Here is a 57,671-nt window from a genome sequence, read left to right as displayed (position 1 = left end):
GAATGATAGACCTGTTTGTAAAACGCTTTGAATACTATAAATCCCTTGGAGATAAATCATTTAGTCAATTATCAGAGGACCAGCTTTTCTGGCAGTATAATGAAGAAAGTAATTCCATTGCAGTTATTGTGCATCATCTTGCAGGAAATATGTTGTCTAGGTGGACCAATTTTCTTACTGAAGATGGTGAAAAATCCTGGCGTCACCGAGATGAAGAATTTGTGAATACTTTTAAAACCAAAGATGAGGTTCTTGCATTTTGGGAGAAAGGTTGGACATGTTTTTTTGATGCTTTACATCAAATTAATGATGAGAATCTTTATTCTACGATCTACATCAGGGGAGAAGGACATCCTGTTATTGATGCCGTTTTTAGACAATTAGCTCATTATCCATATCATATTGGGCAGATTGTTTATATCGCTAAAATGATTAAAAATGAAGATTGGAGTACACTTTCTATTGCCAGAAACAAATCGCAGGAGTTTAATAATGAAATGAAAAACAAATTTCTAAAAGCAGAACCGAATGCCAATTCATCATCTGTATGTTTCCAAAACAGCCCCGAAGTAAGGGATGAATATAAACAATAGACTGAATCAATCTTGAATTATTATTAAAATTACTATCTTTGCACCCATAAAATTCAGAAGTAACACATGTCTGCTTTTCAAAGAACTGCCGCGTATCACACACTTGGCTGCAAATTAAATTTTGCAGAAACATCTACTATTGCCCGTCAATTAACAGATGCAGGTTATGATAAGGTGAACTTTGATGAGAAGGCAAACATTTATGTAATCAACACGTGTTCAGTTACTGAAAATGCTGACCGTGAATGTAAGCTTCACGTAAAAAGAGCAATGAAAGCTAATCCTGATGGATTGGTGGTTATTGTTGGATGCTATGCACAGCTGAAACCTGAAGAGATTTCACAGATTGAAGGAGTAGACCTTGTTTTAGGAGCTAAGGAGAAATTTAATATTCTGAGTTACCTTGATGATTTGGAGAAATCAGATAATGAGGGAATCGTTCATTCATGCGAAATTGAAGAAACCGATTTCTTTATCGGAAGTTATTCAATTGGAGACAGAACAAGAGCATTCCTGAAAGTTCAGGACGGGTGTGATTACAAATGTACGTACTGTACCATTCCATTGGCAAGAGGAATCTCTCGTTCAGATACCATCGAAAATGTTCTTAAAAATGCTTCAGAAATTGCAGCAAAAGACATTAAAGAAATTGTTCTTACCGGAGTAAATATCGGTGATTATGGTAAAGGTGAGTTTGGAAACAAACGACATGAGCATACTTTCCTGGATCTTATTTCAGAACTGGATAAAGTAGACGGGATCGAAAGAATCCGTATTTCTTCCATTGAACCTAATCTTTTAAAAGATGAAAGTATAGAACTGGTTTCTAAAAGCAGAAGCTTTGTTCCGCATTTTCATATCCCGTTACAATCAGGAAGCGATGATTTATTGAAAAAAATGAAACGTCGTTATCTGACCAAATTGTACAACGACAGAGTCAATAAAATCCGTGAGGTAATGCCTGACGCTGCTATTGGTGTAGATGTTATTGTAGGATTCCCGGGGAAACAGAAGAACTGTTTATGGAAACCTATAATTTCCTTAATGAACTTCCTATTACCTATCTTCACGTATTTACTTATTCTGAAAGAGAGAATACAGAAGCCGCTGCAATGGAAGGAGTTGTGCCGGTAGCTGAAAGAAAAAAACGTAATAAAATGCTGAGAATTCTTTCTGAAAAGAAAAAAATGGCATTTTATCAGGCTCAACTTGGAAAAACGCTTCCTGTACTTTGGGAGCATGAAAATAAAGATGGGAAAATGTTTGGCTTCACAGAAAACTATGTGAGAGTCCAGAAAGACTTTGATCCTGCATCCATCAATCAAATCGAATTTCTAAATTTAGAAAAAATCCTGTCAGATGGCACAGTTTCTGTGCAATCTTCCTACCAAAATTTTTTAGCAAAAGCATAGGCTCTTTGCAAAATTTCCACTAAATTTATTTTTAAACTTTAAATACTACATTCATGAGAGATAAGTTTTTATCTTGGGGAATTGTATTAGTAGTTGCTACCTGGATTATAGCACTACTGATAAAAGCGCATTACTGGATACCGACGCTGCTATCCGCTATTTATGCATTGGGTGTTTACAATGCTTATCAATCGAAACATGCTATTCTGAGGAATTTCCCGGTACTGGGGTACTTCAGGTATTTTTTCGAAAGTATTTCACCTGAAATGCAGCAATATTTCATTGAAAGGGAGACAGATGGGAAACCATTCCCTAGAAATCAGCGTTCTGCAGTATACAGACGTGCTAAAAATCTTAGTGATACAGTAGCTTTTGGAACACAGTTGGAAGTTAATCACAGAAAATATGAAGGGATTAAGCATTCCATTTATGCTAAATCTCCATCAGAAGAGCTTCCAAGAGTCTGGGTAGGGGGAGAACAGTGTACGCAACCTTATCACGCTTCTTTATTTAATATCTCAGCAATGAGTTTTGGAGCACTAAGTGACAGAGCTCAGATTTCACTGAACAGAGGAGCTAAAAAGGAAATTTCTTTCACAATACAGGTGAAGGAGGTATTTCTCCTCACCACTTGGAAGGAGGAGATTTATGCTGGCAGATTGGTACAGGATATTTTGGATGCCGTGATGAAGAAGGAAAATTTAATCCTGAATTATTTACTAAATATGCAACGCTTCCTAATGTGAAAATGATTGAGATCAAGTTATCACAGGGAGCAAAACCAGGACACGGAGGAGTGCTTCCAGGTGTGAAAAATACACCGGAAATTGCAGCGATTCGTCATGTAAAACCTGGAATGACTATTATTTCACCACCATCGCACACCGCATTTTCAAATGCTGCCGGGTTGTTGAGGTTTGTACAGGAACTGAGAGAACTTTCAGGAGGAAAACCTGTTGGATTTAAACTTTGTATTGGAGATACAAAAGAATTTGAGGACATCTGTGTACAAATGAATGTATTGAAGATCTATCCTGATTTTATCACGATTGACGGAGCTGAAGGAGGAACGGGTGCTGCACCACCGGAATTCTCAGATGGAGTAGGGATGCCTTTGGAACCAGCTCTGATCTTTGTCAACAGAACTCTTAATAACTATAATCTTAGAAACAAACTGAGAGTAATTGCCAGTGGTAAAGTACTTACAAGTTTAGATATTTTAAGGGCGGTAGCTATGGGAGCTGATATGTGTAACAATGCAAGAGGATTTATGTTCTCTTTAGGATGTATTCAGGCGCTTAGATGCAATTCAAATAACTGTCCGACAGGAGTGGCTACACAAGATAAGATGCTTATTAAAGGATTAGATGTGACGGATAAGGCAGAAAGAGTATATCATTTTCATAAAAATACCCTTCACACCTGCAATGAGCTGATTGCAGCAGCAGGAAGAGGTTCTTATGAAGAAGTAGATGCCACAATGTTCATGAGAGGAGATGAATTTGATCACTTAGCAGACCTTTACTTCCCTGATATTTTAGGAAATGTAAAGCAGAAAGCAAGGCCTTAATAATAGAGGAAAATAAGCACTTTTAAAAGCTGCTTAATAAATAAAAAAGTCAGATTAGTATATTCTAGTCTGACTTTTTATGTCTAAGATTGGATAGATAATATCATTTACTTCCAAAAGTTTTTTGCATGGAAGCAGATATTTTCAATTTGATAATATTGTTTGATATGATTAGTTTAAAAACTAAATAGCCAAATAAAAAAACCGCCTGTTTTGGGCGGTTTATATTTATTTATCAGTAGTTCTTGTTTCAGTTCCATAAATCTGGAAATTGAAAACAAATGATTTATTTCTATAAGAGGTTCCTAAGTAAGGATAATGAGGATTTCTTGCAAAGGCAGCTCTTGATGGAACAATAATTACACCCTGTAGGTTGTAAGGCGTTGAATTGGGTATATCTTTAAAAGCTGTAAACTTTTGTAATGCCTCTCTGAATCCTGATATCTCAAAGTAAGGTCTTTCTTGTTTGTTAGCTTCTCTTACACTTTTCTTTGCATAGTAATAGGCAGGATCAACGAAAGGAATTGTGGTATCATCTATCGTATTTAAAAACTGAGTTTTGGCAGAAAATACAGTAGTTCCGTTATTATCAATAGCCAGATAAGTATAAACTCTACCCATTATTTTAATAATATCATCCGTAGCAATTACTTTCCCATTGTCTGCAGCAGGTTGTGCTCCATCTCTCATGATATAAATTGTTCCTGAAGGAAGCTTTTCAACTTTCAATTGTGATAATTTCTTTTCATTATCATCAGAAGTATCAGTGGCACTGAAGGCTTTTATATTCCCTTGCGCATCCAGATAATTATCATCTAGGAATTTTGTAATCGCCTGATCATCATAAGTGTTCTGTACATTGATATCTTCTGGCTCCTTATAAGTTTCTACTTCATCATCTTTTTTACAAGCAGTAAGACACAAAGATCCGGCAAGGATATATAAAAATATTTTTTTCATTTCAAAAAACTTTAATTACTTTACAAATAATATAACGGCAAAAGTATAAAAAAATATGAGAATAGATAAATTTTTGTGGAGCATTCGTTTTTATAAGACAAGAAGTATTGCAGCTGAGGAGATTAAAAAGAATAGAGTTTCTATCGGAACATCTGCCGTAAAGTCATCTAAGGAGGTAAAAGAAGGGGATGTTATCAAGGTACGTAAGAATCAGATTGATTATAAAATAAAGGTGCTTCAGATTCCTAAAAGCAGAATTGGAGCCAAATTGGTTCCTTTACACATACAGGATGTTACGGATAAAGAACAATACGAATTACTAAAACTTCGTAAAATGTCTCAGGATTATTACAGAAACAAAGGAGAGGGAAGGCCTACGAAGAAAGACCGAAGAGATATGGATGACTATGTAGGCAACGATATTGATGCTGATTTTACAGATTGGGATGATTTCTTCGGAGAAACAGATGATGAAACCGAAAATGAAGATTAAAATAGAAAGCTCTAGTGATAGAGCTTTTCTATTATTTCGTTAACAATATCTTCAGGTTCTCTGGCATCAGTACCTACAGTGAATTGTGCTTTGCTGTAAAACTGATTTCTTTCAAATAAATGCTTGGCAATAAATTCCGGAAGGTCTTCATTGGAAATATTAGCAATTAATGGCCTTTTTTCCTTTTGTTTAGACAATCTTTCAACCAATGTTCCTATAGAAGTTCTTAAAAAAACACTTTTAGAATTATGATTAATGATCTCCATATTATTATAGTAAACAGGAGTTCCACCTCCAAGGCTTAATACTACATTTTCTTCAGAGGCTAATATTTCTTCAAGAGCCTCTCTTTCCAGCTTTCTAAAGTGAATTTCTCCCTTTTTCTCGAAAATCTCAGGAATGGTTAATTTATTCCTTCTTGAAATCTCTTTATCAAGATCAATCAGTTTGAACTCTATTTTATCGCTTAATATTTTGGAAATGTGGGATTTGCCACTTCCCATATAACCAATGAGTGAAATTATCATGAATTTTTTTTAAACAAATTTGCGAAAAAGTTTTGAGATAAAGAAAAAAGTCATATCTTTGCACCACTTAAAACAAGGGACATTACTTAAATGAAAACTTGTTGATAAAGTGGCCGACTCGGTAGCTCAGCTGGTAGAGCAATACACTTTTAATGTATGGGTCCTGGGTTCGAATCCCAGCCGGGTCACTAGCAATAATAATTACGAATCTTGTAATTTTATTGCCTGCGTGGTGAAATTGGTAGACACGCCATCTTGAGGGGGTGGTTTCCTAAGGATGTGCTGGTTCGAGTCCAGTCGCAGGCACTGCAAAGAAAATTTTATAATTGAGAATATTTATTTATATTTATTCCTAATTGTGGCCGACTCGGTAGCTCAGCTGGTAGAGCAATACACTTTTAATGTATGGGTCCTGGGTTCGAATCCCAGCCGGGTCACAAGTTTACTGAAAAGTAAATTTTTTTCATATTAATATTTTGTGATTTGGTGTTTCAAAGGCTTCCTTCCGGAGGCCTTTGATTTTTTATATTAAACTGACATATAAAATGGATTAAAGATGTTTTTACGGATCAGGTACAAAAGTTGGGGGCTAAGCAAAAAGTTTGGTTAATCTGAAAAGAAAGAAAGTTTTGTCTTTTACACCCCTAAGCTGTAATCTAAAGTTTTTGATCTTCGCATTAAAAGATTCAGCAGAAGCATTAGTGCTTCTTTTATCAAAGAAGTTTAAAATATCTCTGTAATGATTCATTACTGTTTTTCTTAAGATAGAAAACGATTTAAATCCGGCTTCTTCAACGTTTTTGAACCAATGCGCCAGCTTAGTCATCGCAATAGATTTTGAAATATTCTGATTATAAATTTTTCTAAGTTTATCCGTTAACTGATAAGCTTGTTCCAGATCAGGATATTCAGCAAAAAGGATACAGGCTCTCTGCCTTTGGGATAAAGTCCATTTTTCCCGGCTTTTATAAAGCAGGTATCTGCTTCTTGCCAGAAGTTGTTTCCGGGTATCTCCGTTTTCAAAGACTTGCCTTTCAGGATATTGCTCTTCAAAAGAATTTTCCATTTCAATAGCTTCCCAACGATATTTGATCCTGATTTCCTGCAGAGCTTCTATCGCTAGCTTTTGAACATGAAAACGGTCTACCACCAGGCAGGCATTGGGAAAGCATCTTTTCGCAATACGCTTCATTGAACCGGCCATATCCAAAGTAATCTCTTTTACCATCATCCGAAGCCTTCTGTTGATTTTCAAAAGATGCTCTATGATAAAATCACTCTGAGTACCTTTTATAATAGCCACAATACTACCTTTTTGTCCTTTTGCTTTCTTAGAGGTAAGGACTGTATAAAGTTCTCCATCAGATAAAGCCACTTCATCTAAAGATAAAGAATCTGAAAGATTGTCAGGATAAACAACCCACTGATCTGCATGATCTCTGTATTTCCAGTCTTTGTATTGGCTGAGTGTATTTTTATATTGTCTTTGAAAAGTCTTTGCCTTAACTCCAAAGAACTCTGCGATGACCTTCAGGGGAAGAGCTTTAGTATCTGCTAATTTTTTTTTAAGAAACCCGCAAAGTCTTTAGTCATGCGGGTGCCTTTCGATACAAGCTGCCAATCTCTTTGAAGGATTTCTCCTGATGACTTATCGGTCCATCTTCTTCTTTTCACATGGAGTTTTACGATTTTACCCCGTAATGGATAATCATCAACAATAATCTCAGCGAGAAAACCCTTTGATTCCAACTGCCGTTCTTTAAATTCTTGTGGAATACTGTTTTTTTCTTCAAAATAGATATGAAGTTCACCATTATGTTCTTCTGCTTTGAGGATATCAAAGTTTTCAACTAAAAATTCTGGAAGTAGTAATTTAAGAAGTTCGTGATCGCTTAACATAATTCAAAGATACACCAACTTAACATTCCCCCCAACTTTTGAGACTGATCCGTTTTTACTTTCTTTTCAATCTATTTCTAAGAAATGGTCTCATCCTTCCATTGCAAATTCAGTTTGTATGCGTAGGCTCGGAAAAAGAGAATATGGATAAGAGTAATTCGAATGAAAAACTCTGACCATGAATGATCAGAGCTTTATTTTATTAAGAATCATCTCTTGAGGATGAATGCTAATCTAGGTGCATATTGTCAATTAATCTCACGCCATCTACAACAACTACAATAAAGGCTCTGAATTTTCTGTCTTTGTAGAAGAAATCCGTTTCCTGTAATGTGTTCTCATCTGCAATCAGAAAATACTCCAATTGCATTCCCTTCTGATTATCGAAAATATCATTTACTCTCTCCTTGATTTCGGGGATGCTGACGGTTCTGAACCAGTCATTTACTTTATTTAGAGTTTCATAAATGATTTTTGAAGCTTCTTTACGGTCTTCGTGAAGTCTTTGGTTTCTTGAGCTTAGTGCCAGTCCGTTATCTGCTCTGTAGATAGGAACTCCTGTTATTTTAACCGGAAGATGTTTTTTGTTAACCATTTTTCTAATAATAGCCAGCTGTTGGAAATCTTTTTCTCCAAAATAAGCATTATCAGGCTGAACTTGTCTGAATAGCTCTTCTACAACAGTTCCAACACCATCAAAGTGTCCAGGTCTCGATTTTCCTTCCATTTCATTTTCCAATCCATCAAAATCATAGTGCTGGCTTTCTGTTTTCTCAGGATAGATATCAGAGACTTCCGGGATATAAACAGCATCTACCAATCCGGACTGTTCCAGAATAAGGAGATCTCTGTTGATATCTCTTGGATATTTTTCAAGATCTTCAGGGTTGTTGAATTGAGTTGGATTTACAAAAATTGAAGAAATAACAAGGTCATTCTCCTTTTTTGCTTCTTCGTACAGGGAAAGATGCCCCTTGTGCAGAGCTCCCATCGTAGGGGCAAAGCCAATTCTTTTTCCCATTTCCTTCTGTCTTTCAATGAAATCCTGAAGGATTTTCCTGTTCTTTATAACTTCCATAGTTTATTTTAATGCTTATTCAAAAATACTAAAAATATCATATAATAAAATGTGTTTTTACCAATTTGGCAAAGGGAATTTTCGTAAAAAAATGTTAATTAAAATAATGTTGGATGTTTTTTTGTAATTTTGCACATTAAAGCATTTTTACAAAAATTAGATAGAAAGTTTATGCCGAATCAAAAAATACTGTACATTACTACAGAGATGTATCCATACCAGGAAGATACAAATATGGCCGCTGTGGTAAACAAAATGGCGCTTAAGATGCACAATGAAGGCAATGATGTAAGAGTTTTTATGCCAAGATTTGGACAAATCAGTGAAAGGAAATTCCAGCTTCATGAGGTGATTCGTCTTTCAGGGATGAATATTATCATCAATGATCTGGATCAGCCGCTTATTATTAAAGTAGCGTCTCTTCCGGGGGAAAGACTTCAGGTTTACTTTATAGACAATGAAGAATATTTCAAAAGAAAACAATATTATTTCGATGATGAAGGAAATCCTTTCGACGATAATGACGAAAGAGCTATTTTCTTTGCAAGAGGGGTAATTGAAACCATCAAGAAACTGAACTGGGTTCCGGATGTTATTCATTTGAATGGATGGATGTCTTCATTTGTTCCAATTTATCTTAAGACCTACTACGAATCAGATACTTATTTCAAGGATGCTAAAATTGTTCTTTCCTTATATAATGAGAAAGAAGCTGAACTTGATAAAAAGATCGATGAAAAGCTGAAGTTTGATAATATTTCAGGACTAAAAGCGTTAGATAACCCAACGATCAAAAGTTTCGTTATCGAAAGTATGAACTATGTAGATACTGTTGTAAAAGGAGATGAATTCCTGGATGAAGATCTGGATAAGGCTTTCAATGAAACAGCGACTCAAAAGTCGGAGTATCTTGACGTAGATTCTATAAATCAACTTTATTAAAAAACACATTTTTAATGACTCATACTCTTAAAAGAACTTTCGCCATGCTTCTATTGGCGGTTTTCGGAAGTGCAATTCTTTATAACTGTGAACCAGACCCGGATTCTCTTGGTCAACAGCTTTTTGACAAAGATGCTGCAATAGGAGGTGAAACTTCCTATCCTGTTGTTGCTTATAATATTGGTAATAAAGACTCTATCAAAAGTGACGGAGCAAGACTTTTTTCTACAGGAGGAACTGCTGTGGCTGTCTTAGGAGCTTTCAAAGATGATCAGTTTGGATTGCAGAAAGCATCTTATGTTACCCAATTGAGGATGCCAGCCAGCTTTGATTTTGGAGATAAGCCGGAAGTGGATTCTGTTGTATTAGTGCTAAGAACACCTGTAAATACAGCCGATGATACATATTATATAGCTGATAAGGTGGTAGCACCTGCTGCTTATGATAAAGATAATTATCCTGTTGGTAACGAGAAGGTTACTGTTTCAATAGAAAAGAAAACATATCCAACTCGTAAATATGGTAAAACGGATGGAAGTTTTAAATCTATGAAAATTAATGTTCATGATGTAGCTGAGTTCATAGATGCAAGCCAAAAACAGTTCACATACTCTGGTGGGCCGGTTAAAACAGATCAATTACTTGGATCCGCTATTTTTGACGGAAATGTAAGTACTGTATCAATTACCAAAAAATCAGATAATACTAATGTATTTGATGGAAAGCTAGGCTTTAGAATGAACCTGGATAAAGATTACTTTCAGAAAAAAATTCTTGATCAAAAAGGTAAGCCTGTACTTCAGGATGCTGCTAATTTTACAAGATATTTCAATGGAATTAAGATTTCAGTAGAAAATGAAGATGGTTATCTTATACAGTTTGCTCCTAATGATACAGAGCTTATTATGTACTATAAATCTGATAAAACAGATAATGGTACAGTAACCAGATCACAGTCAAAGCTTGCTTTTGATTTAGGAGGTCAAAATGCTCATTTAGGACTGTATGAATATACGAGAACAGCTCCTGTTGCTGATGCAGTGGCAAACGCCAATACAACAAATGGTGATGCATCTCTTTTCATTCAGGGAATGGGAGGTCCTTCTGTAGGATTAAAAATTGAGAAATCTACCATTGAAAGCTTGAAAAAAGTATTTAATGAAAAGAAAGCAGGTATTGTAGGGGCTAAAATCAGAGTATTTGTTGATAAGGATAAAACATTCGCTAATGCTCAGTCTGTGGCTGGCGATCGTAAATTTGTTCTTCTACCAAATTCTTCTACTGATAAAGATTCGGACCTTAAGCTTACAGCAGATATGCTAAAAGGGTTTCCAATGTATTATTATGGGAAGACAACAATGGAAAGTGTTGAATATGAATACTATGATTTTGTAGTTACACAAACTCTTAAAGATATGGTTGAAAAGCCTGAAGTAGCGGCAGCAGATAATGTGCTATATCTTAATTTAGGAGCATTTGTGAAAAATCCTCAGGGAGGTATTTACGGACCAAAATATACAACCAGAGCTACTGATATGAATAGAGTAGTTCTTGTCGGAACAGATAAGACCGAAAAGAATCCAAGAAGAATCCAGCTTAAGGTTACTTATTCAACAGCCAATAATAAATAAAACACAATAAACACAAGACAAAATACATATGTGCGGAATAGTAGGATATACAGGTTTTCAGGATGCTTATGAGATCGTAATTAACGGTCTTAGAAGACTGGAATACAGAGGGTACGATAGTGCCGGAATTGTTTTAGAAGGTTCAAACAATAAGCTTGAAGTAGAAAAAACAAAAGGTAAAGTGGAGGATTTGGTGAATATTTCGAAGCAATTAAAAGGAACAGCCAAAATTGGTATGGGACACACCCGTTGGGCTACCCATGGAGTTCCAAGTGACAGAAATTCCCACCCGCATTTGTCAAATAATGGAAAAATAGCATTAGTACATAATGGTATTATTGAGAATTATGATACCATTAAAACAATGCTTACTGAAAAAGGATTTACTTTCAAATCAGAAACAGATACTGAAGTATTGGTAAACCTTATTCAATATTTTATGGATCTTAATCCGGAGATTGATTTTCCAGCTGCGGTAAGATATGCTTTAAATGAAGTATATGGAGCGTACGCTATAACAGTACTTCATGAAGATTATCCTGGAGTATTGGTTGTAGGAAGATTAGGTTCTCCTTTAGCAATCGGACTTGGAGATAAAGAATACTTCATTGCTTCTGATGCTTCTCCTTTCGTAGAATTTACAAAAGAAGCTATTTATCTTGAAGAAGGACACATGGCTACCATTTCTTTAGAAAATGGGGTAGATATCAGAACAATCAATGAGAACTCTAAGATTGAACCAGAGATTCAGGAGCTTAAGTTGAGTTTAGAGCAGATTGAAAAAGGCGGTTATGAACATTTTATGCTTAAAGAAATTTTTGAACAGCCTAAGTCTATTCACGATACAATGAGAGGAAGACTTATTGTAGATGAAGGAGTTATCAAAATGGCGGGAATCTGGGATCATGTAGAAAAGTTCAAGAATGCTAACAGAATTATTATCATTGCTTGTGGAACTTCATGGCATGCAGGTCTTATCGGAGAATATCTTATTGAAGAATATGCAAGAATTCCGGTAGAGGTAGAATATGCTTCAGAATTCAGATATAGAAATCCTATTATTACAGATAAAGATGTGGTGATTGCGATTTCTCAATCAGGGGAGACAGCAGATACAATGGCTGCCTTGAAACTGGCAAAAGAGAAAGGAGCGTTTATATATGGTATCTGTAACGTAGTAGATTCATCTATAGCAAGAATTACAGATGCTGGTTCATATACTCATGCCGGTCCTGAAATTGGAGTAGCTTCTACAAAAGCTTTTACAGCACAGCTTACTATCCTTACTTTAATTGCATTTAAATTAGGTAAGCATAACGGAAACTTAGGAAATGCTGAATTCATGAGCTTAATTGCAGAGCTTGATGCTATTCCTAAGAAGATTGAAGAAGTATTAAACGCTACTCATGAGCTGACTCAAAATATTGCAAAAGATTTTGTGAAAGCTACCAACTTCCTTTACCTGGGAAGAGGATACAACTATCCTGCTGCCTTAGAAGGAGCATTAAAACTAAAAGAAATTTCTTATATCCACGCTGAAGGATATCCTGCTGCAGAAATGAAGCACGGACCAATTGCTCTGATTGATGAAAATATGCCAATTGTTATTATAGCACCTAAAAAAGGACACTATGATAAAATTGTGAGTAATGTTCAGGAAATCAAAGCAAGAAAAGGGAAAATTATAGCTGTTGTTAACAAAGGTGACCGTCAGGTTAGCGAAATGGCAGACTATGTTATTGAAATTCCTGAAACCTCAGAATGTTTCTCTCCAATTGTGGCTTCAGTGCCTTTACAGCTGCTTGCTTATTATATTGCTGTATATAGAGGAGCCAACGTAGATCAGCCAAGAAACTTGGCAAAATCTGTAACTGTGGAATAAAAATTAGTTGTAAATAAAATAAATTTAGATTTCTTTCGTTATTTCAAAATAAATCTTAAAAGTTTCTTAAAAAAATTATATATTTACGGCTTAATTATAAAAATTAACATGAAAAGGATATTTCTTTTATTATTGTCTGCGTCGGTAGCATCGGTATCTTGTTCAGGTGGTGGCAGCTCTTCTGTAGGGAAGCCAGGAACAAAAGGAGAATTGATACCAAGAGAAAAAACGAAATCATTTGTTGCGGAACGACCATATGGAATGGTTGCAATTCCTGCAGGTTCATTTGTTGCTGGTTTAGCAGATCAGGATCCAACAAATACACCTGAAAAAGCATCATTGAAGACCGTTACTGTTTCTTCTTTCTTCATGGATGAAGCAGAAACTACCAATGCAGAATACAGAGTATTTATCAACTATGTAAGAGATTCTATCGCAAGAACTCTACTCGCTGAAGCTGCCGGAGAAGGTGGTGACGAAGGCGGTCGTAGAGGAGCAAGCATAGGAGATTATGCATATCTTGCTAAAAAAGAAGAAAATTTAACACCTTATCAAGAATATATGGAAGGCCAAGGGGGCCGTGAAGATGGGACTTATGATGCAAGCAAAAGATTAGACTGGAAAATTCCTTTACACTGGAGTACTTCAAAATACCCGGATGTAGAATACGCAGAAGTTCTGGAATCTATGTATCTGCCTGCTTCTTCAAGAATTGGAAACGAAAGAATTTTAGATGTAAGTAAGTTGAAGTATACGTACCGTTGGGGAGATATGGATGCAGCCCTTGCAGATAACGAAAGAGGAGCCAATTACCTGAAAAGCCAAAGTATCGCGATTTATCCCGATACTACGGTTTGGGTAAAAGATTTCCACTTTGCTTACAATGAGCCATTATTTGAACAATATTTCTGGCACAAGGCTTACAAAAACTACCCTGTAGTAGGAGTTACCTGGGATCAGGCGAGAGCTTATTGTAACTTTAGATCTAAATTGAAAACTGACTATAACGAAAGTTTAAAAAGAAAAAAACAAAGACCATTGCAGTTCCGTCTTCCAACAGAAATCGAATGGGAATATGCTGCAAGAGGAGGTATGCAAAATGCCACTTACCCTTGGGGAGGTCCATATTTAATGGATGATAGAGGTTGTTATTTAGCCAACTTCAAACCTAAGAGAGGTAACTATATGGAAGACGAGAAAAAAGGTACTTATACATATACAGCTCCAGTTAAGAAATTTAAGAAAAATGGATTTGGGTTATTTGATATGGCTGGAAACGTTTCTGAGTGGACAGAATCTGCATATAACAACTCTTCTTATGGGTTCTCTTCAACATTAAATCCTTCTACTAAAGATAAAAAGGATACTAAGAAGTCTGTAAGAGGTGGATCTTGGAAAGATATAGGATATGCGCTAATGACCGGTGCAAGAGACTGGGAAAGAAAAGATTCAGCAAGAAGCTATATCGGATTTAGAACTGTACAGGACATTCCTGAAGCAGCTGTTAAGCCAAGAAGAGTTAACAGACAATAAACCAAAACAATTATTTTTCAATACAATTTTATTTAACATTAAAAAAACTAACTCAATATGTTTAAGACGAAAGATGCTTGGATGAATTTCTTCTATTCATTCGGTGCTGCCATTGTAATTCTTGGAGCTTGGCTTAAAATTACTCACATTACTCTGGGACCAATTAACGGTAATATAGCGCTTACTGTAGGGCTTATTACAGAAGCGATTATCTTTATTATCTTCGCTTTCGACCCTCCAAAAACTGAAGAGTCTTATGCTTGGGAAAATGTTTACCCTGAATTATTAGATAAACATGCAAACCCAAACCCGTTACACTCAAATGTAACTACTAGAAATACAGGTAACCAATTTGCTGAACTAGAAAACTCTCTTTCTACTAAATTGGATAAAATGCTTGAGGATGCAAGATTAGATGTTCAATTATTCGAAAGACTAAGAACAGGAATCGATAAATTTTCAAGTTCTGTAGATCAAATCAACCAAACTGTTGACGTTTCTGCTTCTACTCATAAATATAACGATCAGTTGAACAAGGCTGCTCAGCATATGGAAAGTATGAATGCATTATATGCTATGCAGTTGGAAAGCGGTAAGAAACAAGCAGAATTTGCTACTAAATATGTTTCTGACATGCAAAAATCAGTTGAACATTCTGAAAAATTCAACCAAGAGCTACAAGGTTTAACATCTAATCTTAATAACTTAAATAGAGTTTATGGTGGTATGCTAACTGCTATGAAGTCTTAATTCCTAACCATTTCTGAACTTAAACTATTTAATCAAAAAACAAAGAAAAGAGAATGGCACAAGGAAAACAGACCCCTCGTCAGAAGATGATCAACCTGATGTATCTGGTGTTCATCGCGATGATGGCCCTAAACATCGATGCAGAAATCATCAGATCATATTATGACTCTACCAGAGCATTAAATGAAACCAGAACTTTAACAGAAAGAAAGAACGAAAAGATTTTTGAAAAAACGCTGGAAGCTAAAGCTCAGCAGGTTCCGGATACTTACGCAAAACCTTGGGAAGATTATAAATTATTGAAAACCAAAATTGATGCGTTAGTAAAACATGCTCAGGATATCAAGGATTTACTGAAAAAACAATCAGAGTTTCATGATAAAGATCCTAAAACCGGAAAAGATATTGACGTAAGTGAAAACTTTGCAGCATTAAACAATAATGAAGCTACTACGGAATACTTTTTTAAAGAAGGAGATGAAAATTCACCATCAAAAAATGCTTTGGATCTTAAAGCAAAAATTGATGATGTAAGAGATTATATCAATAAAACTTTTGGTAATAATGAACAGCTTAGAGACTTAGTAGATAGAGCAAACAAGTCTCTTATAGCAGAGTACCCTAAAGGAAAATCTCCAAATGAGAAAACTTGGTTCCAAAATAAATTTTATCATCAGCCATTAATTGCTGCTATATCTAATTTGGAAATTATCCAAAATGATGCCAGAAACGTACAATCTGATGCATTAGCACTAATGCTTCAGGAAAAAGTGGATGCTAGTATCAAATTTACAAGCTATGAGCCAATCGTTTCCGGACCTACAGATATCCAAGCTGGTAAGCAGGCTGAAGTAAAAGTAATGCTAGGTACTTATTCTAATAGTAATAAGATCAGTATTTCCGGAGTAAGCAAGCAGGAAAATGGTAAAGGTATCATTCCTATTTCTGGAGCAGGTATCGGAGAACATAAACTCGCTGGAACGATTACATTAACAGATGCTTCAGGTAAGCCTCAATCTTTCCCTTGGACGCATACTTATAACGTTATCGCAGGACCTAGAGAAGTAAAACTTGAAAAAGGATTATTACTTTCTGCTGATAAAATGAATGTAATGTATAGAGGATTAGAGAACCCTGTGTCAGGATCTATCTTAGGTGCAGACAACTCTAAACTTTCATTATCAGCTCCGGGAGCTACAGTAAGAAATACAGGACCTGGTAAATGGATTGTAAAACCGTCAACCGGTACTACTGTAAAATTGACATTATCTGGAGTAGATCCTTACGGAAAAACAGTATCTCAGGTATTTGAATATAGAATCAAGAATGTTCCGCCACCTCAAGGTCAGATGAGAGGACAGAATGTATTGTCGATGCCGGCAACTTCTATTCCTAACCAATCTGTACAGGCTGCTATTCCTGACTTCGATTTCCCAGTTTCGTTCAATGTAACGCAATTCATGGTAAGAGTACCTGGTAGAGCAGCACTATTGATCCATGGAAATACATTAAGTGAAGCTGCTGGATTAATTAAAAATCTGAGAACGGGAGATGTTGTATCTATCTTCGATATTAAAGCTACAGCTCAAGGATTAGAAGGACAACAGATTAAAAACATTACTCCTATAATTATTAATGTTCAATAGGACTAAAATTGTAATTTATTATGAAAAAATATATTAGCACCCTTTTAGTATTAGTCTCGGGATTTGCATTTTCCCAGACTATTCTGAACGCTTCTTCTCCAGAAGAGTTTAGACAGATGAGAGCGGAGAACAAACAAAAAGTTGGTGATACTATTATAGATAAAACAGTAAAGCCTCTTGAATATGGATTTGTGGAAGATAAAGACATCCTTAAGAGTATGTTTGTTTGGGAAATCATCGATATGAATGATAAGATCAATCAGCCATTTTACTATGATAATCCGGATGGTCTTCTTTCTACTCCTACAAGATCTCTATACCAGTTATTGTTAGATGCAGCTTTAAGTGGTAAAATTGAGCAGGTGTATGATGATGAAAACTTTACAGTAAAGCTTTCTCCTGAAGGAATTCAGAAAAGATTAGAAAAAGTTACGATTAATGATGCCGCTATTGATATTCTAAACTCAGGAAGACAATTAACTGAACAGGAGAAAAAAGAATATACTGACGTATTTAAGACGACTACCGAGAAAGTAAAAGTGCTTAAAATTATGGGTATGTGGTTCGTAGATAAGAGAGACGGACAGATGAAATACAGACCTCTAGGTATTGCAGCAATGGGACCAGACCCAGCAGTACAAGGAGTTATAGGACCAGACGGTAAGCCAATTGCAAGCAATGATGACCTTATCGACCTATTCTGGATTTTCTATCCGAATGCAAGAGATATTTTAGCAAACAATTATGTTTACAATAGAAAAAATTCTTCTGCAGACCTATCTTTTGATGATATCATCAATGCAAGAAGATTCTCTTCTGTAATCTATAAATCTTCAAGCGGTTTAGGAGATGGTACAATTAAAGATTATATTCCTAAAGATGCTGATGATCAGTTAGAAGAAAGCGACAGAATCAAGTCGCAGATTCTAGAAATGGAAAATGATATGTGGAATTACTAAATTTCACTTGATATTTATACAAAACCTGAGTATTTTTACTCAGGTTTTTTTATTATGAAATCGCCCTTTGTTTATTGCTAATCAATAATCAATGATATAGGCGATTGCATATAACCTTTAAATAATGAAATTTCTCATATGAAAAATCTAGATTATATTATTGTAGGAGATGGATATGCAGGGCTTTTTTTAGCCCATCAGCTGATTAAAAATAATAAGTCCTTCGTGGTCTTTTCCGAGGGAAGAAAAAGTGCTTCACAGGTTTCTGCGGGTATAATTAATCCCGTGGTTCTTAAAAAGTTTACCACATTCTGGAAAGCTCAGGAGCAAATTGACTTTCTGAAGAGCAGTCTTAAAGAAATAGAATCATATACAGGAGAAAATTATTTAATCGATGCATCTATTCACAGAATCTTTCATGACGAAAATGAACAGAATCTTTGGCTCAAAAAATCTGGAAACGAAGAGTTGTCTGGCTTTTTGGATGAAAAATTCGAGTCTTTAAATGTAGTAAAAAACGATTTTCTTACTGGAAAGGTGAATCAGTCTGCCAGGTTGAATGTTAGTGGATTTTTCACAGGTTTATTTAATTATTTAGAAAAAAAAGGTTTTCTTATCAGTGAAAAGTTCGAATATGCCAAATTGAATCCATCAGAATCAACGTATAAAGATTTTAATTTTAAAAATATTATTTTTTGTGAAGGAATGGGAGTGAGAGATAATCCTTACTTTTCAGAAATTACGGTGAATCCGAATAAGGGACATCACATAAAAGTTGAGCTCTCTCAGCCTATTCCGGAAAATATAACCATTAAAAAGAAGCATTTCCTTTTCCCAACGGGAAATGGGCTTTATTTCTATGGTGGAACTTATGACCGGGAGCAGCTTCATCATCATATTGATGAATCAGCCGTTAATCAGTTAATCAATGGATTATCAGAATTCTACCCTTATGATTTTGAAGTGAAGGAGGTTAATTTTGGTTTCAGACCTACGGTAAAAGATAGGAGACCCATTATTGGAAGACATGAAGTCTATAGTAATTTGTATGTTTTCAATGGATTGGGTGCAAGGGGAATTCTGAATGGATGTTACTTCTCAAGAGATCTGTTCCTCTTTATGGAGGAAGGAGTTCCATTGCATGAAGAAGTATCATTAAATAGATTTAAATAACTTTTTTGGCAGATAAACTAAAGGCAGAAATATATGGATGAAAACTTATTAGGAATCATTGCAGGAGTACTCACCTCTATATCTATGATTCCTCAGCTTATCAAAGTGATTCGGGAAAAAAATGTAGAAGACATTTCCCTGCTTATGCTTTTGGTGCTTATTTCAGGGTTATCTCTATGGGTTTGGTATGGTTTTGTAAAAGATGAACTTCCAATCATTTTATCAAACTCATTTGCTGTTTTGGTGAATATAAGCCTTTTAATTTGCTATATAATATACGATAAAAAAAAAAAGACGTCCCCATACAAGGACGTCTTTTTATATTAAATCTAATTATTTTTTCTTATTCAAGAACGAATTTCGCTAATGGAGCCATTCTAGCCTTATTTAAAGTTAATGTATTCCCATTAACAGAATAGTTGTCAGCAGCAAGGATAGCTTTTGTAAACTGATTTTCGATATCAAGATCTTCACAAGCCATCATAGTAGACATTCCTTGGTTGAATTTGATTCTCATCACATCCTGCTTGATTTCAAAAGTACCACCTAATCCATTACATCCAGCATGACCTTCATATCTCATTCCTTTCATATCAAGTGTAAAATAAGGATTGTTTTTGGGGTTCTTTAATGCAATCGGCTGACCGTTAAGCTCAGTTAATTTCCATTTTTTCCCAGTAATATCTGTGGTAGGCTTCTGTGCCGTCTGTGTTTGGCAAGAAACAAGAAATACAGCTAGGAAAAGTGCGGATAAATAGTAATACAAGCTTTTCATAAATTTTAATTTTAAATTTTCTGTTTGTACATAAGCTAATACGATGCCATTTTTGCAGGACCTGTTTCTTTTTTTGCCTGTTTAAGATGAAATAACACCATATCTACATTCTTCTTTAAAAAAGTGATATTACCCTTAATTTCAGAGTATTGGTACTCTTCATTAGAGGCTGTATAGTCTGGTAAAGCTTCACTTTTTTTAAGGTCATAAGTTTTACCGTTTAAATGTACCGTAGCTATGTTTTTAGTTCGGTTTATGGTGACTTCTATTTTTTCTCCATAACTGTCCACATAGACATTTTTTGAAATATCATCTGTATTTTCAGGGGTTGCAGCGGTAACAGTTTCAGCTTCTTTTCCGGGATGTTTACACGCTGTTGAGGAAAGAACTGCCAGTCCCAAAAGGACTGTTGTTAATAAATTTTTCATAGTGATAAGTGATTTTAAAGTGTTTCATGAATTATGGTGTTAATACTATATAAAATTACAAATATTTTTAATAAATATGTGTTAATTTTTCATAAACTAACATTTTGTTTTTACTGATCGGGATTTGCCCGCTCTTTTTTAAAACATTCTTCAGTGAAACAGAAACTGATTATTTATAATAAGAAATTTGAAATTGAGGGAATTGGTGTTGTTTTATTAACCGATTTATTTTCAGTTGGATAGAAGGAGTATTTTTCGTTGTTCATTTGTTGTTTAAATTTCCGGCAAAAATAATTCAAAATTCAGAGAATAACAATACGCTTATATTAATAATTTGAAATCATGATAAAGTTTAGTTTTTATGGTTGATATTTTCCATGAATCATAAATTTTCTTAAAATAAAATGTCGAAAAACGAGACATAGCCCATTTGAAAAAGTAGAAACTTAGTAGTATTATTCTGCTTATAAAGGATATTAAAGATATATAAAGATCTGTTTTTCATGGTATTTGAGATTTGATGAAATTACAAATTCAGGTTATTTAAAGAAGCGTTAAATTTTGTTAATCTATTATGATGATATAATAATCTAAGTGTACATTTGCAACTTCAAAATGAGAAACTTTATAGTATATTTTTTAACAGGTCTTTTTCTGCTGTTTGTAGTAGAAAGCAAACTCAATGTTAAAACACTTCGTAACGACTATTCCGGTCAGGTTTCTCATCAGCACCTTCCTAAAAGAGCCAATAAACTGAATCAGACTTATGAAAAGCTTTCTATTCAGCAGATGACTTCGGATACAATAGATGATAATTCAACTTTAGAGCTTGCAGAAAATGATTTTCAGCTGTCTGATGTATTTCAGGCGATTATTGTTTTTGCTGCAGTTTTTAGTCTGGTCTATATTTTTGGATTAAAAAGCAAAAAGCAGTTTAAGTCGGATATTCATGGCTATATTCTTGGTCTTGCCACCAAAAAGTTTATTCTGATCCGTTCCATTAGAATTTAAAATTTCATTTTTTCCAGTGAATTTCTACCTGATTGTAAGGTGGGAATGCTTCGCGTTGTGTATGCAGGTAATCATCACTTCGTATAATTCTCTATTACCATTCTATTTCTATTCAAAACATTAACGATTTATAAAACTCTAGAATTATGATAAAAAGAGTTGCCTCAGGTATTGCGCTTAGCGTCCTTTTACTGGCTGTAAGCTGCAATAAGAAAAAAGAGGAGAAAGAAGAAGCAACCACTTATCCGGTAACATCTCCGGTAGTGATGGATACTGTAATTAACAAGGAATATGTAGCTCAGATTCAGTCGGTCAAAAACATTGAAGTTCGCGCACAGGAAAAAGGATTCCTTGAAAAGATTTTTGTGGACGAAGGGCAGTATGTACAAGCAGGACAAACCTTATTCCGTATTATGCCTAAGCTGTATCAGGCAGAATTATTAAAAGCAAAAGCAGAAGTAGAACAGGCTTCTATTGAACTGAAAAATGCCAGTACATTAGCTGGAAACAACATCGTTTCCAAAAATGAAAGAGCAATGGCTAAAGCGAAGCTTGATGCAGCCAATGCTGAAATGAAGCTGGCACAGATTCACTTGTCTTTTACAGACATTAAAGCCCCGTTTTCAGGAATTATCAACAGAATTCCTTTGAAGCTTGGAAGCCTTGTAGATGAAGGTGATTTGTTGACTTCATTGTCAGATAATACAAGTATTTACACGTATTTCAATGTTTCCGAACCGGAGTACCTGAGCTATCAGACTCATGCAGCCGACAGAGGAAGCAATCAGGTTTCTCTGATTACAGCCAATGGAGAAATGTATTCGCAAAAAGGGGAAATTCAGACGATTGAAGGGGAATTTGATAATGAGACAGGAAATATTGCCTTCCGTGCCAAGTTTCCAAATCCAGATAAGCTTCTGAGAAACGGAGAAACGGGAAAAGTACAGATGACTATGCCGGTTCACAATGCCCTTATTATTCCTCAGAAAGCAACGTATGAAATTCAGGATCAGAAATATGTATTCGTTATTGATAAAAACGGGACAGCAAAATCCAGAAATATTAAAATCGCTTATGAACTGCCGGATCTGTATGTGGTAAGCTCGGGGATTTCTAAAGGAGATCAGATTCTTTTGGAAGGTGTCCAGAAAGTGAAGGATGATCAAAAAGTAAAAACAAAATTCCAGGATCCTAAAAAGGTTCTTCAATCATTGAAATTAAAAGCAGAGTAGTGGTCTCTAAAATGAAGAAGTATGTTTAAGAAATTCATCCGCAGACCCGTTCTGTCTATTGTAATCTCATTGATTATTGTGTTTATGGGGGTTCTGTCATTGGTAAAACTTCCGGTGACCCAGTTTCCCTCCATTTCTCCGCCTAAAGTAAATATTACCGCAGAATATCCCGGAGCCAACAACGAACTATTGATTAAATCCGTTGTTATTCCACTGGAAAGAGGATTAAACGGAGTTCCTGGTATGAAATATATGACCTCGGATGCCGGAAACGACGGAGAAGCATCTATTCAGGTCGTATTTGATCTTGGGACAGATCCTAACGTTGCCGCAGTAAATGTTCAAAACCGTGTGTCCTCTGTAGTTAATAAATTACCTCCTCTGGTAGTTCGTGAAGGGGTGAAAATTACCCGTGAAGAACCCAATATGCTAATGTACATTAACCTGTACAGTGATGATCCGAAAGCCGATCAGAAATTCCTGTTCAATTATGCAGATATCAATGTAATGTCTGAATTGAGAAGGGTAAGCGGGGTAGGTTTTGCTGATATTCTGGGAACCCGTGAATATGCTATGCGTATCTGGCTTAAACCTGATAGGTTAACTGCTTATAACATTTCAGCTGATGAAGTGATGGAATCTTTAAATGAACAGAGCTTGGAAGCATCTCCTGGAAAAACAGGAGAAAGTTCAGGAAAACGATCTCAGTCATTTGAATATGTATTGAAGTATCCAGGTCGTTTTAATAACGAAAAGGATTATGGAAATATCATTTTAAGAGCAAAGCCGGATGGCGAATCAATCAGGTTAAAAGATGTGGCTGATATTGAATTCGGGAGCTCGATGTATGATATCTATTCCACATTGAATGGGAAACCTTCTGCAGCGATCACTGTAAAACAATCTTACGGTTCCAATGCCAGTGACGTTATCAAAAATGTAAAAGCCTTAATGGCTGATCTTGAAAAAAATACTTTCCCTAAAGGAATGCATTATGATATCAGTTATGACGTTTCCAGATTCCTGGATGCTTCCATGGAAAAAGTAATTCATACTTTATTTGAAGCTTTTATACTGGTAGCAATTGTGGTATTTCTTTTCCTTGGAGACTGGCGTTCAACCTTAATTCCGGCATTAGCCGTACCGGTTTCGTTAGTGGGAACCTTTGCGGTGATGTCTGCATTTGGTATTACTTTGAATATGATCTCACTCTTTGCTCTTGTAATGGCAATCGGTGTCGTTGTAGATGATGCTATCGTAGTTATTGAAGCGGTTCATGCGAAGATGGAGGAGAAGAATCTCTCTCCTTTAAAAGCAACAGAAGAGGCGATGCATGAGATCAGTGGGGCGATTATTGCCATCACTCTGGTAATGGCATCTGTATTCATTCCGATTGCGTTTATGTCCGGGCCGGTTGGGGTATTTTACCGTCAGTTCTCGATTACCATGGCATCGTCCATTATTCTATCGGGGGTAGTGGCTTTGACTTTGACGCCGGCTTTATGTGCTTTAATCTTAAAAAATAATCACGGAAAAGCGAAGAAGAAAACACCGATTACTATTTTCCTTGATAAATTCAATAACCTGTTTACAAAAGGAGCTGGGAAATATGAAGGATTGCTGAAGAAAACGGTTACTAAAAAAGGAATTACTTTACCGTTATTATTAGCATTTTGTGCCTGTACATTCTTCTTGAGTAACTCTCTTCCTTCAGGATTTATTCCTGCTGAAGATCAGGGGATGATTTATGCGATCATTCAGACCCCTCCGGGATCTACTTTGGAAAGAACCAACCAGATTGCCAGAGAACTCTTGAGGGAATCTGAAGATGTTGACGGTGTAAAATCTGTTTCTTCACTGGCTGGTTATGAGATCTTGACAGAGGGAACCGGATCCAACTCAGGAACCTGTCTTATTAACCTTAAAAGCTGGGATGAACGTAAGGAGTCTGCTGCTGAAATTATAGAAAAGCTGGAAGAAAAAGCCAAGAACATTCCGGGGGCTAATATTGAGTTTTTCCAGCCGCCATCCATTCCAGGATATGGAGCCGCCGGAGGTTTTGAGCTGCGTCTGTTGGATAAGGCAGGAAGCGGTGATTACCATAAAATGGAGCAGGTGAGTAATGATTTTGTGAAGGAACTGAAAAAACGTCCTGAACTGGGATCTGCATTTACCTTCTATTCCGCGAGTTTTCCTCAATATATGCTTCGTGTGGATAATGATCTTGCAGAACAAAAGGGAGTTACGATTGCAAAAGCAATGGATAACCTGTCTACGCTGATCGGTTCCAACTATGAAACCAGTTTTATCCGTTTTGACAGGCCTTATAAGGTGATTGTTCAGGCAGGACCTCAATATCGTGCATTACCGACAGATCTTTTAAAATTGTATGTGAAAAATGATAAGGATCAGATGGTTCCCTATTCGGATTTTATGCACCTTGAAAAAGTATACGGACTGTCTGAGATTACGAGACATAATATGTACAACTCTGCTGAAGTAAGTGGAACTCCGGCACCAGGATACAGTAGCGGACAGGCTATTAAAGCCATTCAGGAAGTTGCGGATAAGACTCTTCCAAGAGGTTTTGGAATTGACTGGGCGGGTATTTCCAAAGATGAAGTGAGCCGTGGAAACGAAGCGGTATTTATCTTCCTTGTATGTCTTGGATTTGTATACCTGATTCTTGCTGCACAATATGAAAGTTTTATTCTTCCATTACCGGTTATTCTGTCTCTTCCGACAGGTATTTTTGGGGCATTTTTATGTTTAAAATTATTAGGATTGGAAAACAATATCTATGCTCAGGTAGCTATGGTCATGTTGATTGGACTTTTAGGTAAGAATGCTGTATTGATTGTGGAATTTGCAGTGCAGAAAAAAGCGGAGGAAGGAATTCCGGTGGCAAAAGCTGCCATTGAAGGAGCTGCTATTCGTTTCCGCCCGATCTTAATGACCTCATTTGCTTTTATTGCCGGATTGATTCCGCTGGTAGTGGCAACAGGCCCGGGAGCTATTGGTAATCGTACTATTGGAACAGCTGCTGCGGGAGGGATGCTGATAGGAACTGTTTTCGGACTGATGATTATTCCAGGATTGTATTACATTTTCGGAACGATTGCTGAAAAATCAAGATTGGCAAGATATGAAGAAGAAAATCCTTTAACAGAACAAACTGAACCTTATGAACACGATGGAAAATTTGAAGACTAAAAATATAATCACAGCCATTGCTTTATCACTTGTTGTAGCAAGTTGTAAGGCGCCAATGGCGACTGTCATAAAAGACGAGGTAAAAACAAATATTCCTCAAAACTTCAATCAGGAAGAGTCACAGGATGCAAATAACAACAGTGGAACGACTCCCTGGAGACAGTTTTTTACTGATCCTAATCTGGTAAGCCTGATTGAAACGGCTTTAAAGAATAATCAGGAGCTTATGATTACCCTTCAGGAGATTGAAATTGCCAAAAGCGGGGTTGTAGCTAAAAAGGAAAGCTAACACCTACTGTTTCTGCCGGAATAGGAGCAGGATTGAAAAAAGCTGGCCGATATACGAGTGAAGGAGCCGGGGATGCAACTACAGAAATAGAACCTGGCAGAGAAATGCCGGACCCTCTTGGAAATTTTGAAGGGGGATTAATGGCGAATTGGGAAATTGATATCTGGAAGAAATTGAGAACAGAGAAAGAGTCTGCAGTGGCTCATTATCTTTCCACTGTGGAAGGGAAGAACTTTGTTTTGTCTAATCTTATTGAGGAAGTTGCAGATAATTATTATGAATTATTGGCTCTTGATAATCAGTTGGATATTATACAACAGTATATCAAGCTTCAACAAAGAGCCTTGGAGATCTCTAAGATTCAGAAGGAAGCTGCTGCTGCAACGGAATTGGCGGTGAAAAAATTTGAAGCAGAACTGGCAAAATCCAAAGCTTCAGAATATACCATCCGCCAGCAGATTACGGAAAAGGAAAATGAGATCAATGCTTTGTTAGGAAGATATCCACAACCGATTGTGAGAACGAAGGAAAATTTTATGTCAACGATTCCACCAACAGTGTATACCGGGATTCCGTCACAATTGCTGGCTAATCGTCCTGATATCAAGCAGGCAGAGCTGGAATTGAAGGCTTCAAAGCTAGATGTTGAAGCGGCAAGAAAAGAATTCTATCCTTCATTGGAAATTTCTGCAACTTTAGGATTAGAAGCATTCAAACCTTCTTATTTGGTAAAAATGCCAGAGTCTATTGCTTATAATCTTGTGGGTGAATTGGCTGGGCCGTTAATCAATAAAAGTGCGATCAAGGCGAACTTCCAGACTGCGGATGCTAAACAGATCCAGGCATTATATGAATATGATAAAACTATTTTAAATGCTTATCTGGATGTGGCCAATCTGATGTCGAAGATTAAAAATATAGACCAGTATTATCAATTGAAATCTCAGGAAACAAAAGCTCTGGATCAATCTATTGATATTGCGAACCAGTTGTTCCGAAACTCAAGAGCAGATTATCTTGAAGTTCTTCTGAATCAAAGAGATGCTTTGGATGCTAAAATGGAATTGATAGAAGCAAAACAAAAACAACTGAGTACAGTTGTAGACATCTATAAGAGTCTTGGTGGCGGCTGGAAATAAAGAAACATCATAATTCAATCAATAAACAGTTAATGTTTTGAGGGTTGGCTCTTCGGAGCTGGCCCTTTTTTGTTTTATTACGTCAAGTTCTGTCGCTATGCCGTAGTAGATTTGTATGATCAATGAAGGATGATGGAAATGCAATGAAGGGTCTTTATTCATGGAAATATTTCATGTTAAATCACATAAATATGACTTGTGTAATGTGAAAAATGTTAAATTTGCAAAAATTTGAAAAGACTAATACTCAACTCAAAACAACACGGGAATGAAAAAACTTTATTTTAGTGCATGTACGCTATGCACCATTCTGGGACTGTCTGCCCAGGAAGTTCTCTGGCAAAAAGATATCCAATCCTCTACCCAGGATTTTCTAAGTCAGGTGACCACAACAATCGATCAGCAATACCTTATCACAGGAAGTTCTATACAGTCAGGAAGTGGGAAGCTGGAGGCTGGAAGTAAGCAGAACAACGGTTATGATTTCCATTTGGTGAAACTTAACCAACAGGGAGAACAGGCCTGGGAAAAGTATTTCTCAGGAAATAATCATGATTATCTCTCTGCCACGGTATCTACCCAGGATGGCGGATTTCTTGTAGCCGGAACTTCATATTCAGGAAAAGGCCTGGATAAGAAAGAGGATTCCAAAGGCGGATCTGATATGTGGCTGATCCGAATCAATGAATTCGGAGATGAATTATGGCAGAAAACTCTGGGAACCGCTTCAGATGAAGAAGCCAAAGCAGTGATCCAAACTACAGATCTAGGCTTCTTTATTGCCGGAAATGTTCAAAACTCCTCCAAAGGCTATGGTTCCAAAGATGTCTGGATCACAAGACTCGACAAAGATGGAAAAGAACTCTCTCAATTGATCATAGGTGGAAAAGGGTTGGATGAAGTAGAGAAAATGATTCCAACAAGAGATGGCGGAGCCTTATTGGGAATATATTCCAGGAGTTCCGAGGTTAAGGATTCTGGGGTTAGAAATCTTGAAAGTAAATCTTCGACTGGAAGTACTAGTACCTATAACCTACTATCTGCTACCTCAAAACAAAGCAGCAACTTCGGTGAAGGCGACTACTGGATTGTCAAACTGGACAAAAACGGAAAAGTAGAATGGGAAAAGAACTTTGGCGGGAAAGGAGATGATCATATCAGAACCTTAGCTTTAACCTCAAACGGTTATATCATCGGTGGTGAATCCCGATCCGAAAGATCCGGAAATAAAACTGTCGGCATTGAAGAAGGCACAGACCTATGGCTGATTTCATTGAATGAAAGAGGTGATGAGCAGTGGCAGAAATCCTATAATTTCAAAAACCGCGATATCCTGATGGGAATGAGCGTCATTCATTCTTCAGATGACAAGTCTTCAAAAGGAATTCTGTTAGGCGGCTATACTCAGGCTGAAGGAAGAATAGAAAAAGATGATGAGACCTTCTGGATGCTATATCTGGATGCAAATGGCAATGAGCAGTGGAGAAAACATGTCGCAGGAGAGTCCAGACAGAAAGAAGAGCGGCTTTCAGATTTGAAGCTGAATCGCGATGGCTCAATTATCCTTGCTGGAACGAGTGCTAAAGAACTGGGAAAAGAAAACTGGAAGATTGTAAAGCTGGGCGACAAGCAGGTGACTGATTTGATTGCCAAATATGACATCAAGATCTATCCAAACCCAGTATCAGATTATGCTTATGTAGAAATAGGGTTTGATTTCAAGGAAGCTGATATTATGCTGTATGATATGAGCGGAAGACAGCTTCAGAGCTTAAAAACCAAGAACCGAGTGACCAAGATCAATACCCAAGCTTTGATACAGGGAGCATATTTAGTAACGATAAAAACTGATAATAATAAAACAGCGAATGCAAAGCTGATTAAAAAATAAAAAACATTAATCATGAAAAAGATAATACTATTATTACTAGTGGGAACGCTTTGTAAAGCACAGCTTATTGGTGGTGAGCAAACCAAGCAGGTTGTTCCTCTGCCAGCAAGTGCGGAGTCCTACAGCCTTTCCAAAGTGGAAGCAATACCTATGGATTATTTCAGGGGAAAGGCCAACATCAATATTCCCATTTATACCATAAGTGTTAACGGAATTAGTATTCCGATTTCTCTGGCTTATAATACAGGAGGAATAAAACTAAATGAAGTGGCTACTACAGTAGGATTAGGCTGGTCACTTAATATTCCCGGAACAATTTCTCATAATGTTGTAGGTTTAGATGACCTGGATGTTCCGTTTTTTAAGAAAAATATAGCTGACTATGGAGCGTATAGTGGAGTTATTACAGAATCATATATGAATAATCAGATAAGGGCTGATCTTGAAAGTATATACAATGGGAATTACGATACCCAAAAAGATATTTTTGATTATAACCTGCCTACTGCATCAGGTTCTTTTTTGATGAAAGAGAATAACCAGACGTTCTTGATTCCCAATGATGATGTAATTATTACAAGAAACAGTGATAAATTTTATGTAAAAGATACCCAGGGTGCTGAATATTGGATGTCTTCAAGAAATTTAGTGATGCCTGAGGGGATAGGAGGTCCTACAGTGGCGCATAAAACATTATACAACCTTGACGAACTTAAAATTAACAACAAATCTATTCTGTTTTCCTATAATAAGACTAATAGTTATACGGAAAGAAATATCAACCAGGTTGCCAATTTTAAAGTAACCCCAAATTTAGGTGGAGGGTATGAACAACCGGTTCGTCTTCCCAGGTATGAAAAAACAGAAACCTCAACTTCCTTTTCAGAATCTTTGATCAGTAAAATCAGTTTTGATAATGGAGAAGTCAACTTTTTGTACTCCAATGATGCTAATGGAGCATTTGCAGATGGTTCCTCATACAGAAAGGATTTGAGCGGCGGTTTGGGAGTTGCGCTTCGAAGAGTGATTGTAACCAATAAAGCAGGGGTTATTGTAAAAGATATCAGCCTTAATTATAGTTATTTTGAAACGGATAATGCAAATAAAACCTATGAAGATTACAGGCTTAAACTCCTAAGTGTTCGTGATAATTTGCAAAGCACAGAGTATTCATTTGAATACAACGAGAAGTATAAACTTCCTAAACGAAGCAGCAGTAATGATGATTACTGGGGATATATCAATAGTATTCATAACAGAGAAATACCTAATATCCCGAATAAGATTTATGACTACGACATTCCTTTAGCAGAACTAAATGCTGTAGCTAAAAGAGATAGGGAGCCGAATGAAATGTATGCTGTTTTAGGGACTCTTACCTCTATAAAATATCCTACAGGAGCGAAGAAAAATTTTTACTATGAACTTCCATACAATATGGCAAGAAAATCTACAGGATATGCTTGGGGGTATTTAGGAATAGGGGGAATAGAAACAGATTCATCAGAAGAAGATTTTTATGAAAAAAAAACCTTACAGATTACATCAGCACATATGCAACAAATAATAAATTTGGGAATTGATGCACAGCTTGATAAACTTGAAGTAACATTTAGTAATGCTTGTTTAAATGCCAGTAATCCGGGTGATAATCAAACGATAGCAGAAACCCAATGTACGGGAACTGCAATATATGCCCCTCAACAGTTCTCTGAATGGCGCTCAAAAACTGTAGAATGGAATGTATCACCAGGCAAAAATCTTGAACTATATCTGCAAAAAATAGGAAAATGTACATGTATGATTGGCGGAGCAATCAGGTATAAATACCCAACCTTTGCAGATGAGCTTAGGAAATATGGTACCCCTCGTATTCGTAAAATAGAAGATATTGATGCGAATAATGTTTCAAACGTCTATGAGTATGCCTATGGAAATTATAGTAATGGAGTTTTTGTTCCTGATTTTCAAATGAACCAGAAATATAATTTTTCATCTATTATTAAAAGACAGGTAAAAGAATATTCTGAAGGTAAAGAGATTGGCTATGCTTTTGAAAAATACTATCGTCTTCACAATTCCAGCCAGGCTAATACCAGCTATGGAAGTTCTGATTTAATCAATTATCCTTCTGTAGTTGAAATTACAGGAAAAGGAAAAATTATAAGAGAATATGAAATTTTCGATAGTTCCAATTATGTATATAATAAATGGAAAGGGGGTAGGCTGAAAAGAGAAATTTATCTGAATACAGCCAATGATACTTTAAAAGTAATCAAAAACACTTATCAGCTAAATACCTTAAAAAACAGTTTATCAGAATTTACCACTAATAACCCTAATATAGCTGCTTTTTCTACAGATTTTGATATTGCAAAAGGCTCTGCCATTGTTTTAGATGTTCCAGTAGAGATCTATGCGGTAGAACCCAAAATGTATATGATTGAATCTGCAAAAATAGAACATGTGGAAACTACAACAAAGGAGTTTTTTGAAATAAATCTATTCTTACGAAGACATTAAATACTTACTGGGATACTGATGTTAACAAACCTTTCAATATAAAAAGTACGGAAAATATTTTGCCATCCGGTGAAAGTGTAAAAACAGATTATCTGTATGCTCACCAGACTGGAAGCCAGCTGTTGATAGATAAAAATATGATTACTTCTCCCTTAGAAACAGAGACCAGACAAACGGCTAATGGAGTTAGCAATATAGTATCAAAAAGCAAAACAATTTTCCCTACAGGCCTTCCTACCTCTCAAACCGGATATTTAGTACTTCCCACCTCAGTATTGTCTTATGACCTTAAGAATCCTGCATTAGAAACTACAGAGGTAAGCTATGATAAATATGATTCTACAGGAAATATTTTACAGTATACCAACAAAGCAGGAGCGTCAACCGTTATTATCTGGGGATACAATCAAACCCAGCCTATTGCCAAGATTGAAAATGTAAAACTGGAAAATATTTCACAATCATTCATAGACAATATTGTGAATGCCTCTAATACAGATGCCGCAGCTGAAAGAAATAATGATGAAACCTTTCTTTTAGAGGCCTTTAATGCTTTTAAAAGGAATTTACCCGGTTATCAAATTACGACCTACACCTACGACCCATTAATCGGAGTAAGAAGCATTACCCCGCCATCAGGAATTAGAGAAATTTACCTTTATGATGATGCGGGAAGGCTTAAAGAAATCAGAGAGCATAACAAAACAGGAAAACTGTTAAAAGAATTCAATTACCACTACAAAAACTAAGACGATGAAAAAACTTATAATTCCCATAGGCATGCTGCTGCTGAGTCATTCAGTACATGGCCAGCTTAGCCAGGGAGAAAACTATATCCAATCCAAGACCTATCTTGATTATAATGGAACGACTCCCACAAAAACCTCAGAAACCGTTCAGTATTTTGACGGTTTGGGAAGACCTAAACAGGTGGTCAATGTAAAAGCATCTCCCCTGGGAAAAGATGTAGCAGTTCATATGGAATACGACCAGTTTGGAAGACAGGTAAAAGATTATCTTCCCGTGCCTCAATCAGGAACCCTGAATGGCGGTATTATTCCCAATCCGTTATCTAATGCTTCCCAGCCTAATATTTATGGCTCAGAAAAAATTTATTCAGAGAAAGTATTGGAGAATTCTCCATTAGACAGGATTCAGCAGCAGATTCAGGTGGGTAATGACTGGAGTACTAAACCTGTAAAATTTGACTATGCAACCAATGAAACAGGAGAAGTAATAAAATATACCACTACAACAACTTGGGAAAATAATGCTACTAAATCCACCATTGACCATGGTGGGATGTATGGAGCTGGTCAGCTTTATAAAAATACCGTTACCGATGAAGACGGAAACAAAACCATTGAATTTAAAAATGGTAAAGGACAGGTTCTATTAGTAAGAAAAGTAATAAGTGCTACAGAAAACGCTGATACCTATTATGTTTATAATGAGTATGATCAATTAGCATGGGTAATTCCACCTTTGTTATCCCAAAAACAAACCTGGGGATGGGATGATCAGCAAAATTTAGCTTATGAGTATCGCTATGACGGAAGAAACCGTCTTGTAGAAAAGAAGCTCCCGGGAAAAGGCTGGGAATATATGGTATATGATAAACAGGATAGACTGGTTCTTACTCAGGATGCCAACTTAAGGTCACAGGATAAATGGCTGTTTACAAAGTATGACCAGTTTTCAAGACCAATTTATACAGGAATAGTAGACAGCCAGCCAGGCAGAATTCAACAGGCTGCTGCAATAGAAGGACATGGTTCCAATAGCGAAGTCAGATCTGCTAACAGTTGGAGTAATAGTGGAATGGACATCTTCTATACAAGTAACCAAGCTTATCCTACAACTAACTTTAAGCTTTTAAGTGTCAATTATTACGATACCTATCCAGTATATAGCTTTAATCCACCATTTCCTTCAAGCATTCAGCAAGAAGAGACTTTGAAAGAAACAGTCTCCTCTGAAGGAAAAAGTACCAAGGGACTTCCTGTAATGAGCCTGGTAAAAAATATTGAAGATGACAACTGGACCAAAAACTACAGCTATTATGACACCAAAGGAAGAGTGATTGGCACCCATTCCATCAATCACCTTGGAGGATATACCAAAACAGAATCCAAACTGGATTTTGCAGGAGTAGCTCAAACTGTTGTCACCAGACATAAAAGGCTGGCAACAGATACAGAAAGATTGATTACGGAAGCTTTTAACTATGACCATCAGAACAGACTTTTGGTTCATAAACACCAGGTAGATGCCAATCCTGTGGAAATTCTCACTCAGAATACCTATAATGAGCTTTCCCAGCTGGAAACTAAAAAAGTGGGCGGAGCGGATATCGCCAATCCTTTACAAATCATAGACTACAAGTACAATATCAGAGGGTGGATGACTCAGATTAATGACCCATCGAACCTTAATGGAGATTTGTTCGGATATAAAATGAAGTATAACAATCCGGAGTATTCAGCATCAACAATAGGCCGGTTCAATGGTAATATTGCAGAGATCGATTGGAAAACCTCTAAAGATGGTATTTATAGAAGGTACAATTACAATTATGACAGCCTAAACAGAATGTTTCATGCTGTTTATAGTAAACCAGGTTCAACGGTAGAAATTACAAGTGCTTATAACGAATGGCTGCAATATGATCTTAATGGTAATATTAACCGGTTAGACCGATATGGGCAATCAGATGGTAATAATCCTATCCAGATAGATCAATTGTATTATACATACAATGGTAATAGATTAGCTTCTGTATCGGATGCATCTGGAAATTTTTCGGGATATCCTATCGGTGGTAATCCTATAGCTTATGATGCCAATGGTAATATGATTGATCATTTAGATAAAAACATAAGTTCAATAACGTATAATTTTTTAAATCTTCCTGTCTATGTGACTAAGAATAATAATAAAAGTCCGCTTGGCAGCATTAGTTCCTACTTGTACAGAACAGATGGTGCTAAGCTTAAAAAAGTGTATTCTTATTATAAAAGAGGCTGGCAGGGAACTATAAGTCTTGCCCGAACCGTTACAGATTATTTGGATGGGTTTCAGTATGTTTTGGAAGGAGTAGGAATAGGGTGCTTGGATTGCCCACCACCTTCACCGGATTTACAATTTGTACCCACATCAGAAGGATATTATGATTTTTTAAAAAATACTTATATTTACAATTATGTAGATCATTTAGGAAATGTAAGAATGAGTTACCAGAAAGGAACTACAGGACCAGAGATCATTGAAGAAAGTAATTACTATCCGTTTGGATTAAAGCATGAGGGATATAATGCTTCGGTTGGAAATTCTGCATATCAGTACAAGTACAATGGCAAGGAGCTTCAAGAAACGGGAATGTATGATTATGGTGCGAGGATGTATATGCCGGATTTAGGTAGATGGGGAGTTGTTGATCCGCTGGCGGAACAGTATCGTAGACACTCTACTTATAATTACGCAGTAAATAATCCTATTCGTTTTATAGATCCGGATGGACGAGGAGTAAATGATTTTGTTAAAAGAGAAGATGGGAGTATTTATTGGGATAAAAACGCAAACTCTCAGGCTACGACAAAAACTGGAGAAACTTATTTAGGAAAAACATTGAGCTTTAATTTTACAAGTTACATTGATGGAAAAAGTTGGGATGGACCTTTAAATGGCATTGTGGACGCATCAGGTGTTAAATTAACAAGTACATTAACATTGACCGGAAGAGAAAATGATGCTGGTGAATTAACAAGTTTGGTTGGAAATTTTAAGTCTGAACCTGGTGAAACTCCGGTAGGTGAACCAAGAATGTACTATCCTGGGGAGGGAGGAAGCAATAATGTATTCGATATGAAAACTACTTCAACAGGAATTAATGTAAATTTTGAACAACATGCAAGTGTATCTCGAATTGAAGAAGTTGGTTTAAATGCAGCTGGGTTTAAAATAGTTGATGTTGCTCAAAAACTAAATATTAATTATAACAGCAGTAATGGTAATCTTTCTGTAGATGCATACACTAATATATTCCCCTCAGCAAGTTTAACAGTTTCTGGTAATGGCAATACTTCTAAATTAATGCAATATAATCAACCATCTTTTCCTGGAACTCATGCAGCTCCTCTAAAGGGATATTCATCTACATTTGTAGGTTCAGGAACTATTTCTACAAAGCAGGCTGTGTATGATTACTCTTACTACCCATCAAGATTTTACAAAAGAAATTAATATGTTTAAAATTACCCTTACCAATAGTTTTTTGTATCTAATAATAAAATACATTATTTTCTTTTCTCTGCTTGCTTTTATAGGGGATAGATTTAAGAATATTGTATTAAATAATGCAGAAACATCAACCGAAATGTTTAAACTTACGTTAAATTATATTTTATATGTGTTGATATATATGATACCATTAATATTAGTTTTTATTTTTCCTCTATACTTTACATTGAAAATAAAAAAAGGAATATTGTTTTTATTTTCTATAGTATTGCTTTTTATAGCTGAATATTGTTTTTATACATATTTGTATGCTTCTTCCAATAAAATTTTAGGAATCTACAATATCATAATAAGCGTAATTTTATTATGGATATTTTTCTATAAATCTATACGGTTAAAATTTACAAGAATATAAAACAATAAACCCGCTCAATGAGCGGGTTTTTGTTTATAAAATGCTTTGTAGCTTAGTTTGTTTAAGGAACGCATCAAGGAGAGCGAAGACATGTTGTCTGTCTTTCTCTTTTAGTTTTTGTATATCTAAAATTTTAGCGACAATATTTTTATCCAGTATAATATCCGTAGAACCTACGAGATAATCCAGAGACACTTCCAGGGCTTCTGCCAGCTGCGTGGCCATCTCAATAGATGGTTTTACTTCCTAACGCTCATATCTACCGATGACAGCACCGTGAACCCCTGGCTGGCGCAACAATCCTTTCGTGTGGTAGTATTTAACAATGACATTCAAACAGGCAAAAAAGATAAAAAGCACCTCTGCAAGAGCAAAGATGCTTTTTTAGTCTCAACTTATTTTCAAAAACAAAATTTATATTCTTTAACTTTGTCTTTTTCAGTAGTTAACACTTCTTAGCATTGAAATTCATACCAACCCAAAAATAAAATCATGTCAATTACCAACAATGAAGAGCTAATCGGAATGCAAAAAGTGAGTGAAGCAGTGGCTTATACCCTGAAAGAGATGAGGCAATATGCCCAGCCAGGGATGACTACAAAAGAACTTGATGCGTATGGAGCTAAAATTCTTGCTGATTTCGGAGCCAAGTCCGCACCTTATCTTACGTATGGATTTCCCGGATGGACTTGCATCAGTGTAGATAACGAATTTTGCCATGGAATTCCTACAGATCAAAGGGTTTTACAAGAAGGAGACCTTATCAACATTGATGTTTCTGCGGAACTTAACGGATATTGGGCTGATAATGGAGGTTCTTTCATCATTGGAAAAGATGTGCATGACCATCAAAAATTGGTAGATGCTTCCCGGGATATTCTTCAAAAAGCTATTGATACCATCAAAGGAGGCGTGAAAATAGCTGATATTGGATTCTTGATGGAAACCGAGGCGAAGAAAAGAGGCTTTAAAGTCATTAAAAATCTTGGCGGGCATGGAGTAGGAAGAAGTTTACACGAACAGCCTGATGAATTGTTGAATTATAAAAACCGTTTTGATACCAGACGCTTTAAGAAAAATTCTGTGGTGGCTATTGAAACATTTATTTCCACATCTTCAAATCTTGCTGTAGAATTGAAAGACGGCTGGACAATGGTAGGAAACAAAGGCGGCTATATGGCGCAGCATGAACATACTATTTTAATCACCGATGGAAAACCTGTCATTTTAACTGAAATGAATGGAATATTGAATTAATATCCTTCGTTGATTAAGATTTTATCCCCACTTCTGAATATATTTTAATGATTAATCCTATTTATCCGGTAAATGGATGAAAGGAGATATTCAGTCTTTAAGATTAAAATTATTCAATTAAAAGCATATAAAATGATCAGTGAAAAGAATCTGAAGGTCATCGAAAATTTCATGCATTTATTTGATAGCCATATCTATCGGAAAAAAGAGATCGTGATGGATATTGATCAGGTTCACCGTGATCTGTTTTATATCAAAAAAGGAGTTGCCAGAATCTTTTATTATGATGAAAAAGCACAGGATCATACCCATTGGATCAGTTCGGATCAGAGTTTTATAGCCCTTTTTTCTAGTGTACTGTCCGGAAAAGCAGTTCCATTTGGAATTGAAGTGATAGAAGATCACAGCGAAATATTCAGATTACCTTACCGCCAACTTCTGCAGCTCAAATCAGAGAGCCCCGAAATACAGCAGTTTATGGAAGATTTGTTTGCCGAAAGCTTAATAACCATGGGCAGCAGGCTGATGGATCTTCAGATCAAAACTACAGACCAGCGCTATGATGATTTTGTAGTTGCCCATCCGGATTGGCTTCAGAGAATTAATCTTGGATATATTGCAGGATATCTGGGAATGACACAACAGCAACTGAGTAAAGTAAGAGCTCAGCAGAAATAATCCTTTTTTAATCCAGGTGAAAAGAAAAGCTAAACGTAAAAACTAATTTCGAAAAAAGTTTAGCTCATAAGGTATTGCTGAAAGATGACAGCATACCGTTTTTTCACCAAAATAGAAACATAATGAAAAAAGGAACGTATCAATTGCATGATGAAGCCAATTTTAATTTTCAACTGAACAGAACCTTAATGTGGGGGGATGGAGATCTGGAAGAAATCAGAACAATAGCCTCCAGAATCAATACCACAGAAGATTGGGTAAGGGAAATGAGTATTCTGGCTGAAGAAGCAGAAGTCAACAAACAGATTCCTAAAGCCATTGGGTATTATAGAATGGCAGAGTTTTTTGAAGCAGATGGAACCCCGGAAAAATTGAGATTATATTCCAAATCAAAATCTTTATTTTACGACTATCACAAAACCATTTTTGAAAATGAGATCAAAAGGGATGAGGTTGAATATGAAAATGGAAAATTGCCCGTTTGGATCTGTCTTCCTAAACAGGAAATAAAAGATACCGTGATGATTCATGGAGGAAATGACTCTTATATGGAAGAATTTTTACCGGTCGTTCAACGCTTAGTATCCGAAGGCATTGCAGTATATATTTTTGATGGTCCGGGACAGGGAGGTGCTTTAAGAGAATCCGGAATTTATTATACTTATGAATGGGAAAAGCCTATTAAAGCTCTTTTAGATGCTTATCAGTTAGAAAATGTTACCCTTATCGGTTTGTCTTTAGGTGGAATGTTGGCACCGAGAGCTGCAGCATTTGAAAATCGTATCAAAAGGGTAGTGGCTTGGGGAATTATGCCTAGTTTTTATGATGTTATATTAACCAAAGTTCCTCAGGAATTAAGAATGTTGATGGATGCAGAAGAAAAAGAAAAGGTAAATGAGCTTGTCCAAAAGAAAATGGAAGTTGATCCCCTAGTAAAATGGGCGATGCAGCACGGAATGTTCAGTATGAACGTGGAAACACCTTATGATTATATTAAAAAAGCTCAGCATTTTGAAATGGAAAGTATCGGATCGCAGATTACCCAGGACTTTTTGCTGCTGGGTTCCAATGAAGATCACTTTATCCCCGTTGAATTATACAAAAGGGTGATAGACGCTTTGCCTAATGTAAAGTCTCTTACCTATAAAATGTATACAAAGAACGATCACGCTGAAAACCATTGTAACTTCGGAAATACAGAGCTTGTTTTGAGTGATATTATCCATTGGATATTTTGGGTTGGAAGTAAGTAAAAGTATATTTTTATTTAAAAATTAAGGTTGTTTCTGAGGAAGCAGCCTTTTTTATAGGATAATAGTTGAAACCCTGGGCTTTAAAATTGTTAATCAGCAAATACTTTCCTATCTTTAAAGAACCAAACCATTCACTATGAAAAAAGTTCTTTTAACCCTTCTTGGAATTCTTGTTATTCTTGCTGCTGTAGTCTTGGTGAAAACTTACACTTATCCTTTTAAGAAAAATCCGTCAGGTGCCGGGGAAGGCTGGAAACCAGCAAAAAATGACTCTGCTGTATCAAGATTTTCAGGAGGAATAAAGATTCCTACGGTTTCTACAGGAAGTCTGGGAGAATTTAATTATGAACCTTTTGATCGGTTTAAAGAATACTTAAAAGCCACCTATCCATTGGTATATCAAAATACCGAAAATGTAGAGGTCAATAAATATGGTCTGGTTTTCAGGCTAAAAGGAAGTAACCCCAAATTAGAACCGATATTGTTTCTATCCCATATGGATGTAGTGCCGCCGGGAGATGCAGATATTAAAAATACCGCTGAAAATGTTTTCAGACCGGATGATAAACCGTCAGAACCTGTTGCTAAAGTTGCTGAAGATTGGGATTTTGCCCCTTTCTCAGGGGCTGTAGCTAACGGAAGAATTTATGGACGAGGAGCGATAGATATGAAAGGAATGCTTTTCTCCTTGATGGAATCTATGAATAATCTCATTAAGAGCAAACAGATCCCTCAAAGAGATATCTATTTAGCTTTTGGTTTTGATGAAGAAGTGGGCGGAAAGAATGGAGCCATTCAGATTGCCAATTATTTTAAGAAAAAAGGTCTGAAATTCGATGCAGTATATGATGAAGGCGGATTGATCATGAGAAAAGGCAATGTAGCCGGAGTAGATGCTGACGTTGCAGTAGTAGGATGTGCTGAAAAAGGGTTTCTTTCTGCCAAAATAAAAGTAAAAGGGCTGGGCGGGCATTCATCAATGCCGCCTATGGAAAGTGCTATTGGAAAAGCTGCTGTCATTATGCAAAGGCTGGAAGATGATCAGATGAAGCCAGTTATCACTCCATTAGTAAAAGAATTTTTTGATAATATTGGCGGAGCAATGCCTTTTACGACAAGATTAGCTTTGGCTAATCAATGGCTTTTAAAACCGGTATTAATCTCACAACTCACCAAAAGCAATACAACCAATGCATTGGTAAGAACTACAACGGCATTAACAATGATGAAAGGAAGTGACGGAACCAACGTACTTTCTCCTGAAGTGGAATTTGTGGTTAATTTCAGACTCCTGCCAGGAAATACAGTAAAAGATGTTAGGGATCATATTGCCAAAGCAACCAAAGGTTTTGATGTTGAAGTAGAAGAAATAGACAATACAAGAGAAGCTTCTGCTATATCTTCATCCAATACCAAAGCGTTCAAACTGATTGAAGCTGGAGTAAAAGAAATTTATCCTGAAGCCATTGTTTCACCATATCTTACAATGGCCGGAACCGATGCCGGTAAATACGAAATTGTAAGCAAAAATGTCTACAGATTCATGCCGATCAGAATCAACAGTGCAGAACAGCAAAGCATTCACAGTACCAACGAATATCTCAGCATAGAAAACTATCTGAAAATGATCCACTATTTTGAGTTTATGATGAAAAATTATGACAAATAGGGAAGAGATAGGTCAACAGTGAATGGTCAATTCGCTTTGCTTGTCAGTTTTTGGAGATAAAGGGGATTCAGCATTGATGTTTAAAGTTCAAGGTTTAAAGTTTAATGTTGCCGGTTGAGGGAATAGTCAACAGCTATTCACCATTCACTTGCAAAGCTTGACATTCACTTGCTCAGGATTTCCGGCTGCAGACTGCTGTCCATGATTTCATTTCTCTATTCTCCTTTTTTAAATAAAAATATAATGCGTCAAGTTTTGTCGCTTTACCATAATAGCTTTGTCATATCAAAATTACAGAGCTATGGAATTGCCACTTTACTTACACTTTACCGACTTTGAAGACCATTATTATGATCATCTTGAAAAATGGTTTGAAGAATATCATAATGCTAGTGAGGCAGACTACCTGAAAGCCTTAGCAGCGATGTATAGCCCTTATCTCTACTACAATTTTGCTGATGACAGCCTGCAGGCAGATGCCACCATTGAAATCAAAGACTGTTTCTTTCCTTATCATGAAAAGATTGGGCTCTCTTTCTGCACAGGCTGCGAGAATGGAGCATCATCCAAAAAAGGAATGAATCATGTTTTTGAATGGAAAAGTATTTCTATGATGGAATATGCTCAACATATTCTGGATAAGATCAACAGGTATTGCACAAAAAATAAAGAAGCCCTGAGCGGCAATAAAAATATCCTGGATTACATCAATGATTATGATATTGTGACTTCCAGAGAAGGTATTGGATATTGTGTTAGTTATAACAGACATCAGAGGACCATTCCTTTCCTTAAAGCCTATCTTCCGTATTTTGGACAGACTGTAGATATGGCCTTGTACAGAGATTTTATCTTTTCCGTAGTGCAGATCGCAGCGTTTATCGATCAGAAATTGAAAACAATTCAGGCTTTTGAGCATACTATTTATGCGCAGTCCAAAGCCGAAGCAAAATTCAAAGTGCAGATGAGCCGTCAGTTTCTGACCCTGTGCAACTAAAATTTCACACCACATTCATACTTAATTATATTGCGGAGAATCCTATATTTTCCAACGAAAATCCCAGCTGGTAATAGACTGGGATTTTTAATTTATTTTAGTCAAGGTGGTCTTGGTCCGTCGTATCTCTCTTTTTGTAAGGAATATTCCAGATGAGGTCTGCCGCAATATAATGAACGCCACCATGGTGAATACTTTGGCTGTCTCTGATCAAATCATTCATATAGCCAATATCTACAGTAAAAGGAGAATTGGGAATATTGAACATATAGTAAGCAGAAAGTCTTAGTTCCCGATATCCAAAAGAATTCCAATGCTGTTCGTGCTCGTTGAGGTGGCTGATGGAAAACAAAGCCTCAGCACTCAATGCCAGTTTCTGATTGTTCTTAGGAGATAAATTGTACGTTAACTGGCTTTTGATACGGGTTCTTAATTGAAAATCTTCATCCACTTTATGAAAGTCAGCGTCAAAAAACTTTCTGAATTCCTGGCGGACTGTATTTTTAAGCTTTAGTTTTTTCCCAAGATCAAAAGTATAAGCATACCTTCCATACACTCTGAACTCCTGTTCTATACCTTCCTTGTCGTAAGGGGCTTCTTTTTCATATTCAGGCTGTCGCCGGTAGCTTAGTGCATAGCTGTATTGCTGGTGAGGAGCAAAAGAATGATAAAACTCGTGGTTTAATACAAAAATAGCCTGCTTCGCAAATAAATTATTGTTATCCGGACTGCTTTTACGTCCTATGGCAATATAGCTCATAGTCTGCTTCTTTCCCAAAGAATCCAGATTACGTTTCACTCCAAATGCAGACCAAAATGCGGTCTTAGCATCTCCTAAACCGGGGGGGCTGATCTGTGCTTTTACAAGGCTTCCCAAACAGCCTGTTATACTTAATATGATAAGAACTTTTTTGATACCGAACATCATGATAACTGCTTTACTATTACTAATACCTGCGAAATCATAAGGTTAGATAAAAATATCAGTGATACGCAGAGAAAATATGTTGTCAAAACAAATGTATGAGGCTTTATGAATAGAATGTTTATTCAAAAATCTTAAATACTGTTTAAAAACATGACAAAATAAGCACCTGATTTAGGAAAGATTTGGGAATAATGATAGGTAAGAAAATTGACTGTGTTTACATTTTACTCAATCCCGATTTTTTCTTTTGAACAATCAATGTAAATTTTATGGTTTAAAAATATTTTATTACCCAGCATTCCAGACATCCCGGAAAATTTCATCAGCATATATTGCGTCTGGGAAAATCCTTCCACATAAGTTACTTCACCCAATGGAAGATCTTTATTTTTAAAATAGATGATATCACGAGTTTTGGTGGTATATGTTGTTAAAATATTGGGTCGTGATTGGGCTTTTTCTATTACCACTTTAGATTTTGGTACTCTTAAACTTTCCCAGTTTTTCTTATTTGTCAGCAGCTCATAAGCACTGGTGCCGGAATCATATAAGAATTTCTCATCCTTTCCCTTCAGCGAGCCATGAATAATGACCTTTCTTTTCTTAAAAGTAAAGTCAAAAAGATTGTTTTGAAACGTATCAGGTGTTTTGAATAGATTGAAAACAATATGATGGTCCTTGAAATTAATTAAAGTTTTTCGATCTTCAAGGACATCAGCACCAAGAGTACCAATGATATTAATAGGATTTGTTCGCTCTAAAGGTTTTCCAGTCTTGGATATTTTAATCTGATTGGAAGTTACTTTCGTTTTACCAATATAGAAAGAGGCAGCTGCCCGCTCATTTTTGATGGTGATTCCCTTTAATTGTTCTATCGATTTACCATAAAATTCGGTATAAACGGCTCCCGTATCAAACTGGAGATAATAAGTAATAGTGTCTTGGGCAAAATGAATCGGAATCAGCAAAGCATTTTTATTTTCTCCGACCCATTTAATAGGAATTGTGCCACTTTCATATTCTATACGTAAATAATTCTTTTCAGGGGTAAATTTGCGGTCAAAATAAATATACGAGCCAAGTCCTGTAATGATGATGGCTACAATAATCAGGATAATCCATTTTATTATTTTCATGTTGTTTTTTGATGCAAGATTCGGAAATCCGATCCTGTTTTCACATAAAAATGATACGACAATTTTACGACATTTCTATGTCTTGGATTATATGAAATTGGTTTTCAGTTTGATACTTAAATCATGTGTTTTGTTCAGGCTGATTCCATTGTTAATGATAATGAATAGTTTTAAACCTAAAAACAGAACTAATGTAATGATAAAAAGTGGAAAATGAAAAGTAAAAAGCTTTTGAATAAATGGGCTGATAATCATTAAAACCGAAAAAATGACTGATATAATAATCTGTATGCAGAGAATGCTTTTTCCCAGTTCCTTGTTTTTTAAATCCTTTGTCTGATAGGTTAAAATAGCAGGAATAATAATGCTGCCATACGGAATGAAAAGCCCAGCCAGTGCTGATAAATTAATCTTTTTGGCGCGTTGAACATTAATCTCTTCTTTTAAGGAAATAATAAGATCTTCAGCTTGTGCATCCAAAGCCCGTGCAAGTGCTTTTAAAGTAAAACCTTTTAAGATACTTCCAGCTTCAACCCTTTGAACGGTCCGGAGAGAAAGCCCGGACCTCTCTGCAAGTTCATTTTGAGTCATATTCATTTTTTCTCTCAAAATTTTAACCTGGTTTTCCATGATCTGATTGTAATAATTATGGTACTAATTTAACAAAAGTTATGTTCACGATAGAATTGCTGGTTAATAGGTTTAATTTATTGTGGATAACTTGTTAGTAAAATGTGGAAAAATCATTTTTATACATATTGATATATTGATTTATAAGTAGTTATTGTGAAAAACGAAAAACTGCGATATTAAAAAATACCGCAGTAGAATTGATTATAATGATCGATTTTTGAAATCCTGCTATATTCTTATGCTCCTGTTCTGCACATCGCATCCCAGGTAGTCCAGAAATGAGCATTAATAGCACCGATAGGAGGGTTGGTACTGTCAGCAACAATTCCTACCATAGAAGCACAATTAGAATTACAGCCAATTTCATTATGGCTTCCTGCCTGAGGAGGAATTTGTCTCCATGTACCGGTTGAACCACTTAATAATTCAACTTTAATCTCGAAAATACCTGAAAGATTAGGTGTTTGGATTTGTTTTGTCGGGTTGTCACTTGAAATAGAATCACTCCAGTTTCCTTGTGAAAATGTTACACGCCATTTGGTAATCATTTTAGAAGTTTCATGCTGAGGGGAAAGATATACCCAAAACTGTGCTCCGCCTCCCAGTTGTAACTGGCCGGATGAATTGGCATTTACGCTTGTTGATGTCATATTAAATTGATTTTTGTGGTTATTGTATAGACCAAAGTAACGAAGAATAAAAGAGATATTGTAGAGTAGAAATAACCAATTACATAGTCGAGTAGAAATACTTAGATGAATGGAAAATGGAAAAATAATTTTACCTCTTTTTAGGAACTATAAGAGTCTGTCATCAATTTTGGCATATACAGGCAGTAAAACTTTTTATTAACGCAATGCTTGCAAAGCTCTATCATGAGGTTATGTGACTCTTTAAGGTCGTAAAGGCGTTTCACTCGGCAATGAATAACTTTTTTAGTCAGTATTATCTTCATTTGCTGAATGCAATGCCCTTGCGAACAAAACTATAAAGTTTAATGTTATTTTTTGCGAACTTGGCGTTTAAATTATAAGAGTTTCTGCTTTTAAGGCAACATTTCATGATCCTGCTCTGTAGCTTTTAGGGAGCAAAGAAGGAAACAACGTTGTTGATTCTTTTTAAGCAAACGCATTATCCGGGTTATTTCATCAGTGACGAAGTCGTCTCTCTTAGTCTTCTTAAAGTATAAGATTTTTATCATAAAACTTTGCGTCAAATTAAGCCGCAAATTATTGGCCATCAATGGCCATAAAGGATATGAAAACAAAAAAAGCCTTAAGTGAAAACTTAAGACTTTTCTTTGCAGAAAGGAAGGGATTCGAACCCTCGATACAGTTACCCGTATACTACCTTTCCAGGGTAGCTCCTTCAACCACTCGGACACCTTTCTTTTTGAGATTGCAAAAATAGGATATTTTCTTTAATTACCAAATTTTTAGTGCATTTTTTCAGCAGTAATTTCTCCGCAAAGGCTTTGGGTAAAGTTGTCCGCGAAACTTCCGGAGTAATTTGGATTGTCAATCAGGTGCATTGCTTTCGTAATGGCAGTCTCTGCAGTCATATCTCTTCCACTGATGGCCCCGATTCTTGAGAAAATATTACTGTTCTCATATTTCCCGAACGAAATACCTCCAGAGATACATTGGCTCACTACTACGATCTCTGTACCATTATTCCTGATTTCCTGAAGCGTTTCCTGGGTTTTTTCACTGCTGAAAATAGTTCCGGAACCAAAAACCTGTAGGATCAATACTTTCATTTTAGGAATTTCTCTGAAGTGGCTCAGGTGCATTCCCGGGAAAATTCTCCAGAACAAAACGTCTTCAGAGATATGTTCGTCAACATGAAACTCAACTTCAGGAGCACAACGGAAAAGATTGTCTTTGATGATGTTTAAATGAACCCCGGACTGCCCAAGGATAGGGTAGTTAGGACTTGCATACGCATCAAAATATTCTGCTGAATATTTCAATGTTCTGTTTCCTCTTAAAAGTTTATATTCGAAATAAATAGCAACTTCCTGGATAACCGCTTCGTCATGTTCGTATAAGCTTGCATAATATAAACTGGTCAGAAGATTTTCCTTGGCATCAGTTCTAAGATCTCCAATAGGGAGCTGTGAACCGGTCATAATCACAGGTTTTCTTAATCCTTTTAACATGAAGCTTAATGCTGAAGCGGTATAAGACATAGTGTCTGTCCCATGAAGGATCAGAAAACCATCATATTCATTGTAATTCTCATGAATGTAATTGGCGATCACTCTCCATTCCTCAGGTCCCATGTCTGAAGAGTCCAGTGGTTTGGCAAAAGGATGTACGAAAACTTCACATTCCATAAGCTTCATTTCAGGCATCTTTTCGAAGATATTGCCAAAATCAAAGGCACGCAGGCTTCCGGTTTCATAATCTTTTTCCATACCGATGGTTCCGCCGGTATAGATGAGTAGGACTTTTCGCTTCATGTATTATTTTTAATTAAGAATTTAATCCCGGTTAAGGATCATAGCCCAAAATTACGTTAATTTGCAAAGATTTGAAAATGAATAAAGACTTATGATTAAATTTTATAAGAATAAGATTGTAATTGTAGGTTTTATATTGAGCTATTGAAAAAATAACTAAATGCAGATGAACGATTTAGCACAAACTTATGAATATTTAAAACAGTTTTTAACAGAAGAAAGGTTAGCAAAAATTGAGCACTTTTCTCAGGAAAGTTCAGACTTTGTACTTCCTGTAGTAGAAGATATTTATCAGTTCAGGAATGCAGCAGCTATTGTACGTTCTGTAGAAGCCTGTGGTTTTCATAAAGTAGTGGCTTTGCAGGAAGAATATAGTTTTGAACCCAATCTTAGAGTAACCAAAGGAGCCGATACCTGGGTGGAGGTTGAAAAACTTCCCCGAAATATGGAATCCTTCCAGGAAATTAAAGACAGGGGCTACAAAATTGTAGTCGTTTCATTGGAAAATAATGCTAAAATGTTACCTGAATACGAAATTACAGAACCTATAGCGTTGGTTTTCGGAACAGAAATGGAAGGCGTTTCTCAGGAAATTCTGGATTTTGCAGATGAAACACTGGCGATTCCGATGTATGGTTTTACACGAAGCTTCAACGTTTCCGTAGCTGCTTCCATATGTATGTATGAATTGAAACAAAAGCTGATAAAATCTGGGATTGATTATAAACTGGATGAAGAAAAGCTGCTAAGAATGAAAATCCTTTGGACAGTAAACTCTATAAGAAGCGGTCAGCAGATTTTTGACAAATATCTGAAAGAAAATAATATTGATTGGAAATAAGTAATGAAGCATAGAAAAAGGAGGTCGTAAAACCTCCTTTTTTATTGTTGCTATCTATCTGTGGGCACTGTCATTCTGAATGTAACGAAGTGGAGTGAAGAATCTCAGTAAAGAAAGAGATTTTTCCTTCGTCAGAAATCTAAGATTCGACGTAGTCAATGACAGTGAACATGAAATGGTATAATTGTCAAACTTTTTCTTGCTGGAACTCTATCAATATAAAGTTACTTCAGACTAAATCATATTATAATAATTCCAGGCAGCTATAAAAAGACCTGCTGTTTCAGTTCTTAACCTTTGGTTTCCTAATGAAACCGCTTTAATTTTCTGTTCCGCCAGAAATGCAATTTCCTTTTCTGAAAAATCCCCTTCAGGACCAATGAGAAAAGTGATCTCTTTCATGGCAGGAATACTCTTAAGTTCCATTCTTTCCAGGTTTTCATGACAGTGTGCCACAAAAGTGTTATCAGGATTAATACCTTTTAAGAAATCAGTAAGCTTTACGGCATCATGAATAACAGGGAAATGAAATCTCAAGCTTTGTTTAGAGGCTGCAATAGCCTGTTTTCTGATCTTATCGATATTGATATTTTTACGCTCTGTTTTTTCTGTAGCAATAATGCTGATCTCAGTGATACCCATTTCCACTGCTTTTTCCACAAAAAATTCAATTCTGTCAATATTCTTTGTTGGAGCAATGGCAATATGAAGTTTAGGGGTAAAGCCTGGAAGATCGGTTTTGATTTCTGAAACATCAATACCGGCTTTTTTGCCTTCGATAACAAGTGTTCCTGAAGCCAAGGCTCCTTTTCCGTCTGTTACATGAATCTCTTCACCTGATCTCATTCGAAGAACTTTTACAATATGCTGTTGTTCCTCGTCGTTGATGATAACAGTATTGCCTGTTATTTCTCCGTAAAATAGTTTCATATATCCTGAGTTAAAAATGCAACTCCTGTTTTTATAGTCGTGTAAATATCTGTATCACATTCACGGTAACTGCACATATAGATTTCTTCTATCCACTTATCATTAATGAAAATAAGATTAAGATATTCCTGTTTTCTTAAATTATTTTTGATGGATAAATAATCTCCTTCTTTGGGAGTATACGGAAAGCTGAAAAGGTTTTCAGAATTTATTTTCTCAAGAATTTCTTCTTTTACATCCTGAATATATCCTGTCTCAGAACTTGCCGGAAAATAATCATTAAGTGCTTCTGAATCTTCATTTTTTCCGGTAACGGTTTCTAGTACCCAATAATATTTTGAGTTCTTTTTAGAATGCGTTCCCAGTATTTTTTCTTCTAAGAGTATTTTCATAAGTCATATTTTGCAGTAGCAGAAGTTCTCAGATCTGTAAATTCACCTCTTTCAAACTTCAATTGAGCTACCATGGCAATCATTGCTGCATTATCGGTAGTATATTCAAACTTTGGAATGTAGATATTCCATCCTAATTTTTCTTTGTTGTCTTCCATAAGCTTTTCTCAATGCAGAATTGGCAGAAACTCCACCTGCGATGGCTACATCTTTTACATCAAGATCTTTAGCTGCTTTTTCAAGCTTATTCATTAAGATCTCAATGATGCATTTCTGTACAGAGGCACAAAGGTCATTAAGATTATCCTTAATAAAATCCGGATTTTTTCTGACTTCCTTCTGAATGAAATATAAAACGGATGTTTTAATACCACTGAAAGAATAGTCGTAGTTTTCAAGCTTTGGTTTATTAAACTTAAATGCATCGGGATTTCCTTCTTTGGCTAACCTGTCGATGATAGGTCCGGCAGGATAATCCAGGTCGAATATTTTTCCGATTTTATCAAAGGCTTCTCCGGCGGCATCATCCGTAGTTTTTCCGATAATTTCCATATCAAAGTAGTCTTTTACCAATACAATCATCGTATGGCCTCCACTTACGGTAAGACACAGAAAAGGGAAAGTTGGCGGCACAGGATTTGCATCCTCGATGAAATGGGCCAGAATGTGAGCTTGAAGGTGATTAACTTCAATTAATGGTACATTAAGACTCATAGCCAGAGACTTAGCAAATGATGTTCCTACAAGAAGTGATCCCAAAAGTCCGGGGCCGCGTGTAAATCCTATAGCAGAGATTGCATTTTGTTGTATATTTGCTTTGGTAAAAGATTTTTCAACAACGGGGATTATATTTTGTTGATGGGCTCGCGAAGCCAATTCAGGGACCACGCCTCCATATTCTTTATGGATAGCCTGGTTCGCAGCAATATTTGAAAGAATAGAATTCCCCTTGATGATAGCTGCTGAGGTGTCGTCGCAAGACGATTCAATACCTAAAATTATAGAGTCGCTCATAATAATGGCAAAGTTAGAGAATAATAACGAGAATGAGAATAAAAAATCGGTAGCTGAAAACCTAGGGGATCAGGTACAGAAGACTGTTGAAAATGTAGAGGGAAAGGTACGGGAAACAGTGAAAGAAGCCTCAGAACTGGCTTCAGACGCCATCAATCACCCTGTAGAGACTGCTGAAGAGTTTGGAAAACAGGCTATGAAAGATGTCACCAGCTATACCTGGTGGGCAAAGCTTCTTCTTATTCTTTTTGGCTGGGTCTTGTTCTTGTGGCAGGGGTTCTTATCACGATCAACCTTCCGGTAACCAAACAATGGGCTGCAGATCAGGCGTTGAAGCTTGTGAATAATGATTTTAAATCCGGGTTTTCTACGGAAAGCGTAGACGTAAACTATTTTGGAGATGTTACCATAAAAGGATTAAAAGTAAAAGACTATAAAGGCTTAGATTTTATTCAGGCTCGTGAATTTCGTGCTGATTCAGATTGGCTCTCTCTTGCAGCGAATGCTATTTCCGGCAAAAGCAATTCTTTAAGCTTTAATTCCCTTACTCTTGTTAATGCAGAAATAAAAGTTATTACTTATAAAGGCGACAGTATTTCCAATTTTGTAAGATTTACGGAGTTATTTGATGATGGAAAGAAAAGAGATCCAAAGAAACCTCCTTTTCAGCTGAATTCAAGAGTACAGATTATAGATTCTAAAGTATCTATTGTTAATCAGAACTCTGAAGGGGATCACGGGAAGTGGCTTACCGCAACAAAATTTAATTTAAAAGCGCCCAATGTGAAGGTCGTAGGCCCTAATATTACGGCGCTTATTAATAATATGTCTTTCGTGACCTCCAGATGGGGGAAGTCTCATATTGTAGATACCTTTTCAACAGAACTGTCTTTAACCAAGCAGTTTTTATCGTTAAAAGACCTTACCTTAAATACAGATCATACCTTACTTCAGGGAGATATAAAATTCAATCTTCATGATGGTTCATGGGCTGATTTTGCAGACAAGGTTCGCTGGGATATGAATATCAATCAGGGAAGCCAGGTAAGTGGATATGATATCAGTTATTTTGTAACCAATTGGGATAATATCAAGCCGTTTAATCTTTCAGGACAAATGACAGGTCCTTTAAATAAATTCCATTTAGAGAATTTTCTGATCAGAAACCCTGATGTGAATATTGCCACCAAAACCATGAAGGTGGATAACCTGCTGAACGGACACTTTTCTATTGAAACCAAAGACCTTTCCACCGATTTTACCTATAAAGATCTGAAAGCAATGATGCCAACATTCATCTCCAGCAAAATGAAGAATTTTGCAGATGACTTTGGAAAACTGAAATATAATGGAATGGCTAAAGTAAATCCGGACCAAATATATGTAGAAAGTGGGAATTTAATGACAGGAATAGGACAGGCGAAAATTTCTAAACTGTCTTTAACAGGATACAGCACGGCTATGCCTAAGTATTCAGGGCGTCTTGAGGTAAAAGATATTAATACTTCTGTAATTACTAAAAATAAGTCGGTAGGATTGATTTCAGGTAATTTTGATCTCAATGGGCAGAGCTTTGATGTGAATACAATGCGTCTTACCACCAAATCCCAGATTACCAGCATTGAAATTATGGATAAGGTCATTAATAATCTCTATTTGGACGGATTATTAGACCATAAAAAATATAACGGGCTGATTACGGTTAATGATGAACAGGCAAAAGCCACCATTAAAGGGTTAATAGATTTCAGTACCTCGAAAATTGCAATGGATGTGAATGCTGATGTTACCCAGCTGAATATGAATTATTTTACCAATAAGCCCGGCAGCCAGATGGTAAGCGGCCAGGTAGAAGGTAAAATGTCTATGTCATCCATTAATGACCTTACATTGGACGTAAATGCCAATAATATTCATTTTGCAACCGCTACACAGAAATACTCTATCCCTGCAGCGAAATTAAAAACCTTTATTGAAGCCGGAGGACGTGTTATTGATGTGGATGCACCGGGAGCAGCTAACGGAAAAATTTCCGGTAAATATAATCTTGCGGATCTTGTAGGCATGGTAGAAAACGGAGTAGGACGAATTCTTGTAGGACCGCCGCCAAGAAAATTATACCGAGGCCAGAATTTTGCCATGAAATTTGATGTTCAACAGGGACTGGTTAACTATTTCTTACCAGATCTGAAGTTACCTAACGGAGCTATGGTGGAAGGTGAATATGATGGAGATTCAAATAACCTGATCCTGAATCTTGATGCCACGGCACTGAAATATATTATGACTAAAGAAGAGGAAATTAATAATGCAGATGAAGCATTGGCAAGTTCCAATTCTGATTACCAGATGAATACTAGAAAAAACCTGAGTAAGGATAGTGCCATGGTAGACAGTGTTAAGGTAAGGATCAATACTGCGAATCTTGCTCAGCAGCTATATGCAAGAATCAATAGACTAGAGTACAATAAAAATATCATTAAAGATTTTGAACTTAAAGGGAATAACGAAAACGGAAATACCCTGCATCTGTCTACTGTATTCAAGCACGGAAGCCCGGATGATGAGATCAATGAAAAGCTGAAGGAATATGCTATTAATGTAGACCAATCTACGGATGCAGCCGGTGATTATGTTTTCAGATTCGAGCCTACGGAAGTTAAATTTAATGAAGTATCCTGGGCTATTGATACCAGCCCTGAGCTTAATCATTCCATTACTTACAGGAAGAATACCGGAGATTTCGATATCAGGAATCTGAGGGTGTATTCTGATAAGAGTGCTTTGTTTATCAAAGAAGCACAATTTAAATCAATCAAGGATTTCTATTTAGATGCCGATATCAGTGATTTTGCAATAGAGAAACTTTTGGATATGCAGTCTGGAGGTAATAGCATGGATATTCAAGGTCTGGCAAACGGAAGTGTAAAGATCAAGATGGATAAAAGCACTTTACAGCCTCTGGTAGACCTTAATGTAGATGATATTAAAATGAATGGTAATGATATGGGAGCCATTTCCATTTCGGCTACCAATGGGTTCTCATTGAACGTATATGATATTGATGTAAAGGTTCATTCTGCAGGAGTTCTAGGAAACAACAGTTTAAATCTTACGGGGACTGTAAATAACAATAGCGCTTCTCCGGATATTGATCTTACGGCAGAAATGCGTGACTTCGATCTTTCTTTCACCCAACAGTTTGTTCAATCTATTTTTGGAAACCTTAGAGGAAAAGCAACAGGAGATCTTAAGATTAATGGAAAGCTTAATAATCTTGATTACAGTGGTGACATTGCCTTAAAAGATTTCGGATTAAAACTTCTGTTTACAGGGGTAGACTATTCATTTGATGATAACGTGATCCAATTAAGTAAAGGGCTGGCCATTCTCAACAATATTGAAGTACATGATGGAAGAACCAACTCTAAAGGGAATATTTCCGGTGCGATCCGGTTTGAAACACTTTCTTCAATGGGTATCGATCTGATCATGAGAGCTGATAATCTTTTGGTCCTGAATTCTACTCAAAAAGATTCTGATTTGTTTTGGGGAAGAGTATATGGGCAAGGTGATTTGTACGTTTCCGGCCCTGTGTCTGGTTTAAGTATAACTACTCCTAATATGAGGGCACTTAACGGAAGTACTTTTACTTTCAACTCAAGTTCCACTTCAAATGTTGAAGAATTCAAGATGCTTAGATTCCTGAAAGAAGGAAAAGATGGATTGGTAACATTAGAAGAGAAGAAAAAGACCGGAGCCAATATGTATATTGATTTCAATTTAGCTGTAGATAAAGGAACTACAGTAAATGTACTTATCGGAGATGATGTGGGAAGTATTACCGTAAAAGGGACGGCAGATCCGCTGAGGTTCCAGATGAATAGACAGGGAAATATTGCGATGAACGGCACGTATAAAGTAGATAACGGAACATTTGTTTCCAAAGCAATTCTTAATAAAACCTTTCAAATCCAGAAAAACAGCAGCATAAGATGGGATGGTGATGCGATGAAACCGGCGCTGGATATTACTGCCAACTATGTAAGAATGGTTTCCAATGCAGGGGAATATCTGAGTATGGGGAAACTGCAGCCGATAAGTATTTTATTGCAGGCTAATATTACAGAGTCTCTTATAGATCCTAAGGTGGAGCTGAATGTCACGGCAATGGATGTTTCAAGCCAGGTGAGAGAAACATTGGCTGCTAAAATGAGCCAGGAAGGAGAAAAAGTTCTTCAGTTTGGTTCCGTTCTTTTGTTGAGTACCTTTAACGTATCCAATAGCGGAGGAGTAGAAGTGAATATGGGTAACGTTGCAGAATCACAAGGATATAATATACTTCTGAAACAGCTGGGATCAGTTCTTAATACTATGAGTAATGAATTCCAGATTGACCTGAACTATGTAAAGGGTGACCAAAATTCAAATACAGCAGACAGAGCGAATGCTGGAGTGAGTGTAGCCCTTTCACCAAGGATAAATATCAAGACCGGATTGGGTATTCCATTATCCAAAACGGAAGCAAGTACTACCGGAGCTCAGAACAATTATCTTTCGGGAGAAGGCTCTATAGAATATGATTTATCTAAAAAGAATGACGGTACTTTGGTGGTAAGAGGATACTCTAAGCCCACCAATATTGGGATGATCAGTACAAACGGAACTGCTAATCAAGCCTATGGAGTAGGGGTCTTATGGAGTAAAAGCTTTAATTCTTTGTTTAAAAAGAAGAAAAAAGATAAAAAAGCATCTGCAGAGAAAACGGAAATAAAAACAGATTCTACAAAATCGAATGCTAAATAATCGGAATATTTTAATGATTTTTATCATCCGTGTTAATTATTGTTAATATTTGATATATTTTTTTAGTTAAATTATTTTTCGTAAATTTGCAAAAAATACATAGATTTTTTAAAGAAATTGTAATTTAACTAATATGAACTATCAACTGGACGAAATAGACAAGAAGATTCTTGATTTCTTAGTAGAAAACACAAGAATGCCTTTTACAGAAATTGCTAAGCAGATGGATGTTTCTGCTGGAACAATTCACGTAAGAGTGAAAAAGATGGAAGATGCAGGTATTATTTTGGGATCATCTCTAAACATCGATTATGGTAAGCTGGATTATCACTTTACAGCTTTCATCGGAATCCTTTTGACAAAATCAAACCGTACTCAGGAAGTATTGAAAGAATTGTCAACTATTCCTAACGTAATCGAAGCTAGCGTTATTTCCGGGAAATATAATATTTTCTGTAAAGTAAGAGCGAAGAATACGGATGATGCTAAAAGAATTATCTATCAGATCGACGACATTCAGGATGTAATGAGAACTGAAAGTATGATCTCTATGGAAGAATTCTTGAGTGACAAAAATAGACTGATCGACGCGATCTCTATTTAATTCAAATTTTAAACGAATAACTATAAAAGAACTTATGAAATCTCTCATAAGTTCTTTATTTTTGTACCTATGGAAGAATACAGCTATTTTGACGAAGATCCGAAGAAAGGATGGGGATTTGTATTGGCATTTGCTGCCTTAATGTTGTTTACCGTAATGGGACTGGGAATAGATGTTGATGAATATCTTCAGCATGAATACCTTGAGATCCCAAGATGGTATTTTTATGTTATCTTTTCAATTGATGCATTAATGATGATTGGCCTGGTGCTGATGTTCTTTTACAAAAAAGTAGGAATTATTATGTTCCCTGCTTTATTGGTGTTGCATTTCTTTATGCATAATTATTATCTGTCTACCTTCCTGTATACAGATGTTACCAATCTGTTTCTTTTTACAGGTTTTGGGATGCTGGCCATTATCCCGAAGTGGAAGTTTTTTAAATAAGAGTTTTTTTAATCTCTTATTTCTATATAAAAATAGCTTTTGAACATTGTTTAAAAGCTATTTTGTTTTTTGTATCTCATAATAATGAATGACTTTCTGTTTAAGGGGATTTTTACTCCATTCTTTCCATTCATTGGTATAAGGGTTGTAACCACACTTTAAGGGCTTTGATAGATCCAGGTTTTCCGCACTATAATGCGATCGTTCGGTATAAGCCCTGCAGTCTGTACAGATATGCCTGAATTCGCAGTCTTTGCACCCTTCAATGCTATCTTTAGTAATATTCCAGTATTTCCTGAATCCGGGTTGTGCTAAAGCTTCCTCCAGGCTTGTGTTCTGAATATTTCCAAAGCTCTCCTGCATTAAAGGACAATTTTTAATATGGCCATCTTTATCTATGCCTATCTTTTTATGCAGACAAGAGTTATGGTTGACAGCTTCCAACACTTTGGGGAGATTGGTATTGAAATATTTCAAATCTACTTTTCCGCAGGATGATATTTTTATATGTTCTTTTACAAAATTCACGCTAAACCTGAATTCATTTTTTACCCTGGAACGTTTTTGAGGGCAGTGATAAAATAGGAGGTTGTAAATTCTTTCAGTTTCATTATGTATTTCCTGTAGAAAGATTTGATCTATTTCCTGATGAAAAGGAGAAATTATTTCTATCCCTGCCAGCACAGATAATGTGAAAGTATGGTCTATATTGATAAATTCTTCTACCGATAAGGGTTTTGCACTGTAGATAACCATATGTCTAATCTCAAGTTGCTCTACAGAGCTTCTAAGCCTCTTTAAAAGGCTGATATCTGCAATTTCGATAAAGAGGTCATTAATCTTGTTTGCCTCCCTATATTCATATGATAATGGCGGAAAATTTCGATCATGGTCATTTTCTGTAATAAAGCCATATTCTCTTTCTGACAGAATTTCTAAATATTCCTGAACAATATCCTTAGAGTTCTGATCATACATTTCCAGGATCTCTTCAATGGAATTTTTCTTTAATTCTTCAAGCAGATCATATAATTCTAATGGATAGAGTTCAGATGTATTTCTCTGAAGATCTGAAACTAAAATTCTGTTAGCTCCTTTGGTAATGAAAATCGTACTGAATAAATTGAAATATTTCATAAGAACCTCACTAAGAATTTATAAGGTTTTGATTTTACATAGAAATTGGTTTGGTATTTTTCACTTGTTACAGTGATATTTATCGCAGATTGCTCTCTTTCTTGGTTTATTACAATTTCCATGAAGTTATAGATCAGAGGAAGTGGATGTTTCTCTTTTGGGATAAATTTTTTTTTCATAAAAAATCAGCTATTTCTTTTTCCAACGAATAGTTACAGATCACTGAATGCCCAAGAAACTGGCCTATGGCATTTACTTCTAAAAAATAAAATGTATCCTTGC

At 36.2% G+C, this 57,671-nt stretch carries 45 protein-coding genes, 4 tRNA genes and 4 pseudogenes (1 of these 53 running past the window's edge); 34 read left to right on the top strand and 19 right to left on the bottom strand.

Going from position 1 to position 57,671, the window contains the following annotated elements; translation table 11 throughout:
* Positions 1 to 2: 2 nt before the first annotated feature.
* The 3 genes and pseudogenes from H5J24_RS18530 to H5J24_RS18520 all read left to right on the top strand — a co-directional run bounded on the left by H5J24_RS18530 (position 3) and on the right by H5J24_RS18520 (position 3,575).
* A complete protein-coding gene (locus H5J24_RS18530) occupies positions 3 to 593 on the top strand; it encodes a DUF1572 family protein (protein WP_068939758.1) in 591 nt (196 codons plus the stop codon).
* 66 nt (positions 594 to 659) lie between these two features.
* Positions 660 to 2,005: pseudogene (gene mtaB, locus H5J24_RS18525) on the top strand (tRNA (N(6)-L-threonylcarbamoyladenosine(37)-C(2))-methylthiotransferase MtaB).
* A 53-nt stretch (positions 2,006 to 2,058) separates the two neighbouring features.
* Positions 2,059 to 3,575, top strand: a pseudogene (locus H5J24_RS18520) (FMN-binding glutamate synthase family protein).
* 228 nt (positions 3,576 to 3,803) lie between these two features.
* On the opposite strand, the gene H5J24_RS18515 reads toward H5J24_RS18520, so the two are convergent.
* Positions 3,804 to 4,535, bottom strand: coding sequence for a hypothetical protein (locus H5J24_RS18515; protein WP_068939752.1), 732 nt, complete (start codon positions 4,533 to 4,535; stop codon positions 3,804 to 3,806).
* 55 nt (positions 4,536 to 4,590) lie between these two features.
* Here H5J24_RS18515 and H5J24_RS18510 point away from each other — a divergent pair, with 55 nt between their 5' ends.
* Positions 4,591 to 5,028: an RNA-binding S4 domain-containing protein gene (locus H5J24_RS18510; RefSeq protein ID WP_068939750.1), complete on the top strand. Its 438-nt coding sequence runs from the start codon at positions 4,591 to 4,593 to the stop codon at positions 5,026 to 5,028.
* A gap of 11 nt (positions 5,029 to 5,039) precedes the next feature.
* Here the strand turns inward: H5J24_RS18510 and H5J24_RS18505 are convergent, their stop codons facing one another.
* Entirely contained in the window at positions 5,040 to 5,555 is a 516-nt protein-coding gene (locus H5J24_RS18505) for a shikimate kinase (protein WP_068939749.1), read from the bottom strand.
* A 115-nt stretch (positions 5,556 to 5,670) separates the two neighbouring features.
* On the opposite strand from H5J24_RS18505, the gene H5J24_RS18500 reads away from it, so the two are divergent.
* From H5J24_RS18500 to H5J24_RS18490, 3 genes are all read left to right on the top strand, one after another.
* Positions 5,671 to 5,743: transfer RNA gene (locus H5J24_RS18500), tRNA-Lys, on the top strand.
* Positions 5,744 to 5,778: 35 nt separating this feature from the next.
* Positions 5,779 to 5,861 (top strand) — tRNA-Leu (locus tag H5J24_RS18495).
* 58 nt (positions 5,862 to 5,919) lie between these two features.
* Positions 5,920 to 5,992: transfer RNA gene (locus tag H5J24_RS18490), tRNA-Lys, on the top strand.
* Between the two features lie 152 nt (positions 5,993 to 6,144).
* Here the strand turns inward: H5J24_RS18490 and H5J24_RS18485 are convergent.
* The 3 genes from H5J24_RS18485 to panC all read right to left on the bottom strand — a co-directional run bounded on the left by H5J24_RS18485 (position 6,145) and on the right by panC (position 8,532).
* Positions 6,145 to 7,080 (bottom strand): ISAon1 family transposase, encoded by a 936-nt coding sequence (locus tag H5J24_RS18485; RefSeq protein ID WP_185124649.1) that lies wholly within the window; start codon positions 7,078 to 7,080, stop codon positions 6,145 to 6,147.
* Between the two features lie 29 nt (positions 7,081 to 7,109).
* Complete coding sequence (locus tag H5J24_RS18480) at positions 7,110 to 7,454, bottom strand: ISAon1 family transposase N-terminal region protein (RefSeq protein WP_232815761.1); 345 nt, start codon at positions 7,452 to 7,454, stop codon at positions 7,110 to 7,112.
* A gap of 229 nt (positions 7,455 to 7,683) precedes the next feature.
* Positions 7,684 to 8,532, bottom strand: a complete 849-nt coding sequence (gene panC, locus H5J24_RS18475; protein ID WP_068939745.1) for a pantoate--beta-alanine ligase — start codon at positions 8,530 to 8,532, stop codon at positions 7,684 to 7,686.
* A gap of 171 nt (positions 8,533 to 8,703) precedes the next feature.
* Here panC and H5J24_RS18470 point away from each other — a divergent pair, with 171 nt between their 5' ends.
* From H5J24_RS18470 to H5J24_RS18430, 9 genes are all read left to right on the top strand, one after another.
* Complete coding sequence (locus H5J24_RS18470) at positions 8,704 to 9,474, top strand: glycogen/starch synthase (RefSeq protein ID WP_068939743.1); 771 nt, start codon at positions 8,704 to 8,706, stop codon at positions 9,472 to 9,474.
* 14 nt (positions 9,475 to 9,488) lie between these two features.
* Positions 9,489 to 11,105, top strand: a complete 1,617-nt coding sequence (locus H5J24_RS18465; RefSeq protein ID WP_082810973.1) for a DUF4270 family protein — start codon at positions 9,489 to 9,491, stop codon at positions 11,103 to 11,105.
* Between the two features lie 28 nt (positions 11,106 to 11,133).
* Positions 11,134 to 12,987, top strand: coding sequence for a glutamine--fructose-6-phosphate transaminase (isomerizing) (glmS, locus tag H5J24_RS18460; RefSeq protein WP_068939742.1), 1,854 nt, complete (start codon positions 11,134 to 11,136; stop codon positions 12,985 to 12,987).
* A gap of 108 nt (positions 12,988 to 13,095) precedes the next feature.
* Positions 13,096 to 14,520: a T9SS ring complex lipoprotein PorK/GldK gene (gene porK, locus H5J24_RS18455; protein WP_068939741.1), complete on the top strand. Its 1,425-nt coding sequence runs from the start codon at positions 13,096 to 13,098 to the stop codon at positions 14,518 to 14,520.
* 57 nt (positions 14,521 to 14,577) lie between these two features.
* On the top strand, positions 14,578 to 15,270 hold the full coding sequence (porL, locus tag H5J24_RS18450; RefSeq protein WP_065396532.1) for a type IX secretion system motor protein PorL/GldL: 693 nt from the start codon (positions 14,578 to 14,580) through the stop codon (positions 15,268 to 15,270).
* 53 nt (positions 15,271 to 15,323) lie between these two features.
* Positions 15,324 to 16,916, top strand: a complete 1,593-nt coding sequence (gene porM / locus H5J24_RS18445) for a type IX secretion system motor protein PorM/GldM (RefSeq protein WP_068939740.1) — start codon at positions 15,324 to 15,326, stop codon at positions 16,914 to 16,916.
* A gap of 20 nt (positions 16,917 to 16,936) precedes the next feature.
* On the top strand, positions 16,937 to 17,875 hold the full coding sequence (porN, locus tag H5J24_RS18440) for a type IX secretion system ring subunit PorN/GldN (RefSeq protein ID WP_068939738.1): 939 nt from the start codon (positions 16,937 to 16,939) through the stop codon (positions 17,873 to 17,875).
* Between the two features lie 138 nt (positions 17,876 to 18,013).
* Entirely contained in the window at positions 18,014 to 19,048 is a 1,035-nt protein-coding gene (locus H5J24_RS18435) for an NAD(P)/FAD-dependent oxidoreductase (protein ID WP_068939736.1), read from the top strand.
* Positions 19,049 to 19,081: 33 nt separating this feature from the next.
* Positions 19,082 to 19,375: a SemiSWEET transporter gene (locus H5J24_RS18430; protein ID WP_232815760.1), complete on the top strand. Its 294-nt coding sequence runs from the start codon at positions 19,082 to 19,084 to the stop codon at positions 19,373 to 19,375.
* 16 nt (positions 19,376 to 19,391) lie between these two features.
* On the opposite strand, the gene H5J24_RS18425 is transcribed toward H5J24_RS18430, so the two are convergent.
* Positions 19,392 to 19,823, bottom strand: a complete 432-nt coding sequence (locus H5J24_RS18425; protein ID WP_068939732.1) for an META domain-containing protein — start codon at positions 19,821 to 19,823, stop codon at positions 19,392 to 19,394.
* A gap of 35 nt (positions 19,824 to 19,858) precedes the next feature.
* Entirely contained in the window at positions 19,859 to 20,251 is a 393-nt protein-coding gene (locus tag H5J24_RS18420) for a hypothetical protein (protein WP_068939731.1), read from the bottom strand.
* A 615-nt stretch (positions 20,252 to 20,866) separates the two neighbouring features.
* Here H5J24_RS18420 and H5J24_RS18415 point away from each other — a divergent pair.
* From H5J24_RS18415 to H5J24_RS18380, 8 genes and pseudogenes are all read left to right on the top strand, one after another.
* Positions 20,867 to 21,262 carry a hypothetical protein gene (locus tag H5J24_RS18415; protein ID WP_068939729.1) on the top strand — a complete coding sequence of 132 codons (396 nt, stop codon included), beginning with the start codon at positions 20,867 to 20,869 and terminating at the stop codon, positions 21,260 to 21,262.
* Positions 21,263 to 21,411: 149 nt separating this feature from the next.
* Positions 21,412 to 22,494 carry an efflux RND transporter periplasmic adaptor subunit gene (locus H5J24_RS18410; protein ID WP_068940132.1) on the top strand — a complete coding sequence of 361 codons (1,083 nt, stop codon included), beginning with the start codon at positions 21,412 to 21,414 and terminating at the stop codon, positions 22,492 to 22,494.
* A gap of 21 nt (positions 22,495 to 22,515) precedes the next feature.
* Entirely contained in the window at positions 22,516 to 25,707 is a 3,192-nt protein-coding gene (locus H5J24_RS18405; protein WP_068939727.1) for an efflux RND transporter permease subunit, read from the top strand.
* Positions 25,679 to 27,135, top strand: a pseudogene (locus H5J24_RS18400) (TolC family protein). The gene H5J24_RS18405 and the pseudogene H5J24_RS18400 overlap by 29 nt, the downstream one beginning before the upstream one ends.
* A 268-nt stretch (positions 27,136 to 27,403) precedes the next feature.
* Positions 27,404 to 29,026 carry a T9SS type A sorting domain-containing protein gene (locus tag H5J24_RS18395; protein ID WP_068939721.1) on the top strand — a complete coding sequence of 541 codons (1,623 nt, stop codon included), beginning with the start codon at positions 27,404 to 27,406 and terminating at the stop codon, positions 29,024 to 29,026.
* Positions 29,027 to 29,038: 12 nt separating this feature from the next.
* On the top strand, positions 29,039 to 31,549 hold the full coding sequence (locus H5J24_RS18390) for a hypothetical protein (protein WP_232815759.1): 2,511 nt from the start codon (positions 29,039 to 29,041) through the stop codon (positions 31,547 to 31,549).
* A 59-nt stretch (positions 31,550 to 31,608) separates the two neighbouring features.
* A complete protein-coding gene (locus H5J24_RS18385) occupies positions 31,609 to 32,298 on the top strand; it encodes a hypothetical protein (RefSeq protein ID WP_232815758.1) in 690 nt (229 codons plus the stop codon).
* A gap of 4 nt (positions 32,299 to 32,302) precedes the next feature.
* A complete protein-coding gene (locus H5J24_RS18380) occupies positions 32,303 to 35,791 on the top strand; it encodes a DUF6443 domain-containing protein (protein ID WP_068939717.1) in 3,489 nt (1,162 codons plus the stop codon).
* Between the two features lie 445 nt (positions 35,792 to 36,236).
* Here H5J24_RS18380 and H5J24_RS18375 read toward each other — a convergent pair whose 3' ends face one another.
* Positions 36,237 to 36,428: a hypothetical protein gene (locus H5J24_RS18375; RefSeq protein WP_228407565.1), complete on the bottom strand. Its 192-nt coding sequence runs from the start codon at positions 36,426 to 36,428 to the stop codon at positions 36,237 to 36,239.
* 267 nt (positions 36,429 to 36,695) lie between these two features.
* On the opposite strand from H5J24_RS18375, the gene map reads away from it, so the two are divergent.
* From map to H5J24_RS18350, 5 genes are all read left to right on the top strand, one after another.
* Positions 36,696 to 37,460: a type I methionyl aminopeptidase gene (map, locus tag H5J24_RS18370; protein WP_068939713.1), complete on the top strand. Its 765-nt coding sequence runs from the start codon at positions 36,696 to 36,698 to the stop codon at positions 37,458 to 37,460.
* A gap of 132 nt (positions 37,461 to 37,592) precedes the next feature.
* A complete protein-coding gene (locus H5J24_RS18365) occupies positions 37,593 to 38,138 on the top strand; it encodes a Crp/Fnr family transcriptional regulator (protein ID WP_141395613.1) in 546 nt (181 codons plus the stop codon).
* Between the two features lie 122 nt (positions 38,139 to 38,260).
* Positions 38,261 to 39,391, top strand: a complete 1,131-nt coding sequence (locus tag H5J24_RS18360) for an alpha/beta hydrolase (RefSeq protein WP_068939709.1) — start codon at positions 38,261 to 38,263, stop codon at positions 39,389 to 39,391.
* A gap of 136 nt (positions 39,392 to 39,527) precedes the next feature.
* A complete protein-coding gene (locus H5J24_RS18355) occupies positions 39,528 to 41,060 on the top strand; it encodes a M20/M25/M40 family metallo-hydrolase (RefSeq protein WP_068939707.1) in 1,533 nt (510 codons plus the stop codon).
* A gap of 301 nt (positions 41,061 to 41,361) precedes the next feature.
* Positions 41,362 to 42,057 carry a hypothetical protein gene (locus H5J24_RS18350; protein ID WP_068939705.1) on the top strand — a complete coding sequence of 232 codons (696 nt, stop codon included), beginning with the start codon at positions 41,362 to 41,364 and terminating at the stop codon, positions 42,055 to 42,057.
* A gap of 97 nt (positions 42,058 to 42,154) precedes the next feature.
* Here H5J24_RS18350 and H5J24_RS18345 read toward each other — a convergent pair whose 3' ends face one another.
* From H5J24_RS18345 to H5J24_RS18320, 6 genes are all read right to left on the bottom strand, one after another.
* The gene (locus H5J24_RS18345; protein WP_082810972.1) at positions 42,155 to 42,985 is read right to left on the bottom strand and encodes a porin family protein; all 831 of its coding nucleotides are present in this window, start codon (positions 42,983 to 42,985) and stop codon (positions 42,155 to 42,157) included.
* A gap of 224 nt (positions 42,986 to 43,209) precedes the next feature.
* Positions 43,210 to 44,121 (bottom strand): hypothetical protein, encoded by a 912-nt coding sequence (locus H5J24_RS18340; protein ID WP_068939703.1) that lies wholly within the window; start codon positions 44,119 to 44,121, stop codon positions 43,210 to 43,212.
* An 87-nt stretch (positions 44,122 to 44,208) separates the two neighbouring features.
* A complete protein-coding gene (locus H5J24_RS18335; protein ID WP_068939700.1) occupies positions 44,209 to 44,751 on the bottom strand; it encodes a helix-turn-helix domain-containing protein in 543 nt (180 codons plus the stop codon).
* A gap of 239 nt (positions 44,752 to 44,990) precedes the next feature.
* A complete protein-coding gene (locus H5J24_RS18330) occupies positions 44,991 to 45,404 on the bottom strand; it encodes a hypothetical protein (RefSeq protein ID WP_068939698.1) in 414 nt (137 codons plus the stop codon).
* Positions 45,405 to 46,057: 653 nt separating this feature from the next.
* Positions 46,058 to 46,144 (bottom strand) — tRNA-Ser (locus tag H5J24_RS18325).
* A 45-nt stretch (positions 46,145 to 46,189) separates the two neighbouring features.
* Positions 46,190 to 47,218: an asparaginase gene (locus H5J24_RS18320; RefSeq protein WP_068939694.1), complete on the bottom strand. Its 1,029-nt coding sequence runs from the start codon at positions 47,216 to 47,218 to the stop codon at positions 46,190 to 46,192.
* Between the two features lie 166 nt (positions 47,219 to 47,384).
* Between H5J24_RS18320 and H5J24_RS18315 the strand changes: the two genes are divergently transcribed.
* The gene (locus tag H5J24_RS18315; RefSeq protein WP_390881153.1) at positions 47,385 to 48,059 is read left to right on the top strand and encodes a TrmH family RNA methyltransferase; all 675 of its coding nucleotides are present in this window, start codon (positions 47,385 to 47,387) and stop codon (positions 48,057 to 48,059) included.
* Positions 48,060 to 48,293: 234 nt separating this feature from the next.
* On the opposite strand, the gene H5J24_RS18310 is transcribed toward H5J24_RS18315, so the two are convergent.
* The 3 genes and pseudogenes from H5J24_RS18310 to tsaD form a co-directional block, all read right to left on the bottom strand.
* Positions 48,294 to 48,989, bottom strand: a complete 696-nt coding sequence (locus H5J24_RS18310) for an RsmE family RNA methyltransferase (RefSeq protein WP_068939690.1) — start codon at positions 48,987 to 48,989, stop codon at positions 48,294 to 48,296.
* Positions 48,986 to 49,381: a hypothetical protein gene (locus H5J24_RS18305; protein ID WP_068939689.1), complete on the bottom strand. Its 396-nt coding sequence runs from the start codon at positions 49,379 to 49,381 to the stop codon at positions 48,986 to 48,988. Before H5J24_RS18305 ends, H5J24_RS18310 begins: the two co-directional genes overlap by 4 nt.
* Positions 49,378 to 50,395 (bottom strand): annotated as a pseudogene (gene tsaD, locus H5J24_RS18300) (tRNA (adenosine(37)-N6)-threonylcarbamoyltransferase complex transferase subunit TsaD). Before tsaD ends, H5J24_RS18305 begins: the two are co-directional and overlap by 4 nt.
* A 4-nt stretch (positions 50,396 to 50,399) precedes the next feature.
* On the opposite strand from tsaD, the gene H5J24_RS18295 reads away from it, so the two are divergent.
* The 4 genes from H5J24_RS18295 (at position 50,400) to H5J24_RS18280 (ending at position 56,252) form a co-directional block, all read left to right on the top strand.
* A complete protein-coding gene (locus H5J24_RS18295) occupies positions 50,400 to 50,699 on the top strand; it encodes a hypothetical protein (RefSeq protein WP_232815756.1) in 300 nt (99 codons plus the stop codon).
* Entirely contained in the window at positions 50,618 to 55,201 is a 4,584-nt protein-coding gene (locus H5J24_RS18290) for a translocation/assembly module TamB domain-containing protein (RefSeq protein WP_232815755.1), read from the top strand. Before H5J24_RS18295 ends, H5J24_RS18290 begins: the two co-directional genes overlap by 82 nt.
* 133 nt (positions 55,202 to 55,334) lie before the next feature.
* Positions 55,335 to 55,805: an Lrp/AsnC family transcriptional regulator gene (locus tag H5J24_RS18285; protein ID WP_068939683.1), complete on the top strand. Its 471-nt coding sequence runs from the start codon at positions 55,335 to 55,337 to the stop codon at positions 55,803 to 55,805.
* A 69-nt stretch (positions 55,806 to 55,874) separates the two neighbouring features.
* Positions 55,875 to 56,252 (top strand): hypothetical protein, encoded by a 378-nt coding sequence (locus H5J24_RS18280; RefSeq protein ID WP_068939681.1) that lies wholly within the window; start codon positions 55,875 to 55,877, stop codon positions 56,250 to 56,252.
* A 57-nt stretch (positions 56,253 to 56,309) separates the two neighbouring features.
* Here H5J24_RS18280 and gwsS read toward each other — a convergent pair whose 3' ends face one another.
* A complete protein-coding gene (gene gwsS, locus H5J24_RS18275) occupies positions 56,310 to 57,389 on the bottom strand; it encodes a grasp-with-spasm system SPASM domain peptide maturase (protein WP_068939679.1) in 1,080 nt (359 codons plus the stop codon).
* Between the two features lie 175 nt (positions 57,390 to 57,564).
* A protein-coding gene (gwsG, locus tag H5J24_RS18270; protein ID WP_068939675.1) for a grasp-with-spasm system ATP-grasp peptide maturase crosses the window boundary here: on the bottom strand, positions 57,565 to 57,671 show its end. Its footprint extends 796 nt past the window's final position; only the last 107 of its 903 coding nucleotides appear in the window; its start codon lies off the right edge, out of view; it ends in the stop codon at positions 57,565 to 57,567.

Origin of the sequence: Chryseobacterium capnotolerans (assembly GCF_021278965.1) — a bacterium.
Taxonomy (GTDB): domain Bacteria; phylum Bacteroidota; class Bacteroidia; order Flavobacteriales; family Weeksellaceae; genus Chryseobacterium; species Chryseobacterium capnotolerans.
Note: the sequence above shows the minus strand (reverse complement) of the source record. Positions and strands in the feature narration are given on the sequence as shown.

Bases quoted from the DNA above. Each gene is read 5' to 3' on its own strand.
- H5J24_RS18310 (WP_068939690.1), bottom strand. From the start codon at position 48,989: ATGAAACTATTTTACGGAGAAATAACAGGCAATACTGTTATCATCAAC.
- H5J24_RS18465 (WP_082810973.1), top strand. From the start codon at position 9,489: ATGACTCATACTCTTAAAAGAACTTTCGCCATGCTTCTATTGGCGGTT.
- H5J24_RS18470 (WP_068939743.1), top strand. From the start codon at position 8,704: ATGCCGAATCAAAAAATACTGTACATTACTACAGAGATGTATCCATAC.
- H5J24_RS18320 (WP_068939694.1), bottom strand. From the start codon at position 47,218: ATGAAGCGAAAAGTCCTACTCATCTATACCGGCGGAACCATCGGTATG.
- H5J24_RS18530 (WP_068939758.1), top strand. From the start codon at position 3: ATGATAGACCTGTTTGTAAAACGCTTTGAATACTATAAATCCCTTGGA.
- H5J24_RS18510 (WP_068939750.1), top strand. From the start codon at position 4,591: ATGAGAATAGATAAATTTTTGTGGAGCATTCGTTTTTATAAGACAAGA.
- H5J24_RS18515 (WP_068939752.1), bottom strand. From the start codon at position 4,535: ATGAAAAAAATATTTTTATATATCCTTGCCGGATCTTTGTGTCTTACT.
- H5J24_RS18365 (WP_141395613.1), top strand. From the start codon at position 37,593: ATGATCAGTGAAAAGAATCTGAAGGTCATCGAAAATTTCATGCATTTA.
- H5J24_RS18405 (WP_068939727.1), top strand. From the start codon at position 22,516: ATGTTTAAGAAATTCATCCGCAGACCCGTTCTGTCTATTGTAATCTCA.
- glmS (WP_068939742.1), top strand. From the start codon at position 11,134: ATGTGCGGAATAGTAGGATATACAGGTTTTCAGGATGCTTATGAGATC.
- H5J24_RS18435 (WP_068939736.1), top strand. From the start codon at position 18,014: ATGAAAAATCTAGATTATATTATTGTAGGAGATGGATATGCAGGGCTT.
- H5J24_RS18340 (WP_068939703.1), bottom strand. From the start codon at position 44,121: ATGAAAATAATAAAATGGATTATCCTGATTATTGTAGCCATCATCATT.
- porL (WP_065396532.1), top strand. From the start codon at position 14,578: ATGTTTAAGACGAAAGATGCTTGGATGAATTTCTTCTATTCATTCGGT.
- H5J24_RS18415 (WP_068939729.1), top strand. From the start codon at position 20,867: ATGAGAAACTTTATAGTATATTTTTTAACAGGTCTTTTTCTGCTGTTT.
- H5J24_RS18480 (WP_232815761.1), bottom strand. From the start codon at position 7,454: ATGTTAAGCGATCACGAACTTCTTAAATTACTACTTCCAGAATTTTTA.
- H5J24_RS18395 (WP_068939721.1), top strand. From the start codon at position 27,404: ATGAAAAAACTTTATTTTAGTGCATGTACGCTATGCACCATTCTGGGA.
- H5J24_RS18425 (WP_068939732.1), bottom strand. From the start codon at position 19,823: ATGAAAAGCTTGTATTACTATTTATCCGCACTTTTCCTAGCTGTATTT.
- H5J24_RS18285 (WP_068939683.1), top strand. From the start codon at position 55,335: ATGAACTATCAACTGGACGAAATAGACAAGAAGATTCTTGATTTCTTA.
- H5J24_RS18330 (WP_068939698.1), bottom strand. From the start codon at position 45,404: ATGACATCAACAAGCGTAAATGCCAATTCATCCGGCCAGTTACAACTG.
- H5J24_RS18420 (WP_068939731.1), bottom strand. From the start codon at position 20,251: ATGAAAAATTTATTAACAACAGTCCTTTTGGGACTGGCAGTTCTTTCC.
- porM (WP_068939740.1), top strand. From the start codon at position 15,324: ATGGCACAAGGAAAACAGACCCCTCGTCAGAAGATGATCAACCTGATG.
- porN (WP_068939738.1), top strand. From the start codon at position 16,937: ATGAAAAAATATATTAGCACCCTTTTAGTATTAGTCTCGGGATTTGCA.
- H5J24_RS18430 (WP_232815760.1), top strand. From the start codon at position 19,082: ATGGATGAAAACTTATTAGGAATCATTGCAGGAGTACTCACCTCTATA.
- H5J24_RS18305 (WP_068939689.1), bottom strand. From the start codon at position 49,381: ATGAAAATACTCTTAGAAGAAAAAATACTGGGAACGCATTCTAAAAAG.
- H5J24_RS18315 (WP_390881153.1), top strand. From the start codon at position 47,385: ATGAACGATTTAGCACAAACTTATGAATATTTAAAACAGTTTTTAACA.
- H5J24_RS18345 (WP_082810972.1), bottom strand. From the start codon at position 42,985: ATGATGTTCGGTATCAAAAAAGTTCTTATCATATTAAGTATAACAGGC.
- H5J24_RS18375 (WP_228407565.1), bottom strand. From the start codon at position 36,428: ATGGCCACGCAGCTGGCAGAAGCCCTGGAAGTGTCTCTGGATTATCTC.
- H5J24_RS18280 (WP_068939681.1), top strand. From the start codon at position 55,875: ATGGAAGAATACAGCTATTTTGACGAAGATCCGAAGAAAGGATGGGGA.
- panC (WP_068939745.1), bottom strand. From the start codon at position 8,532: ATGGAAGTTATAAAGAACAGGAAAATCCTTCAGGATTTCATTGAAAGA.
- gwsS (WP_068939679.1), bottom strand. From the start codon at position 57,389: ATGAAATATTTCAATTTATTCAGTACGATTTTCATTACCAAAGGAGCT.
- H5J24_RS18335 (WP_068939700.1), bottom strand. From the start codon at position 44,751: ATGGAAAACCAGGTTAAAATTTTGAGAGAAAAAATGAATATGACTCAA.
- H5J24_RS18295 (WP_232815756.1), top strand. From the start codon at position 50,400: ATGGCAAAGTTAGAGAATAATAACGAGAATGAGAATAAAAAATCGGTA.
- H5J24_RS18505 (WP_068939749.1), bottom strand. From the start codon at position 5,555: ATGATAATTTCACTCATTGGTTATATGGGAAGTGGCAAATCCCACATT.
- map (WP_068939713.1), top strand. From the start codon at position 36,696: ATGTCAATTACCAACAATGAAGAGCTAATCGGAATGCAAAAAGTGAGT.
- porK (WP_068939741.1), top strand. From the start codon at position 13,096: ATGAAAAGGATATTTCTTTTATTATTGTCTGCGTCGGTAGCATCGGTA.
- H5J24_RS18390 (WP_232815759.1), top strand. From the start codon at position 29,039: ATGAAAAAGATAATACTATTATTACTAGTGGGAACGCTTTGTAAAGCA.
- H5J24_RS18380 (WP_068939717.1), top strand. From the start codon at position 32,303: ATGAAAAAACTTATAATTCCCATAGGCATGCTGCTGCTGAGTCATTCA.
- H5J24_RS18350 (WP_068939705.1), top strand. From the start codon at position 41,362: ATGGAATTGCCACTTTACTTACACTTTACCGACTTTGAAGACCATTAT.
- H5J24_RS18355 (WP_068939707.1), top strand. From the start codon at position 39,528: ATGAAAAAAGTTCTTTTAACCCTTCTTGGAATTCTTGTTATTCTTGCT.
- H5J24_RS18360 (WP_068939709.1), top strand. From the start codon at position 38,261: ATGAAAAAAGGAACGTATCAATTGCATGATGAAGCCAATTTTAATTTT.